Source organism: Saccharothrix ecbatanensis (genome assembly GCF_014205015.1).
GTDB lineage: Bacteria > Actinomycetota > Actinomycetes > Mycobacteriales > Pseudonocardiaceae > Actinosynnema > Actinosynnema ecbatanense.
Genome location: NZ_JACHMO010000001.1, coordinates 5,174,430 through 5,232,100 on the forward strand (window position 1 = coordinate 5,174,430; position 57,671 = coordinate 5,232,100).

Below are 57,671 nucleotides of genomic sequence, written 5' to 3' on the forward strand. Positions count from 1 at the left end.
CCGACAGCACCGGCTCCGGGTCGTCACCCATGATGCCGCGCAACGTGTACAGCTGGATGCTGATCGACTCCCTCGGCACCCGGCGGCACAGCCGGTCCGAAGCGGTGGCGACCCCGGGCGTGGCGGCCGAAGGCAGGGCGACGGCCGCACCGGCGGCCAGGGCAGTGCTCAGGAACGTGCGGCGGGACGGCATACGTGACTCCTCGATCATCGGAACGGTCAGGGCACGGCGGGTCACAGGTCCTTGATCCGGACGTTCCGGAACCACACGTCGTCACCGACGCCGTGGTTCTGGAGACCGATGTGCCCGCTGGTCAGGTCACGGGCCGGGTCGACGCTGGTGAAGTCGTTCACCAGCGCCCCGTTGAGGAACACCCGGATGCGTTGCCCGGACACGACGACCTCGTACGAGTTCCACTCCCCCGGCGGCTTGAGCACCGCGTCGCGGGCGGCGATGTTCGCCGACTGGAACGAGTAGATCGCGCCCGTCGTGCGGTCCGGCGCGTCCGTCGCGTCGATCTGCACCTCGTAGCCCTGGTTCACGGCCACCCACGGATCGGCGCCTGGGTCGGAGAAGCCGACGAACAAGCCAGAGTTGTCGTCGCCCGCGACCTTCCAGTCGAACTTGAGGCTGTAGGCGGAGAACTCCTCCTCGAACCACAACAGCCCCAGCCCGCCTTCGCTGCGCAACGTGCAGTCCTCTTCGACGAACCGACCTGGTCCGGCCTGCCGCCACCCCGCAACGCCCGTGCCGTCGTACAGGCTGCGATACCCGGCTTCGGGTGTCGAAGGCACACAAGTGCCGCTGACCGGCTTGTACCGCAAGTACTTCAGAGTGTCCACATCGAACAGCGCACCGCTGCCGCCCTTGAACACCAGGTACAGGTCACGCACACCGGTCAGCGCCACGGCCCGGGGCGCGAGGTCGAGGTAGTGGTCCCAACTGCCGGTGACGGGCACGGTCAGCGGCTCGTGCACCAGCGGTCCGGTCGGCGAGTCGGCGTGCGCCTCCAGGGTGCCGCCGACCCCGCCGGACGAGATCCGGTAGCCGATGCCGGCGATCTTCGCCAGGTCGACGTCCGCGTACGACGTCCAGTCGCCGTCGTGGATGTCGCCGACCCGCTTGCCGCCCTGGGCCGTCGCACGGTCGTGCACGACGACGCCCTGCTGCCCGGTCAGGTGCTCCGCCGGCACGTCGACGCCGAGGACCGTGCCCGATCCGCGGAACGTGATGGTGTCCAGGTCCAGCAACGCGCCGCCGCCACCGCGGAACACGAAGTACAGCCGGTGCGTGCCACCGGGATCGGTGATCGGGGACGGCGCGAGGTCCGCGTACTTGCGCCAGTCACCCGTGCCGCTGACCTGCGTGCTCAGCACGAGCGGACCGGTCGGCGAGTCGACGCGCGCCTCGATCGTGCCGCCCGCCGTGGCCGACGCGACCCGGTAGCCGATGCCCGTGACGCCGGCCAGCGTGACGGCGTCGAACGCGATCCAGTCGCCGTCGTGGACGTTGCCGATCTGGCTGCCGCCCTGCGCGCTCGCCGCCCGGATCACCGTGGTGCCCTGCTGCGCGGAGTACGACTCGGCAGGCGTGGGCCGCACCGGTTCCCAACCGGGCTCGGACGGACCCGTGACGAACCGGATCGCGTCGACGTCGAACAGGCTGCCGGAGCCCTTGAACACCAGGAACAGCCGGTGCGTGCCGCCGGGGTCGGTGACCGGGGTCGGCGCGAGTTCGACGTAGTTGTCCCAACCGCCGGTCGACGGCACGGGTGCCTGCTGCACCAGCGGACCGGTCGGCGAGTCGACGCGCACCTCGATAGTGCCGCCGCTGCCCCCGGAGGACACCCGGTAGCCGATCGCCGTGACGCCGGCCAGGTTCACCGGGTCGAACGCGATCCAGTCGCCGTTGTCGACGTAGCCGACGCGTTTGTCGCCCTCGGCGGTGCCCGTCTCGACCACCTGCACGCCCTGCATGGTGGTGAAGAACTCGGCCTGCTTGTCCTTGGGCTGGAGGATCGCCTCGTCCTCACCGGTCAACGCGGGCGCACCCGCCGCGCCGCCGTCCGTGTAGTAGGCGTTGAGGACGCCGAAGATGTTGGCCTCCGTGCCGTGCCCGCCGTCGGATGGCGTGGCGATGACGCCTTCGCAGCCGGTGGCACGGGTCAGCGGATGGCCGTGGCTGTCGTGGCCGAGGATGTACTCGACGGTCACCTTGGAGCAGTCGACCTGCCCGTCCTCCGGATCGGTGACGGTGACCGAGAACGGCAGCTGGTCGCCGAAGCTGAACACCCGGCCGTCGGCGGGCGCGTTCAGCACCACGACGGGCGCGGTGTTGCCGACGTTCACCACGGCGCTGGCCGAGCCGACGAGGCCGGTCGGGTCGGTGACGGACAGCTTCGCGGTGAACTGGCCGTTCGCGGTGTAGGTGTGGGTGACCGGTCCGGCGGTGGTGGAGTCGGTGGCGCCGTCGCCGTCGAAGTCCCACGCGTAGGTCAACGGGTGGCCGTCCTCGTCGGCGGTGCCGGCCGGGTCGAACCGCACGGTCAGCGGCGCGGGGCCGGACGCCCGGTCGGTGGCCACTCTGGCAACGGGCGTGTGGCGGCCACGGGCGTAGTCGATGCGGTAGACCGCCGAGTCCTCCGCCCCGCCGAAGTAGCCGCTGCCGTAGTCCAGCACGTACAGCGAGCCGTCCGGGCCGAACTCCAGGTTCATCGGGCGGGTCAACGTCATCGAGTCGAAGAACGGCGTGATCGCGCCGCGTTCGCCGTTCGGGCCGACGTCGATCGTCTTGATCCAGCCGCGGTCCCACTCGTAGGCGAACGTCTTGCCGTCGAAGTGCTCCGGGAACTTGGCCGGGCTGGTCAGGTCCGGGTCGAAGTCGTAGGTCGGACCGCCCATCGGCGACTCGCCGCCGGCGCCGAACTCGGGCAGCGACCCGCCGTCGTACGGGATCCACGCGGGCCGCACGGGCGGCAGGTCGACCAGGCCGGTGTTGCGGGGGCTGGTGTTCTTGGGCGCGGCGCAGTCGAACGCGGCGCCCGACGTCCTGGTGGCGAAGTCGAAGTCCACGTACGGGACGTTGGCGCCGACGCAGTAGGGCCAGCCGTAGTTGCCGGGTTCCTTGATCAGGTTGAACTCGACGCTGCCGCCGGGGCCGCGAGCCGGGTTGGCGGAACCGGCGTCCGGGCCGTAGTCGCCGAGGTGGATCCAGCCGGTGGCCTTGTCCACGGCGAACCGGAACGGGTTGCGGAAGCCCATCGCGTAGATCTCGGGCCGGGTCTTGTCGGCGCCCGGCGCGAACAGGTTGCCGGCCGGGACGGTGTACGTGCCGTCGTCCTGGACCTTGATCCGCAGCACCTTGCCGCGCAGGTCGTTGGTGTTGGCCGACGAGCGCTGCGCGTCGAAGCCGGGGTTGCGGTCGGCGCGTTCGTCGATCGGGGTGTAGCCGTCGGAGGCGAACGGGTTGGTGTCGTCGCCCGTGGAAAGGTAGAGGTTGCCGGCGGCGTCGAAGTCGATCTCGCCGCCCGCGTGGCAGCACAGGCCGCGGTCGGCCGGGACTTGCAGGATGCGCTGCTCGCTGCCGAGGTCCAGCACGCCGTCGGTGGTGAGCTTGAAGCGGGACAGCTGGTTGTGGCCCTTGAACGCCTCGAAGCCCGTGCCGGTCTCCGGCGCGTCACCCGGCGGGGTGGTCAGCGGCGGCGCGTAGTAGAGGTACAGCCAGCGGTTGTCCGTGAAACCGGGGTCGACCGCGACGCCTTGCAAGCCGTCCTCGTCATGGCTGTAGACGGGCACGCGGCCGGCAAGCGTCGTCGTCGCTTCCGGGGTGGTGAGCCAGACCCGGCCGTCGCGCGAGGTGTGCACGACCTTGCGGTCCGGCAGCACGGCCATCGCGATCGGCTCGCCCGTCTTCTCCTCGCCGAGCGCGAGGGTGACCTGGTCGAAGTCGGCGTCGGTCGGCGCGGTGTCGGGCTCGCAGTCCGCCGCGGCCGTGCCGAGCGCGTACTGGAGGCCGCCGAGGAGGTGCTGCCGGAACGTCGGGTCGGCGTAGGACTCCTTGGTGTGGCCCATGCCCGTGTACCAGGAGCGACCCTGGCCGGGGGTGTGGCACCACGCGATGGGGTGATCTCCGGACGGGTCGGTCGGCGTGTAGCTGGTCTCGTCCAGCGCGGCCAGGACCTTCACCTTCGACCGCGGGTTCGACTGGTAGCTGTACCACTCGTCGGTGCGGGTCCAGGTGTCCGGGAGGTGCGCGGTCGACGGGTGGTCGTGGTCCTCCACCTCGACGTCGGCCTCCTGGATGGCCGGGTGCGACTTGAAGTAGGAGCCGACCAGCTCGCCGTACCAGGGCCAGGAGTACTCGGTGTCGGCGGCGGCGTGCACCCCGGCGTAGCCACCGCCGTTCCCGATGTACCGCTCGAAGGCCTGCTGCTGGGTGTCGTCGAGGACGTCGCCGGTGGTGGAGAGCCAGACCACGGCGTCGAACCGGGCCAGGTTCGCGTCGGTGAAGGCGGCGGCGTCCTCGGTCGCCTCCACGGTGAAGCCGTTCGCCGCGCCGAGGTCGGTGATCGCGGCGATGCCGTCGGGGATGGAGTCGTGCCGGTAGCCCGCCGTCTTGGAGAAGACGAGGAGGTGTCCGCCGTCGGGCTGGGCCGCGGCCGGCGTCGCGATCAGGGTCATCGCGCCGAGTGCCGCGGCCAGGGCCAGCGCTACGGGTCGCCTGTCGGTGGGCGTGCTTCGGTTACCTCGCACCGCTGTCTCCTCGTTCGCACGACGCTGGGCTGCTCGGAGCATCTGTGGCCCGGCTCACATGCCGGACGTTCCGCAATTCTGTTCAGAGCCGACCAAAGTTGGCAATACTTTCGCTGTTCTTGAACGAAAGTCATGCACGAATGGCCGAAAGTCGGCGGCGCGGCGGCCACGGAACGTCAACGAGGCCGGAACAGCCCACAATGGGGCGCGTGGACCTGCTGCCGTGCGGGCATGCCGCGAACGCCGCCGACTACCGCAGCTGCGCGCACCTCGTCGCCGAGAGGCCTCCTGACCACTACGGGTGGTTCACCGGGGTCGGTCTGGAGTACGACCGGCTCTGCGGCGACTGCGCGAAGCGGGACGAGCCGCGGCCGTGCCTGATGGTGGTGTGCCTGGGGTGCGCGGACCGGGTGGACGAGTACAGCGAGCTGCTGGGCTGGATCGGCCGGCCCGAGATCCGGCACCGCGACACCGCGCCGCGCGGCATGTGGACGACGGCGGACTGCGCGGTCGAGCCGGTGGACGACCGGTGCGTGGCCGCGTTGCCGGGCGGTTGGCTGGTGCTCACCGAGGCCGGTCTGGTGGAGGTCGACCGGGACGGCCCGCGGTTCGTCGCACCCGTGTCGGTCCCGTCCTCGCCTTCGGAGCACCATCCCGCGCGCCTGACGTTGCACGCCTCGCCGGACGGGCGGCACGCGGCGGCGGTGACCGACTACGGCCGGTACGGCGTCGTGCTGGACCTCGTCACCGGCGACCCCGTCCGATCCCTGGACCGGGGCGACTACCACTACCACCAGACGTGCTTCCCGTTGGCGTTCTTGGGTTCCGGGGTGGTCGTCAGCGCGACGGACTGGAACCGGCTCGACGCGTTCGACCTGTCCTCGGGTCGGCTGCTCACCGGTCGGGACACGTCGTGGTCGGGTGACGGGCCGGCGCCTGAGCACTACCTGGACTACTTCCACGGCGCGCTGCTCCCCGACCCGTCAGGGCGCAGGGTGCTGGACGACGGGTGGGTCTGGAGCCCGTTCGGCATGCCGGTGGTGCTCGACGTGGCGGCGTGGCTGGGCGGTGACGTCTACGCGACCGAGCACGGCATGGACCTGTCGGCGCGGGACTGCTGGGACCTGCCGATGGCGTGGGTGGACGACCACACCGTGGCGCTTCAGCCGATCGGGCGGTACGACCGGCCCGCGGTGGCGGGGGTCGAGGTGTACGACGTGGTGCGCGGGCGGCGGGTCGGTGCGTTCGCCGGTCCCGTCGGGCGGATGTGGGGGCACGACGGGCTGCTCTACGTCGGCACGGTCGCGGGGCTGGAGGTGTGGGACCCGGAGGAAGGCGCGCGGACGGGCGTCGTCGAGGGTTTCCGGCCGAACGCCCAGAACCCGCGCACCGGGAGGTTCGCCGAACTGGCGGACGGTCGGCTCAGGACGTGGACGCCGACTCCGTAGATTTCAGGGCGGTGGCCACGGCGTCGAGGTGGTCGGCGGTGATGCCGGTGGCCGGGTCGACCGCGATCAGGGCGGTGACGTCGCGGCGGCGGTGCAGGAACGCCCGGCGCGCGGTCGGGAACAGGTCGAAGTCGTCGTCCAGCCAGGCGAGCGGCCGACCCCGGGCGAACCGGCCCACCGCGCCGAACTTCCAGTCCGCCTTGCCCTCGTAGGCGCGCACCCCGACCACCGGCAACGGCGGCAGGCCGAGCGCCGGGCCGACCGTCGTGTTGGCCCGGTGCTCCCACGTCGTGGCCCACGCCAACTCGGCGCCCGTGCGGTCCGCGAGGGCGAGCAGCGCCGGGCCGTGGTCGGGGTTCAGCCACGCCCGCTGCACCGCCCTGCCCCAGCGGGACAGCGGCCACCGGTGCTCGACGTAGCCGTCCGGCGGGGTGCGGGCGGCGAACGGGTGCAGCGGCCCGTCGATGTCCACCAGGATCAGGGGCGTCACCGGATCGACGGTACCGCGCGCCACCGACAGCGGGTGATCAACGACCTTCCCGACCGCGGTTGGGCAGAGGAAACCCTCGGCGCTCTACCGATCCCCGCCACCCGGCGTGCACGAAGCGCATCGCACCGTCGATCACGTCCGGAGTGTATGCGCGCAGGTCAGCGCTCCCCGAGGATGCCGAAGTCGGCCGTGACGTCGGGCCACACCAGCGTGCCCGCGCCCCAGGTCAGCCCACCGCCGAACGCCACCGTCAGCACCCGGTCGCCGAGCTTGATCCGACCGTCCGCGGCGGCCTCCGCCAGCAGCACGGGGATCGAGGCGGCGGCCGTGTTGCCGACCGTGGCGACGTTCCCCAGCACCTTCGACTCGGGGAGGCCCATGCGGCGCGCGACCCCGTCGGAGATCCGCTGGTTCGCCTGGTGCGGCACGAGGTGGTCGACGTCGTCGGGGCCGAGGCCGGTGCGGGCGAGCGCGTCCAGCGCGACGTCCGACATCCGCTTGACCGCCTGCCGGAACACCTCCGTGCCGTGCATCCGGAAGTAGTCCTCGCCCGCCGGGATCTGGATGAGGTCGGCTCCGGTGCCGTCGCTGCCCAGCACGCACGGACCGATGCCGCCCGGCTCGCCCGCGCCGACGACCACCGCGCCCGCGCCGTCGCCGAAGATCACCGCCGTGCCGCGGTCGGCCGGGTCGAGGATGGTGGAGAACGTCTCGGCGGCGATGAGCAGCACCGTCCGGGCCGCGCCGCTCGCGATGAGCCCGACGGCGTTCGCCAGCCCGTAAAGGAATCCGGTGCACACGGCCGACACGTCGTGCGCGGGCACGCCGATCATGCCGAGCCTGGACGCGACTTCCGGCCCCACCGCGGGGCAGCGCCGGCCCGGGGTCGTGGTCGCCACGATCACCGCGTCCACAGTGGACAGTTCCGCCGAACGCAGGGCGCGCGCCCCGGCGTCCACCGCCAGGTCCGATGTCGACGTGCCGGGCTCGACCCACCGCCGGGTCCGGATGCCGGTGCGCGTCCGGATCCACTCGTCCGAGGTGTCCAGCCGGGCGGAGAGGTCGTCGTTGGTCACGACACGTGCCGGCAGGCTTCCGCCGACCCCCAGGATCACCGCTCCGGTCATCGTCCCCCTCACGCCCTGGCGATGGCGAGCACCGCGTTCTGCCCACCGAACCCGAACGAGTTGCTCAACGCAAGCTCGACACCAAGCGGCACTGCGGTGGTCGCCACGTCGATGTCCAGCTCCGGATCGAGGGTGTCGAGGTTGGCCGTCGGCGGCACGATCCCCTGCTCGACCGCGAGCACCGTGAACACCGCCTCCGCCGCGCCGGCCGCGCCCAGCATGTGCCCGGTGACGCCCTTGGTCGACGTCACCAGCGGCCCGGACGGCAGCAGCCCCGCCAGCACCCGCCCCTCCACCAGGTCGTTGAGCTGCGTGGACGTGCCGTGCGCGTTGACGTGCCCGACGTCACCCGGCGCCGCGCCCGCGTCCGCCAACGCCGCCCGGACCGCCGCGATCACGCCCCTGCCCTCGGGATCGGGTTTGGTGATGTGGTGCGCGTCGGCGGTCGCGCCGTACCCGACGATCCGCGCCCGGACCGGCCGCCCGTCGGCCCGCGCGTCCTCGGCCCGGCGCAGCACCAGCACCGCCGCGCCCTCCGCCGCGACGAACCCGTCCCGGTCCGCGTCGAACGGCCGGGACGCGGTGGCGGGGTCAGTCCGTCGGGACAACGCTCCCATCCGGGCGAAACCCGCCATGGTCAACGGGTTGAGCAGCGCGTCGACCCCGCCGGCCAGCACCACGTCGCACCGGCGCGCGGCGAGCAGGTCGCAGGCGACGCCGATCGCGGTGGCCCCGGACGCGCACGCGGTCGCCACCACGAGGTTCGGGCCGTGGAAGCCGAACTCCATCGCGATCTGCCCGGCGACCATGTTCGGCAGGTGCATCGGCAGCAGCAGCGGCGACACCCCGGTCGGGCCGTCCGCGAGCAGCAGGCCGTGCTGCCGTTCGAACGTCTCACCGCCGCCGGACGAGGTGCCGATCACCACACCCACCCGTGCCGCGTCCCACGTCGTGCGCTCCTCGTCGGCGACGGCCTCGCGTGCCGCGACCAGCGCCAGCTGCGCGAACCGGTCGAGCCGGACCGCCCGGCGCGCGCCCAACAGCGCGTCCGCGTCGAAGTCGGGGACGCGGCAGGAGATCGACACCTCGTGTCCGGCGAGCGTCGGGTCGTGCGCGGCGGTCGACCGTCCCGCGCACACCGCCGCCCAGCCCGCCTCCACCCCCACGCCGCCCGGCGTGACCAGGCCGAGCCCTGTGACGGCGATGTCGAGGCCGGTCACCGGTCCGTCCCGGCCCGCTCCTCCATCAGCGCGACGATGTCGGCGACGGTCTCCATGTCGAACAGCTCGTCGTCGCTGATGTGCAGGTCGTGCTCCTTGCCGAGCTCCATCGACAGTTCGACGAACGCGATCGAGTCCAGCTCCAGGTCGTCCTTGGTGGCGTCCGGGGTGATCTGCTCCGGCGCGACTTTCAGCGTGCTGACGAGGATGTTCTTCAGCGTCTCGTACACGGTCTCTCCTCGGTCGCCAGGGTCCTCCCGGCCATCGAACCCCATGCCCTCCGATGCCCCCGACAGCGGGAGGAGGTTCTCGGGTAGCGGGTCCGGGTACTCCGCCGGCATGAGGTGGCGCAGCGCGGTGGCGGTGGCGGCGGTCGTGGCGGTCGCTGTGGTGGTGGCGGCGGTGTTGGTCGTGCCCCGTTTCAGCGGACCGGGCACCGACACCGTCGACCGCAGTGGGCCTGCTTTGCTGAAGTCGTTACGGGACTTGAGCCAGTACCACGCTTCGGCCGGCGACTTCCAGGTGGTGCTCGACATCGAGCGTGACGTCCGGTACGTGCCGGCGGTGTTGGCGGGACAGCGGACGTTGTTCGTGGCGTCGGGAACGGTGAACGCCTTCGTGGACTTCAGCGGGTTGTCGGAGGACGCGCTGAAGGTGTCGCCGACGGGTGAGCCGCGGTCGGTGGAGCTGGCGCTGCCGAAAGCGGTGCTGGACAAGCCGAACCTGGACCAGGAACGGTGTTACGTGTTCGCCCAGGAACGCGGCTTGGCCGACCGGTTGGCGTCGTTGGTGGAGACGCCGGACCAGCAGCCGTTCTACGTGGCGGCGGAGCGGAAGATCGCGGACGCGGCGCGTGGGTCCGGGTTGGCGGACCGGGCGGACGAGAACACGCGCAAGATGCTGACCGGCATGTTCGGCGCCCTCGGCTACGAGGTCGCGTTCAAAGACCTGACCTGACGGGACCTGGCCTGACGGCCGACGCAGCGTTGGTCACACCGCCGCTCACCTGGCCGCCTGCCCGATTCCCGCAGGGTATGGTGCCGGTGATGAGGCGCAAGCTCCGGCCGCCGCTCGACCAGCGCCACGGCCTCGACCCGGCACGTCTGCGGCTGCCCGAAGAGGGCCCGTGGGCGACCGTCCGCGACCACCTGGTCGAGCGGTTGCCGAGGGTCGCGCCCGAGCGGATCGACCTGATGCTCGCCGAGGGCCGCGTCTACGACCTGTCCGGCCCGATCGCCCCCGACGCGGCGTTCGCCCCCGGCACGTCCGTCTGGTTCCACCGGGACCTGCCCGACGAGGTCACCGTGCCGTTCGAGATCGGGATCGTGCACCGCGACGACGCAATCGTGGTGGTCGACAAACCCCACTTCCTGGCCACCATCCCGCGCGGCCGGCACATCGTGGAGACGGCTCTGGTCCGGCTGCGCCGCGAGCTCGGGCTGCCGCACCTGATCCCGGCGCACCGGCTGGACCGCGTCACCGCCGGGCTGGTCATGTTCGTGGCCGAGCCGACCCTGCGCGGCAAGTACCAGACGCTGTTCAAGGACCGCGTGGTGCACAAGGAGTACGAGGCGATCGCGCCGTACGACCCGACGTTGTCCCTGCCCGCCAACGTGAGCAGCCGCATCGTCAAGGTCAAGGGCGTGATCACCGCGCAGGAGGTGCCCGGCCCTCCCAACGCCGAGACGCTGGTCGAGCTGGTCGAGCACCGCGACGGGTGGGGCCGCTACCGGCTCGTGCCCGCCACCGGCCGCACGCACCAGCTCCGCCTGCACATGGCGTCGCTGGGCGTCCCGATCCGGCACGACGACTTCTACCCCGTCCTGCGCGAGAAGCCCTTGGACGACTTCACGAACCCGCTCCAGCTGCTGGCGAAGGTGCTCGCGTTCACCGACCCGGTGACAGGCGAGCACCGCCGCTTCACCAGCACGCTCAAGCTCGCGTTCTAGTCCAGGTACCCGAGCATCTGCGCGATCTGCGCGGTGCGTGACTCGAAGATCCGCGCCGCCAGGTCCTTCGCCTGCGGGTTGACGCCGCCTTCCTTCTCCAGCTTCGCGATCGCCACCGCGTTGTGCTGGTGCCCGATGAGCAGGTTCAGGAACGCCTTCTCGAACTCGGCCGGGTCGGTCGCGGCCAGTTCCGCGATCTCTTCGGGACTGGTCGAGTGGTCACCCCCGTGACCGGCGTGCAGCTCGGGGTTGTCGCCCGCCGACTCGGGCTGCTTCCACTCCGCCAGCCACCTCGTCATCGAGTCCACTTCGGACAGCTGGGTGACCTCGATGGCCGCCGCCAACGTCTTCACGTCCGCGCGCACCGCCCTGTCCTCGGCCAGTCGCACGATCTCCAGCCCGGTCCGGTGGTGGGACACGGACATCTGGAGGAACATCACGTCGGTCGCGTTGAACTCGTCGCTCTCCACGACCGTCGACACCGGCGGTGGCGGCGCCGCGGGAGCGGAACCCGAACCGCAGCCGGCCACGGTCGCCACGAGCAGTCCGGCCACCAGGGTCATGAGGCGTCGCAAGGTCGTCCTCCTTCGCCGAACGGCCCGTCCGTGCCGCGGCAAGGGCGGCACGGGCGGGCTTCGTCATCGGTCGTCGGTCAGACCCTCTGCCACAGGGCCGGCGTGTTCGGTGGTTCCCAGCCCGCGAGGGACGTGTGGGCTTGGACGCAGCGGTAGTTGGCGCCGCCGTAGGTCACCTGCGACCCGACCGAGTACGCGGTGTTGGCCGACCACGTGCCGCCCACCGGGGGCTGCGTCGTGGTGGTCGGCGGGTTGGTGGTCGTCGGCGGGTTCGTCGTGGTGGTCGGCGTGCCGCCACCGGAGCCGACCTGGAGGTCGACGCACGAGTAGAACGCCATGGGCGTGTCGGCGATGTTCCAGATGGCCAGCAGCTTGATCCGGCCGGTCCGCCCGCCGAGGCTCACGTTGTGCGTCACGGTGGCCGCGGGCTGCCGGCCGCCGTCGTTGAACTCGGCGATCTTGCTGCCGCCGACGTAGTACTCCCACGTGCTCGTGGCGTGCCGGGCGGTGAGCGTCCAGTTGAACGTCACGTTGTTGCCCACCGAGGTGGTGGGCCACGCCCGGCTGTCGTCGTTGAGCACGGCGAACTGGGTCAGCCCGGCGTGGCAGTTGCGCTGGCCCTTGGGGCCTTCCACGCTCTGCGGCTCGTAGACGATGGCGCCGCAGTTCGAGACGCGGCCCTGCGCGCACATCGCCTGCCGGCTCGGCGGCGACGAGATGTAGCCGTGCGCGCTCGCCGTTCCCGCCGAGACGACGACGATGAACGGTGCGAGGCCCACGCCGGCGATGACCGCCGCGAGCTTGCGTTTCAGGCTCATGTGTCCAGCTCCTTCGGAGGGGACCCGAGGCGGGTCCCCAAGGCAGGGTCCATTTCCGCGGCGGCCGGATCATGCGGTGCGTGACGGTCCGTGAACGGCCCGCCACCCAAGCGATGTGGTCTAGACCATAATCGTGAACGTCGGGCCGGTCAAGGATGTGAACGGGCGCCGCCGGTGGGGATCGCCGACATCGACTCATTCGGCCCGATGGGTGTGATCCGCCGCGTCGTTGGCCGACACTGGCCGCATGGAGGAGCACAAGGTCATCACGGACGACGGCCGCGTGTTGTGGGCAGCCGAACTGGGGCGCTCAGAACCGGGGCGCGGCGAACCACTGGTGCTGTGCCACGGCGGCCCCGGGCTGTGGGACATGTTCGACGGGGTCGCCGAGCTGCTGGCCGCGCGGGTGCGGGTGATCCGCTGGGACCAGCGCGGCGGCGGCCGGTCCGAGCGCGGAGGGCCGTACACCGTGGCCCGGACGCTGGCCGACCTGGACGCCATCAGGGTCCACTTCGGACTGTCACAGATGGCTCTGCTGGGCCATTCCTGGGGTGCCGACGTGGCGTTGCACTACGCGCTGGAACACCCGGACCGGGTCTCGTCGCTGATCTACGTGGCCGGCACGGGCCTGGGGCAGGACTGGCGCGACGAGTACCGGCGCAACCGGGCCGAACGGCTCGGCGCTGAACGACCCGGCGCTGAACTCGGCGCTGAACCGCCTGACGGCGAGCCGGGCGGCAAGGTCGGGCGTGCCGCGGCGATCCGGCAGTGGACCGCGGACTTCGCCGACCCGTCGACCGCCCGGCGTCATGCCGAAGACCTGGCCACGCCGTGGTTCGGCGTGAACGAGGAGGCCAACGCCGCGTTGAACGCCGAGTCGCACGCGTGGGACGAGCAGGACCTGGTGGCGCGATGCCGGGAACTGGCCGTGCCGACGCTGATCGTGGACGGCGCGGCGGACGTGCGGCCCCGGTGGGCGGTGGACTCACTGGCCGAGGCGCTGCCGGACGTGGCACGGGTCGTGTTGCCCAGCGCGGGTCACGTGCCGTGGGTCGAGTCGCCCGGGTCGTTCGGGTGGGCCGTGCTCGCGCACCTCGCGCGGTAGGAAACCGGGCCGTGTCATGTCGACGCGCTGGGATCGCGTGACTACGTACGTTTGCGCTGGTCAAGGCTCTTCGACTGAGCTGGTCGGTGTTTCGGGGCGGCTGTGCCGATCGGCGCGTCAGAACGCTCGCGGCACGTCCGAAGACTGATCATGGGCGCGCTGCTGCATCAGCCGAGCGATCGGCCTACCACGCCACGAGTTGGCCGAGATCTGGTTGGCGTTCGGCTGGTCGCTGCAACGACCACACCGTGACGTCCCGCCGTCGGGGATGCGGAACCGCCCGGACCACCCTCCAGCCCTGACTCCGGTAGTAGCGCACCAGGCCGAGGTTGTCCTCGCCGACCGTGAGCACGCCCCGACGTACCCAGTCGTGCCCCTCCCTTGCTGCGTAGTCCAGTGCCCAGAACGCGATGAGCACGCCGAGACCCTGCCGCGTGAAGCGCGGGTCGGTGAGGGTGGACTGGAGGAAAATGGCGCGCTGTCCTCTCTCGTCCTCGCTCCAACCCATCAGCGGGGTCTCGCCCGAAGCGGTGGTGACGCCAACGATGCTGTTCATCGAGTTGCACAGCACCCAGGTTGGCCACTCGTCGTCGCCCACTTGGGCGGCCAGCTCGTCCGCGTTTCGATCCCAACCGGCCCACCGGCCATACCCGTTGTCACGCATCCAGGCCGCCCGTGCGCGAATCATCTTCGCGACTTCCGGACGGTCCGGTGCGCAGCCGGGACGTATCAAGTAGGCAGTTGTCGCTGTGGCGGTAGTCATCCCAGCAATCCTCGCAGACCCAATTCGAGCCGCAGGTAGCCGAACAGCCGCGTGTCGATCTTGCCGTCAGCCGCCGCGTTCCGAACCGCGCGGAGCCGGTCCGGGTTCACGAAACCGAGATCGACCAGCGGCGACTCGGCAAGGTACTCGTCCACGAGAGGCACACCGTAGTCCACCAATCCGCGCTCCATCACGTGAACGAAGTTCTCCCGGAGTCGCGGGTGCACCACGTCGTCGGAGAACCCCAGGCGCCTGAGGCGTTCGCGGGTAATGGCTTTGTCCAGCCGCCATTCAACCGGCAGTTGCTCGCCGAACCTGATCAAGCGCGGGGAGCACAACGGCGACAGTGGCCAGATTCCGGCGGCCATGAACTGAGGCGTGCGGCAGGCAAACCCCAGGTGTGTCGCTTCGTTGATCACGCTCGTGGGTGCGAGGTGCTGGTCAATCTGATCAAGAAGCCCGGCCGCGCGCGCTCCCAGCCAATCCGGCGGGGTGCTGTGGGGGTTGAGCCGACCCGGCACACGTCCGGTCAGATCCCACTCCTGGCCACGCAGTGCCACGAGTTCGTCCCCGCCGTCGCCCGTGTAGACGGTCGTGATGCCACGATCTGCAGCCATGGCCAACATCTGCCCGACAGCCTCGTAGTAGGGCTCGTCCTGTGGGTTGAGCGGGTCGCCGTGGACGCGGCCTCCGCTCGGGTGCAGCGGCGGCCAGTCGAGCGCTGCGGCCTGGAAGTCGCCAAATCCAACGAAGTCGATCATGGCTTGCCGACGTCGGGCCTGCTGCTCGCCGACCTCGCCTCCCAGCATCAGAGCGTAGGACTGGATCGAGCCGGGGTGAAGGGCTGCCAGCGTCATGGCGACGTTGGCGGAATCCATGCCGCCCGAGAGTTCCACGGCTGTCTGCTCGGGCTCCACCGCCCACAACTGGACGGCGTTGGACAGTTCCCTCTCGTAGACCTGCACGACGTCCACGTCGTCGCGAACCTCCCTGGGAATCGCGTGTAGCGCTCCTTCCGGGTAGTGCAGGGTCAAGCCCTTGATCTGGTCGAAATCCGCGGTCATTCGCTCGGTGATGTGCTTCACCGGCTCGAACAGGGTGTCCACCGCGTAGCGGTGGCGGCCGGCCAGAATGCGGGTCACGGTCAGGTGGTGCAACTGATCGAAACGCATGTAAGGGCGAAGATCGCCGTATGCCCAGGACCCGCGCACGTGGTCCCGCCCCTGAACGACGTACACAGGCGCTGTGCCCCACTGGCCTGCGTAAACGCGGTAGTTGCCGCGCTTGTCCCTCTCCACCAGGAAGAACTCGGTGGGTGAGCCGAGCAGCCTCGCCTTCAACGCAGCGTAGTCGGCAGTGGTGAGCACCATCAGGTCCGTGGTACCGAGTTGCGGTGACTTGGCGGCGCGTTCCCTGACCGCGACGAAGGTCGCCGTGCCGTCAGTCGCGGCGAAGTCTTCGAGGGCCGGGTGTCGGAACGGCTCGACCCAACTGGAACCGGAGGTCCAGCGAGCACCCGCCGGACGCCACGGCGGAAGACCTTCTTCGTGGAAGAGGGCGAACTTCAGCAAGGTGATGCCTCCAAGCGGAACGCCGGGGGTGGGCAGTGGTGCCCACCCCGAGCGCGGCGGATCAGATCTCGTCGTACTGGTTGCGGGTGTCGCTGCTGCCGCTCACCTTCGTGTACTCGCTGCCGAGCGACACGAGGGTCTGCTCACCGACGAAGACGTCCTCGAACTGGTCCATGTTTGCCTCCCCTCTGCATGTCGTGCCTGCGCTCACCTCAGCGAGGCGAGTTGCCCTTGTCCTCCGGTCGGTTGACCCGTACACCGCCCAACGGTCGCCCTGCTTGAACAACCTCGACCGATGGTTCCGCCACCGGGCTCCATTCTGGGTGGCCACTCCGTGACGCTGCGTTAAGCATGACCGACAGGTAGGCGCCGGGGGGACAAAGCGAGTTCAAAGGTGATCAGGAGTGGGGAAGCCACGGGATTGGGTGGCATCGTGGATGCAGCAAGCTGACGTGAGGAGCCAAGGCCGTGGACCTTGAACACTTCGGAGGCAATGCCGGCATCGGACAGCGGGTAGCACGCCTACGCAAGTTGCAGGACATGCGGCAACGTGATCTTGCCGAGAGAGCCCACGTCAGCCTCAGCCTGCTGAAGAAGGTTGAATCCGGACATGCGCCGGCGTCACCAGCGTTCACGACAGCGTGCGCCGCCGGGTTGGGTGTCGGGGTGACAGTGCTGACCGGTCAGCCTTACGAAGACTTGGCGACCGATCCCGGCGCGGACCGGGCAGCGATACCCGATCTGCGCCGTGCTCTCGACTCCCACGATGATCCTCGGCTCGATGAGCCGGTTTGGCACGTGGACAAGTTGCGAGCGGCAGTGAACGACGGTGAGGCGTTGCGCCGTAAGAGTCGTTACTCCCAGCTCGCGATGCGGTTGCCGCTACTGCTCCAACACCTTTACGCCAACCTCGCACAAGCGTCAGGTGTCGAGGCGACTGAGACAGCACACGCTCTGCTTGATGACGCGTACAGCTTGGTCAAGGCAATCACGTACCGGTTCGGCTACCTCGACCTCTCGGCGCTGGCCAGTGACCGTCTCGTCGCTTCGGCGGGCAAGTCCGGAGATCCCTTGCGCGTGCCAGTCGCAGAGTTCCGGCGCTCGTCCTTGCAGTTGCACCGAGGTGACTACGACCTCGGGATGCGGAGCGTGAACCGCGCCCTTGTGCAGGCTGAGGAGGTCGGCACACCTGAGGCGCTGGCTGTTGTCGCCCAGCTTCACCTCCGACAAGCGGTGTTCCAAGCGCGTGCGGGGAACGGAGGCGACGCGGACGCCCACATCGAAGAGGCGCGCAACATCGTGGCCAGGGGCGTGCCGGTGTCCCCTTACTTCGATGTTCGGGCCAACCTTGCCAACGTGGAGTTCCACTCGGTCGCGGTGCCGGTCGAAATGTCGGACGGCACGGCCGCGGTTGCCCGCGCCGAAGCGATGCTCGTTGACGACCGCGAAGAATCGACACGAGTAGGCCACCACCACATCGACGTGGCCAGGGCATGGATCTTGCACGGCAACCGCGAGAAGGCACTGCAGTCACTACAAGAGGCCCGCACCGTCTCACCGCAACAGACCAGGTATCACCCGTCAGTCCGAGAAACGCTGCACGCAATCGCTGCGACCGACGCACGCGCGACCGACTCGCTGGCAGGCTTCGCCAAGTGGGCCGGGGTGACCTTCTAACCGTTCAGGTTCACGACATGCCGTTGAGGGCCGAACGGGCGCGCGGCGGACGTGCGGCCCCGGTGGGCGGTGGACTCACTGGCCGAGGCGCTGCCGGACGTGGCACGGGTCGTGTTGCCCAGCGCGGGTCACGTGCCGTGGGTCGAGTCGCCCGGGTCGTTCGGGTGGGCCGTGCTCGCGCACCTCGCGCGGTGAATTGCGGTGAAAGGGGGCCGTGCCAGGCACGACCCCCTTCACCACCACAGGGTTGTCAGCAGTACAGGTTGTTGCCCGCCGGCACACCGAGGATGCCCACGAACCGCTGGTAGGCGTCGACGCGGCTCTGGACCTGCGCCGGGTTGCGCCCGCCGCACTCCAGCGACCCGTTGATGCTGCGGATCGTCTCACCGAAGCCGTGTCCGTTGACCATCGCGTTGTGCGGGGTCATCGTGCCGGGGCCGGACTGGGTGTTCCAGTACCAGAGGGCGGTCTTCCAGGCCACCGAGGCGTCGTTCTGGACCAGCCACGGGTTGGTCAGCAGCGGCAGGCCGAGTGCGTCGCCCGCCGCCTTGTAGTTGAAGTTCCAGCTGAGCTGGATGGGACCGCGGCCGTAGTAGGCCGCCTGGCCGGCGGGGCAGCCGTACGGTCGGCCCGCGTCGCAGTAGTGCGGGTAGTTCGCCTGGTTCTGCTCGACGATGTGCACCAGCCCGCCGGTCTCGTGGTTCGCGTTCGCCAGGAACGCCGCCGCCTCCTGCTTGCGGACGGTGTCCGTGCCGGTCTTGGCGAAGCCCGGGTACGCGCTGAGCGCGGCCGTGAGCCCGGAGTAGGTGTAGAACGCGTTCCTGTTCGGGAACATCTGCTGGAACTGCGCCTGGCTCACCACGAACCCGCCCGGTGCGGGGGTGCTGGTCGTGGTGGTCGGTGTCGAGCCGCAGGTGTGCGGGTTCCAGTACCAGGTGCTGATCGTCGGGTCGTAGCCCGGGTTGTCGTGCTCGGCGATGTAGTGCTTGCCGTCGGTGAACCGCACGATGCTGCCGGCGGTGTACCACCGGCCCTGCACCCACGCGGGGTAGTCGCAGGATGGCGGCGGGGGCGTGGTGCCGCCGCCGCAGACGCCCTGATCGGCCCAGACCGCGGCCGAGCCGGGGGTCTCGTTCTGGGTCCACCACTTGGCCAGCCAGTTGCGCCCGGCGTGCGACGCCGTCATGCCGTTCGTGTAGACGGCGGACGACGTCCAGGCGGACGCGCAGGCGGCCGCGGCAGCCGTGTTGGCCACCACGACGGTCAGTGCCGCCCCGAGAACGAAGGCGACGACCGCCGCCACTACGCGCATTCTCGACACAAGATCACTCATTTCCGTTCGAGCGCCCTCGGACGTGACGGGGGCCACTCAACCGGAAATGGTCTACACCAGTCAAGGGCGAAGGTCGAACTCCTCGCCCGTCCGGATCAAGCCTCGGACGGCTTCTCGGTGTGCTCCAGGAGCGCCGGGATCACCACGTCCCACACCCCAGGCGGCAACTCGTGTCCGGTGTCCTCCAGCACGAGCAACCGCGCCCCGGGCACCTCACGTGCCATCGCTTCCGCATGACCCAACGGCAACAACGGGTCCACGTCCCCATGGACGACCAACGTGGGCACCGTGATCGACCCCAACCGACCTCGCGTCGGCTCACCACCACCCACCTGGAAGTGGTTGGCACCGGCCGAGATGTCGCGGGCACGGTCGAACACCCGACCCGCGACCTCACGCGCCGCGGCGACATCCACCGGCCGCGGACCGGCGAACGGCCGCTCGGCCTCCACCAGGTACCGGACCACGGCCTCACGATCGGTCCAGTCCGGCGCAGGCGTTCCACCGGCCGCGAAGTGCTCCAGCAGCGCGGGAGTGATGGCCGGCAACCCGGGTCCACCCGGCCCGGCCGGACTGGTCGACATCAACGTCAACGACGCCACCCGCTCCGGGTAGTCGAGCGCCACGAGCTGCGAAATGCCCCCGCCCATGGAGATCCCCACGACATGCGCCCGGGACACCGCCACCGCGTCCAACACCCCGACCGCGTCCGCCGCGAGATCTGGAAACCCGTACCCGGGCTCACCCGCCGGATAGGTCACCGAACGCCCGGTGTCCCGGTGGTCGTACCGGATCACGTACCGCGCCCCAGCCGCCAACCGCGCGCAGAACCTGTCCGCCCACGACAGCAGCGACCCGGACGCCCCGGCGATCAGCAGCGCCGCCGGATCGTCCGGCGACCCGAACGTCTCCACACACAGGTCGACCCCGTTGGCCCGCACGATCCGCTCGGTCATCCGGCCACCGTAACGCCCACCACCGACACCACCTCCGCGCGTCGACACCGACCCATGACGGGTCGACGCCGGGCCCGATCGACGCAACGACCCGCCCACCCCGTTGCCCGGAACGGCGGATGGCCGGATCGCGAACGGACCCATGCCGCTGCGCCGGAACCGCGCCTCGACGAATCGAGACGCCCGCGTAGCCGACATCGACCACGATCTGCCACGCCCTCGCCACCGACTCCGGCACATCGCCGCTGACCAGCACCTCCGGCCCGCCGAACGCGGTCATCGACACAGCTCGCATCGCAGGGGCGCACCACCGGCCCTCACAGGCTGTGATGTCGGCTTGACTTCAGGTCAAAAGTCAGTCTTGTGAATGTGCCCCGAGTCACCCTAGAGTCCCTGGGAGCGCTCCCAGGGAGCGCTCCCAGAAGCGTCGTCAACCGTCAAAGCAGACGGAGGAGACCCAAGTCCATGAGATCGCTTCCTTCTCCCCGGTGGCGCCGTCAGGCCACCGCAGCACTAGCCCTAGTGGCGGTGAGCGGCGCGCTAGCGTCCGGAACGGCCCACGCGGCGGACTACGAACGCCTGATCAACGGCACCTTCGCCAGCGGCGCCGACCCGTGGTGGGCCAGCGCGGGTGTGTCGAACAGGGTCGTCAACGGTGAGCTCTGCGCCACCGTCACCGGCGGCACCGTCAACCCGTGGGACTCGCTGATCGGCCAGAACGGCGTGCCGTTCGAAGCCGGCCAGTCCTACACGATGTCGTTCGACGCGTACGCCTCGGTCGCCCGCCCGGCGGCGGCGGTCGCCGGTGAGGGTGTCAGCCCGTACCGGCAGATCGCCAAGCACGACGTCGCGCTGACCACGACCAAGCAGCGCTTCTCCTTCACCTTCATCTCGGAGCTGGACTTCCCGGATGCGGGTCCGGGGCAGGTCACGTTCCACCTGGGCGCGCAGGCGGCCGACACCACGGTCTGCGTGGACAACGTGTCGCTGATCGGTGGCGTGAAGCCGCCGGGCGGCGACCCGGCCGTGCCGGCGAAGAAGGTGAACGTCGACCAGGTCGGTTACGTGCCGGGCCTGCCCAAGCGCGCGACCCTGACCTCCGACGCGACCGCGCCGCAGACGTGGGTGCTGAAGAACTCGGCGGGCACCTCGGTGGCCACCGGTCAGACCGTGCCGAGGGGCAGCGTCGACCCCGAGTCGGGCGACTCCACGCACCTGATCGACTTCTCGTCGTACGACACGGCGGGCGCCGGTTACACGCTGACCGTGGGCACGGAGACGAGCTACCCGTTCGACATCGCCACCGCTGCGATCAAGAAGCTGCGGTACGACTCGATGGCGTTCTTCTACCACAACCGCAGTGGCATCGAGATCGAAGCGCAGTACGTGGGCGCGGAGTACGCGCGGCCCGCCGGTCACCTGGACGTCGCCCCGAACAAGGGTGACAACAACGTCCCCTGCCTCTCGACCGTCCCCTGCGGCTACACGCTGGACGTGCGCGGCGGCTGGTACGACGCGGGCGACCACGGCAAGTACGTCGTCAACGGCGGCATCTCGGCGTGGCAGGTGCTCAACACCTACGAGCGCGCGAAGCTGATCGGTGACGCCGCCGCCCTGGGCGACGGCACGCTGGCCATCCCGGAGAAGGCCAACGGGGTGCCGGACATCCTGGACGAGGCGCGCTGGGAGGTCGAGTTCCTGCTGAAGATGCAGGCGCCCGACGGCATGGTGCACCACAAGATCCACGATGCGAACTGGACCGGCCTGCCGATGCTGCCGCACCAGGACCCGCAGGCGCGGCGCCTGTCGGCGACGAGCACCGCGGCGACGCTGAACATGGCGGCCGTGGCGGCGCAGTCGGCGCGCATCTGGAAGACGATCGACCCGGCGTTCTCGGCCAAGGCGCAGGCGGCGGCCGTGAAGGCGTACGCGGCGGCGAAGGCGAACCCGAACAAGATCGCCGACCCGAACGACGGCACCGGCGGCGGCTCGTACAGCGACGACAAGTTGACCGACGAGTTCTACTGGGCGGCGGCGGAGATGTTCGCCACGACCGGTGAGGCGTCCTACCGCACCGACGTGACGTCGTCGGCGCACTTCAAGGGCGCCAGCCTGAACGCGCGCGGCTTCGACTGGGGTTCGACCGGTCCGCTGGGCGACATCACGCTGGCGCTCGTGCCGAACGGTCTGCCGGCGGCGGACGTCACGGCGATCAAGTCGGCGTTCACCACGGTCGCCGACGCGCACCTGTCGCAGATGGCGACGCAGGGCTACCCCGCGCCGTACAAGCCGACCACCGGTTACGACTGGGGCTCGAACGGCCTGATCGCGAACAACATCGCGGTGCTGGCGCTGGCGCACGACTTCACCGGAGCCGAGAAGTACCGGACGGGCGTGTTCGAGGGTCTGCACTACCTGATGGGCCGCAACCCGATGTCGTACTCGTACGTCACGGGCTACGGCGACCAGCCGGTGAAGAACGTGCACCACCGGCACTGGGCGAACCAGCTGGAGCCGACCCTCCCGATCGCGCCTCCGGGCGTCCTCTCGGGTGGTCCGAACAGCGCGTTGCAGGACCCGATCGCCGCGCGTCTGCTCGAGGGCTGCAAGCCGCAGAAGTGCTTCGTGGACCACATCGAGGCCTACTCGCTGAACGAGGTCACGGTGAACTGGAACTCCGCGTTCGCGTGGATCTCCAACTGGGCCGCGGAGAAGGTCACGACGGCTCCGCCGGTGGACACCACTCCCCCGTCGGTGCCGGGCACCCCGGTGGCGTCGGACATCACCACGACGAGCGTCAGCCTGACGTGGCCGGCGTCCACGGACGCGGAGAGCGGCGTCAAGTCCTACGACGTCATCGTCCAGGAGGCGGACATGCTGCGCGTGGCCGCCACGGTGACCTCGCCGTCGGCGACGGTGACCGGTCTGCGCGCGGACACCAGCTACCAGTTCTCGGTCATCGCGAAGAACGGCGCGAACCTGACGTCGGCGATGTCACCGCGGGTGACGGTGCGGACCAAGCCGGTCGTGGTGGCGAACTACTGCAAGGTGCGGTGGCAGGCCTCGTCCTGGTCCACCGGCATGTCGGCCAGCATCACCGTGACCAACACGAGTGGTCAGGCGTGGACCGGGTGGAAGCTCGAATTCACCATGCCGGGCTCGCAGAAGATCACCCAGGGTTGGTCGGCGAACTGGAGCCAGACGGGCCAGTCGACGTCCGCGACGAACGTGTCGTGGAACGGCAGCGTGGCCAACGGCGGTTCGGCCAACATCGGTTTCAACTCCTCGGGGTCGGGTGCGGGGGAGCCCACCGACTTCCGGGTGAACGGCCAGTCCTGCTCTAAGGGCTGACCGGATGACCGGTGGCGGGCTCCCCACGGTGTCCGCCACCGGTTCCATCACCTCTGCGCCACCGGCGGCCGGGTCACGCATCCGGCAACCGGTGGCGCAGTGCTGTGCGCGGTGTTGTGCCCGGTGCTTCGCTGTGTGGGGTGTTGTGCCGGGTGCTTCCCGATCACCGCTGGGAAATCCGCCTGCGCCGAGCGGACCGGTTCTGCTTACCTCGCACCATGACATCGGTCTGGGTGGGGTCCCGGGTGAGGTTGCGCGGCGTCGAGCCGGACGACTGGCAGGCGTTCATGCGGTTCACCGAGCATTCCGAGGACATGCGCGCGGTGGACCGGATCGACCCGCCGCGGTCCGCCGCCGCCCACCGCGAGTGGACCGCCAAGCAGGCGGTCACCGAACCCGACGGCGACCGGCTGTTCCTCGCGATCGAGGCGGACGGCGTGCTGGTCGGCACCCTGTCCACGCACGCGGCGGACCAGCGGGCCGGCCGGTTCGGCTACGGGATCGGCATCGGCCACGAGCACCAGCGGCGCGGCTACGCGGTGGAGGCGGTGGGTCTGCTGCTGGACTTCATGTTCTGTGAACGCCGCTACCGCAAGTGCGAGGCGGGCGTGTTCGCGTTCAACGAGCCGTCGCTCGCCCTGCACCGCAAGCTCGGGTTCCAGGTCGAGGGACGGTTGCGCGACCACGAGTTCTCCGCCGGCCGGCACCACGACATGGTGCTGCTGGGGATGCTCGCCGACGAGTGGTTCGCCGATCCCCGCTCACGGCTGGCCGACGGCCGGTCGTGAGGTGCGCTCACCGGTAGGCGTCCTGGCCCACCGGGCGGATCAGGATCTCGTTGACGTCCACCGTCGGCGGCTGGCTCACCGCGTACATCACGGCGCGCGCGACGTCGTCCGGCGCGAGCTTCGGGTCGGCCGCGCGGGACGGTGGGATGCCGCCGGTGTCGGTCAGCCCCGGCTGGACCAGCGTGACGCGGACGCCCGTGCCGACGCACTCGGCGCGGATGGCCTGCGCCAGCCCCGTCACCGCCCACTTGGTGGCCGCGTAGAGGTTCCCGGGCCGCACGCCGCGCCCGGCCGCCGAGCCGGTCAGCACGAGGTGGCCGCCGTGGCGCATCAACGCCGGCATCGCGGCGCGGGCGGTGAACGCGGGCCCGCAGACGTTCGTCAGGACCATGTCGCTCCACTCGGCGGGCGGCGCGCCGTCGGTCGTGGTGAACGAGGTGACCACACTGGCGCCGGCGTTGGCGAACACCACGTCGAGGCTCCCCCACTCCTCCTCGACCCGGCCGACCAGAGCGGCGACCTGGTCGAACGCCCGCACGTCGCACGAGGCCACCCAGACCCGGTCCGGACCGCCGAGCCGGGCGGCGAGTGCGGCCAGCGACGACGCGTCCCGTGACGCCAGGACCAGCCGGTATCCGGCCTCGGACGCCAGTCGCGCGGTCGCCGCGCCGATGCCCCGGCCAGCCCCCGTGATGAGGAATACCCCTGCTCCCATGCCCGCAGGCTACTGCTGATTGGATCAAGTCACCGGGTCGTGACAACGTCGGAGCCGGTTGCGGCGTCATCACACCGTAGACACCTGATTGGGGGAACATGGGCATCAATCGCAGGTTCGCGTTGGGGCTGGGCTCGGTCGCGGCGGCGAGCGCCGTGCTGGGTTCGACCGCCGGAACGGCGCAGGCGCAGACGACCGAGGCGGAGTGGGACGCGCTGATCCCGACGACGGCCGACCTGGCCCGGCGGAAGATCGCGTGGAAGTACGCGTCGCAGACGGCGCGGTCGGGCGGCACGTGGTCGTCGTACATCGGCGTGGCCGATCCGAACGGCGTGGTGAAGCCCGCCGTCGAGGTCGACGCGGACCGCGTGGTCGAGGCGTACAGCGTGAACAAGATCGCGGTCGCGGTGGCCGTGCTGGACAAGGTCGACCGGGGCCTGATCACGCTGGACCAGCGGGTGGACGTCACGCAGGCGATCGTCATCCAGGACACCGACGGGATCTTCGCGCTGGACGGCGCGTACCCGAGTTCGATCACCGTGGGGCACGCGCTGGCGGCGCTGCTGACGGTGTCGGACAACACGGCGGTGCGGCTGTGCGGGCTGGTCGTGCCCGCGTTGGAGCTGAACGAGATCCTGCGGTCCAAGGGCTTCGTGCACACGCAGGTCGTGCCGGTCGCCAACCCGAACCGGTTCTTCCTCGGCACCACCACGCCTCGGGAGACGTTCACGCTGCTGCACCGGCTCGCGGCCGGTGAGCTGCTGTCGCCGGAGTCCACGGAGCACCTGCTGATGGTGCTGCGGTCGCTGACGTCGTTCACCGACGGCATCCGGCTCAACCTGTCGTCCGCGGAACGGTTGAACGTGGCGACGAAGGCCGGTTGGTTCGAAGACGGTCGCAACGAGGCCGGCATCGTGTTCGACGCGGCGGGCAAGCCGATCATCACGTTCGCCCTGTTCGCGTCCGGCCGGTTCGTCGGCGACCAGGCGGCGAACGCGGACAACTACAGCGCGACCCACCCGGCGCTGCGAGCCCGAGCGTCCCTGGGGCGGGCGCTGTACGACTCGGTCCTCCGCATCACCGCCACCACCCCGCGCACGTACCGCGCCCAGCCGTACCGCCCGACCAACGGCGGCTGACCGCACCGACTTCGATGCCCGCCCCTCCGACATGTCGGAGGGGCGGGCTTCTTAGCACAAAGACGCGGCGCGGTGTATCCCAGCGCGCACCGTGGCGCTCTTTTCCGGTGTAGGGGGTGAATCCCATGACCGACCTGCTGCACCTGCACCCCGAACGGCAGGGGGCACGGCCACCGCTGCGCGGGTCCCACGAGATCCAGGGCAACGTGCTGGCCGCGTTCAACAAGGACCACCAGCTGTTCCGGTTCGTCCGCTTCACCGACTACGAGCTGGGCCGCACCTGGTTGGCCGCCATGCTCGGCCACCTCGACACCACCGCCGACGTCGAGGACTTCAACGAGGTCTTCTCGCTGGGCCGCACGCTGTTCGGCGGCGACCCGGCCGGGTTGAGGGCGACCTGGGCGAACGTCTCCCTCACGCCGGAAGGCCTGGTCGGGCTCAGCATCAACCCGGACGCCACTCGGCAGGACCTGGCGGCCCATTTCCCGCACACCGCCGAACAAGCGGCGCGGGCCAACGGCGACACGGGCGTCTCCGCACCCGGCCACTGGCTGTTCGGGCGCACGGACCAGCACGTGCACGCCGTGGTCACGGTCGCGTCCGACGACCCGGACCGCCTGGCCCGCACCGCACGGGACCTGGACGTGCTCGACACCCTCCTGGGCGTCACCACCGTCCACGAGCAGCACGCCGCGACGCTGCCGGGCGAACGGCGCGGGCGCGAGCACTTCGGCTACAAGGACGGCATCTCGCAGCCCGGCGTGCGCGGCTTCCACCACGAGGACCGCGGCCGGCCCGGCCACCGCTCCGGTCGGCCGGGGTCGCTGCTGGTGAACGCGGGCGAGTTCGTCTTCGGCCACCCGACCGAGTCGGACCGGCCGCACGCCGCCGCGTGGCTGACGAACGGCTCGATCCAGGTGATCCGCCGGCTCGCCCAGGACGTCCACGGCTGGCGGGTGGCGACCGCCGACCGCGGCCCGGAACTCATCGGCAGGCACCCGGACGGCAGCCCGCTGGCGACCGCCCAGGACCGCAACGACTTCGACTACTCCGACGACCCCGCGGGCACGACCACACCGTGCCCGTCGCACGTCCGCAAGACCAACCCGAGGTCGTTCACGCACCGCACACCCCGGCAGCACCGCATCCTGCGCCGGGGCATCCCCTTCGGCTCCACCGACGACGACGAGCGCGGCCTGGTCTTCGTGGCCCACTGCACGTCGCTGCAAGAGCAGTTCGAGCAGATCCAGCGGACGTGGGCGCGCAACCCGGACTTCACGCCGGGCGAGCGGGGCGCGCCCACGGGTGTCGACCCGGTCATCGGCGGCCGGTTCGTCCGGACCACCGGCGCGCTGTACGCGCTGGTGCCGTCCGTGAGCACGCTCCGCCTGCTGGCCGCCGGCCGGGAACTACCCCGCTAGGGGGTAACCGGGAGCCGGTCGTGGCCGCCGTCCACGACCGGCTTCCACCCCGATTCGTGCCGCCGCACCAGATCCGCCGCGACGGAGTCGTACGGCCGCGCCCACACGTCCTCGTTGAACACCTCGACCTCGACGTACCCGGTGTACCCGGCGTCCGTGACGAGCGACGTCAGCCCGACGAGGTCGATGTGACCGTCACCCGGCAACCCACGGCCCAGCAACACGTCGGCGGGCAGCGGCGTCACCCAGTCGCACACCTGGTACGAGTGGATCCGCGGTCCGGCCCTCTTGACCTCGACCGCCAACGCCGGGTCCCACCACACGTGCAGGGCGTCGACCACCACCCCGACCACCGACGACGGGTACGGCTCGGCCAGGTCCAACGCCTGCGCCAGCGTCGACACCACGCCCCGGTCCGCGCAGAACATCGGGTGCATCGGCTCCAACGCCAGCCGAACCCCAGCCGCCTCCGCGTACGGCGCCAGCACCTCCAGCGCCGAAGCGACCCGCGCCCGTGCCGCCACGAGGTCCCGGTCCGGCACGCCGCCGGGCACCAGCACCAGGACCGACGACCCGCCCAACGCGGCGGTCTCGTCGATCGCCCGCCGGTTGTCGTCCAGCCGCTGGTCCAGCCCGGTGAAGAAGCCGCCGCGGCACAGCGACGACACCTCCAGCCCGGCCGACGCCACCAGCGCGGCCGTCCGCTCCAGCCCGTACTCCGCCACCGGGTCGCGCCACAGCCCGACGGCCGGGATCCCGTTCCGCACGCACACGTCGACCACCTCGGGCACGGACGCCCGCTTCACCGTGGCCTGGTTCAAAGACAGCTTCATGTCAGCACATCCAGGAGCCGTCCCCACCGAGCCGCGGCCAGGTCCGGATCGGGCAGCAACCCGGCCAGGTCCGCCAGCCGCAGCGCCTCACCGAGGTGCACCACGTCACGGGCCGACTGCAACCCGCCGACCATCGCGAACGCGTCCTGGAACCCGCCCAGCCAGGCCAGGAACACCACGCCGGTCTTGTAGTAGTACGTAGGAGCCCCGAAGAGGTGCCGCGACAACGCGACGGTCGGCGCCAGCACCTCGTCGTACCGATCGAGGTCACCCGCGTCCAACGCCCGCAACGCGGTGGACGCGGCCGGAGCGATGGCGTCGAAGATGCCCAGCAACGCGTCGCTGTGGCCGACGGAGTCCCCGGCGATCAGCTCGGGGTAGTTGAAGTCGTCACCGGTGTAGCACCGCACGCCGTCAGGCAGCGCCCGCCGCAGCCCCACCTCGTGCGAGGCGTCCAGCAGCGACACCTTCACCCCGTCGACCTTGTCCGGGTGCGCCTTGATCAGGTCCAGGAAGTGCCCGGTGGCCGTGGCGACGTCCGACGAGCCCCAGTAGCCCTCCAGCGCCGGGTCGAACGCCGTGCCCAGCCAGTGCAGGATCACCGGCTGGTCGGTCTCCTCCAGCAGCGCCGCGTACACCTTCTGGTAGTCCTCGGGCCCGCGCGCCGCGGCGGCCAGCTTCCGGCTGCACATCAGGATCGGCTGCGCGCCCGCCTCCACGACGGCCGCCAACTGCTCGCGGTACGCCGTCAACGGGTCCGCGGTGTCGTGGTCCGTGCCGACGCCCGCCGACAGCCGGCCGCCGCCGATCGCGGCACTGCGCCGGATCAGCTCCAGCGCCGTGTCCCAGTCCAGGCCCATGCCGCGCTGCGCGGTGTCCATGGCCTCGGCGACGCCGAAACCGTGCTCCCACAGCCGCACCCGGTACGCGAGGGTCGCGTCCCAGTCGAGCACGGCGGGCGCGCCGGTGCCGTTGCCGGCGAACGGGTCCGCCACCACGTGCGCCGCCGCGAACGCCACCCGTGACGTGAACGGTCCGGTCTCCCACGTGCGCGGCGCCGACAGGTGGTGCTTCCGGAACGCGCCGTCCCGGCCTGGCAACAAGACGGAGGTCATGCCGGCACCTCGATCCGGCGACCGGTGCGGGAGGACTCCAGGCCCAGCGCGGCCAGCCGCACCGTGCGCACCCCGGAGTGGAAGTTGTGCGCGAACGGCGCGTCGACCGCGACGTGCTTCAGGAACTCCTCCCACTGCACCATGAACCCGTTGTCGAAGACCTCGTTGTCCGGCACTTCCTGCCACTGCGAGCGGAAGTCGATGGACGACGGCACGTCCGGGTCCCACACGGGCTTGGGCGTGATCGCCCGCGACTGCACCTTGCAGTTGCGCAACCCGGCCACCGCGCTGCCCAGCGTGCCGTCCACGTGGAACTCGACCAGCTCGTCGCGGTTCACCCGCGTCGTCCACGACGAGTTCACCTGCGCCACCACGCCGCCGGCCATCTCGAAGATCGCGTACGCCGCGTCGTCCGCCGTCGCCTCGTAGGGGGCGCCGTTCTCGTCCCACCGCTGCGGGATGTGCGTGACGGCCCGCGCGGTCACCGCCTCCACCGGCCCGAGGAGCCCTTCCAGCAGGTAGCTCCAGTGGCAGAACATGTCGACGACGATCCCGCCGCCGTCCTCCGCCCGGTAGTTCCACGACGGCCGCTGCGCGGTCTGCCAGTCGCCCTCGAACACCCAGTAGCCGAACTCGCCGCGCACCGACAGCACCCGGCCGAAGAACCCGGCGTCCAGCAGCCGCCGCAGCTTCCGCATGCCCGGCAGGTACAGCTTGTCGGCCACCACGCCGTGCTTCACGCCCGCCGCGTCCGCGTGCCGGGCCAGGCCCTGCACCTCCTCGGGGGTGGCCGCCACCGGCTTCTCGCTGTAGACGTGCTTGCCCGCGTCGATCGCCGCCGTCAACGCCGACACGTGCGCCGACGTGACCTGCGCGTCGAAGTAGACCGACACGTCCGGGTCGCCCAGCGCGGCGTCCAGGTCGGTGGTCCAGCGCGGCAGGTCGTGCCGCTCGGCGATCTCCTTCAGCTTGGCGGCGTTGCGGCCCACCAGCAGCGGCTCGGGGACCAGCACGTCGTCGCCGACCCTGACCCCGCCGCGCTCGCGGATGGCGAGGATCGAGCGGACGAGGTGCTGCCGATACCCCATCCGCCCGGTGACCCCGTTCAACGCGACGCCGATCGTGCGCACCGCCATGCGTACACCCCACTCGAAAGTCTGTGGCCCAATGCCCTGGAAAGCGCTTTCCAACACGCTACGGTCGGCTCCTCTCGAACGTCAACCTCCCGGGCGGCTAGTCTCGCCCGACCAGGAACACGAAGGAGGCGGCGTTGGCGTCGCGGCAGGTCACGCTGGCGGAAGTGGCGAAGCAAGCGGGCGTGTCGCTCGCGACCGCTTCGCGCGTGCTCAACGGCAGCACCCGGCAGGTCAGCGAAGAGCTGCGCGAACGGGTGCTCGGCACCGCGCGCAAGCTCGGCTACCTGCCCAACGCGTCGGCGCAGGCGCTGGCCCGCAACTCCAGCGTGCTGGTGGGTCTCGTCGTGCACGACATCGCCGACCCCTACTTCTCCAGCATCGCCGCCGGTGTGACGAGGATCGCGGAGGACGCGGGCCTCGTCGTGGTGCTCGGCACCACCGGCCGCGACCCGGACCGCGAGGTGGAGCTGGTGAACACCCTGCGCGCGCACCGGGCCAGGGCCGTGGTGATCGCGGGCAGCCGCACCACCGACCGGAACGCGTCGCGCCGGCTCGCGGAGGAGATCACCGCGTTCACCGCGCAGGGCGGCCGGGTCGCGTGCGTCTCCCAGGCCAAGCTCGGCACGGACACCGTCGTGCCCGCGAACCGCTCCGGCGCACGGGCGTTGGCCCGGCAGCTCGCCGCGCTGGGCCACCGCAAGTTCGCCGTGCTGGCCGGTCCGCCCCAGCTGCTGGTGGCACGCGACCGGCTGGCCGGGTTCAAGGCTGGACTGGCCGACGAAGGCCTGGACCTGCCGGACGCGAACGTCTTCGCCAGTGACTTCACCCGCGACGGCGGTCACGCGGCGATGGCCGGCCTGATCGCCGCGCGCACCGGCGCGACCTGCGTGTTCGCCGTGAACGACGTGATGGCGATGGGCGCGATGGCGGGTCTGCGGGAGCACGGGCTGCGGGTGCCGGAGGACGTCTCGGTGGCCGGGTTCGACGACATCCCCACCCTGCGCGACCTGGTGCCGGCGCTGAGCACGGTGCGGCTGCCGCTGGAGGAGATGGGCGAGCGGGCGGCCCGACTGGTGCTGGACGACGTGGTCGCCGGCCCCCGCACGGTCCGGGTGGCGGGCGAGGTCGTGCTGCGCGCCAGCACGTCGACATCCAGCGGTATCGGACTGCGCTGACCGGTGGCTACGCTCTAAACTGCACCGACTTCGACCACCCCTCACGAGGAGTGATCCCGCACCGTGCGCGACGCGCAGTCTCCGGGCTGTAGTACCGAGCCGGGTCCGATACCCGGCTGCCAGCCCCGCCCGGCCCCCCACCGGTGGGCCCGATGACGATCCTTTCCAGCGTGCTCGGCATCCTCGCCGTGGTGCTCCTCACCATCGGCACGTTCATCGCGGTCGCCGCCGAGTTCTCCCTGACCGCGCTGGAGCGCAGCACCGTCGAGTCGCACGTCGCCCAGGTCGGCGACGCCAAGGCGCGGACGGTCGAGAAGGCGCACCGCTCCCTGTCGTTCCAGCTCTCCGGCTCGCAGCTGGCGATCACCATCACCACGCTGATCACCGGCTACATCGCCGAACCCACCATCGCCCGGCTGGTCTCCCCCGCGCTGACCGGTCTCGGCGTGCCCGTGTCGGCGGCCGGGCCGATCGCGCTGACCTTCGCGCTGGCGCTGGCCACGGCGCTGTCGATGGTGTTCGGCGAGCTGGTGCCGAAGAACCTGGCCATCGCGAAGCCGTTGGAGACGGCGCGTGCGGTCGTGGGCGTGCAGGCCGGGTTCTCCGCCGTGTTCCGGTGGCTGATCACCGCGTTGAACGGCACCGCGAACTGGTTGGTGCGGCGGCTCGGCGTCGAGCCGGCGGAGGAGTTGGCGTCGGCCCGGTCGCCGCAGGAGTTGGGCGCGTTGATCCGCTCCAGCGCCGAGCACGGCACCATCGACCCCGGCACCGCGACGCTGCTGGACCGGTCGCTGCGGTTCGGCGACCGCACCGCGGACGAGCTGATGACGCCGCGCGTGCGGGTCGAGTCGCTGCGCGCCGACGCGACCGTGCTGGACCTGGTGGCGAAGGCGCGGGAGACGGGTTTCTCCCGGTTCCCCGTCTACGACGGCGACCTGGACCAGGTGCGCGGCATCGTGCACGTCAAGCAGGTGTTCGGGGTGCCGCGGTCGCAGCGGGCGACCACGCCGGTGTCGGCGCTGACCAGGCCGGTGCAGACGGTGCCGGCGACGCTGGAGGGCGACGCGCTGCTGGACCGGCTGCGCGCCTCCGGCCTCCAGACCGCGCTGGTGGTGGACGAGTACGGCGGCACGGCGGGCCTGGTGACGCTGGAGGACCTGGTCGAGGAGATCGTCGGCGACGTGCGCGACGAGCACGACCGGCGGGAGACGGCGCCGGTGCGACAGCTGGGCGGCGACGCGTGGCTGGTCTCCGGGCTGCTGCGGGACGACGAGGTCGCCGAGGCGACCGGGTTCCGGATGCCCGAGGGCGACTACGAGACCGTGGCCGGGCTGGTGCTGGCACGGCTGGGCCGCATCCCGGACGCGGGTGACGAGATCCGGGTGGACGACTGGCGGATCACCGTGGTGCAGATGGACCGGCACCGGGTGGCCGAGTTGCGGGTGGCGCGGACCGCGGACCCGTCGGTGGCCGACCGATCGGGGTTGTCGCGATGAGCGTCCTGGTGATCCTGCTGTTGTTGGCGGGCAACGCGTTCTTCGTCGGCGCCGAGTTCGCGATCATCACCGCCCGGCGCGACCGGCTGGAGGCGTTGGCCGAGCAGGGCAGCATCCGGGCCCGCGCGGTGATCAAGGCGGGCCGCGAGCTGCCGCTGCTGATCGCGGGCGCGCAGCTCGGCATCACGCTGTGCTCGCTGGGGTTGGGCGCGCTGGGCGAACCGGCGGTGGCGGCGATGCTGGAGGCCCCGTTCCACGGCGTCGGCATCCCGGACGCGGTGCGGCACGGTGTGGCGTTCGCGCTGGCGCTGATCATCGTCGTGGCGCTGCACACGGTGCTGGGCGAGATGGTGCCGAAGAACCTGGCGATCGCCGGGCCGGAACGCACCGCGCTGCTGCTGGTGCCCGCGCACCTGTGGTTCTGCCGCCTGGTCGCGCCGCTGCTGCGCGGTTTCACCGTGGTGGCGACGGCGGTGCTGCGGCTCGTCGACGTGACGCCTCGGGAAGAGCTGGAGTCCGCGTACACGCGTGACGAGCTGGCCCTACTGATCGCTCAGTCCCGGCAGGAAGGGCTGTTGGAGGACTCGGAGCACCGGCGGCTGGCGAAGACCCTGTCGTCCGCGGAACGGACCGTGGCGGACGTCCTGGTGCCGTTGGACCGCATCACGTCGGTGTCCGGGCAGCCGACCATGGGCGAGGTCGAGGCCGCCGTGTCGGCCACCGGCTTCTCCCGCTTCCCGGTCCGCGAGGACGACCGGCTGATCGGCTACCTGCACGTCAAGGACGTGCTGGACCTCTCGGACGCCGACCCGTCGACGCGGGTGCCGCCGACCAGGGTGCGCGGGCTGCCGCAGGTGCCGGTGGACGCGAGCCTGGACGACGCGGTGGCGTCCCTGCGGCGTTCGCAGAGCCACCTCGCGCAGGCCGTGTCGGCGGACGGCGTCGTGCACGGCGTGGTGGCGTTGGAGGACCTGGTCGAGGAGTACGTGGGCACCGTCCGCGACGGGACGCACGTCCGGCGGGAGCTGTAGCGGTGGAGTGAGGCGGGCGGCGCTGACCGCCTCACTCCTGGTTCATCGGCTAGTTCACGACGCCGGCCGCACCGCGGGCAGGCCGATCCGGTCCCGGCCCAGTTCGCGGTCGCGATCCCGGTCGTCGTCGGCCGACGGCTCCAGCGGCGGCACGCTCACCAACTCCAGGTCGTGGTCGGCGGCACGGTCGAGCGCCGCCACGATCCACGCCTCGAAGTCCGCGTTGGCGGCCATCGCGGCACGACGCCACCGGTCCACCGCCTCGGTGCCCGCGCTCACCCGCGGCATCACCACGCGGTACGCCTTCGAGCCCGGGTCGCGGTTCTCCCGCAACGCCCGCCGCAGAGCGGTCCGCGACCAGCTCTCCCGCTCGGCCCGGTCCAGCCACTCGTCCTGCTCGGCCGGCGGCAGCGCCGCGACCTCCGCGTGGTGCTGGAACGGCAGCCCCGGCCGACGCCGGGACGGCTCGAACTTGCGCGCGATCCACGCGTAGTTGCGCAACGTCTGGTAGTCGAGCCCCACAGCTTCGACCGCGCGACGGTACCGGTCGGTGTACTTGTCCTGGCCGAAGACGAGCCAGTCGCCCAGGTACCACGCGGACGAGCTCGCGATGCGGGAGATGCGCTGCCCCGCCTGCTCCCACGTCTCGAACGTGACGTTCCGAGGGAACGCCAGCCCCACCGGAGTGGTGAGGATCCGGCCATCGACCCCGCCGACAGGCCGCCGGGGCTGCACTCCGTTCACCTTGTCCACTAGCTCCCCCTGATTTGCTTTGGACGTCATTGCTACTCCAGGGGTCCTCACACACCGGTCAACTTCCGCTCACACCGTGAACCCGATCGGGCCCGTCGGCGGATAGCAGGTGACCGCCCTTCACCGGGGAACAGCCGGAAAGGCCACCATGACACCCACCGACGCCGAGATCATCGACCGGTCGCGGCACGAGCCGGACGCGTTCGCCGCGATCTTCGACCGGCACGCGCCGCACATCCGGCGGTACCTGGCGCGCAGGCTCGGCACGCAGGTCGCGGACGACCTCGTGGCCGAGACGTTCCTCGCCGCGTTCGACAAGCGGGAGCGCTACGACCAGGCCCGACCGGACGCCCAGCCCTGGCTGTACGGCATCGCGACGAACCTCGTCGGACGGCACCGCAGGCAGGAGGCTCGCCGCTACCAGGCCCGTTCGTCGGACCAGTCCGACGCCGCCGAGGCGGATCACGCCGACCGCGTCGCCGCCGAGGTCACCGCGCAGGCCATGCGGTCGATGCTGGCCGGCGCGCTGGGCGGGCTGTCCGACGAGGACCGGGACGTGCTGCTGCTGGTCGCGTGGGAACAGCTCGCCTACGAGGAGGTCGCGGCGGCGCTGGCGATCCCCGTCGGCACGGTGCGGTCCCGGTTGAACCGGGCGCGCCGCAAGGTCAGGCAGGCGCTGGGCGGCTCGAACCCCACCGAGATCGAGGAGTTGCTGAACAATGGATGAGCTCCAGCTGGTGCGCGAACTGGGCGACGAGACGCCGTTGCCGGACCAGGAGTCGTTGGCTCCCGCGCGGGCCGCGTTCATGGCGGGGATCGCCGAGCGGGGGTCGGTGCGGCTGCGGAAGCGGCGGTCCCGGTACGCGCTGGTCGGCACGTCGGCGATCGGGTTGGCGGCGGCCGTGGCGGCGACCATCGTGCTGATGCCGGCGGGCCAACCGGTCACCGGGGGGAACGCGGTGGCCACCTCGCCGTCGTCGGCCCAGTCATCGGCTACGTCGTCGGCTCCGTCGTCGGGCGAGGTGACGGACCCCGTGCGGCTGCTCGGCCACGCCGCCCGAGCGGCCCGTGACGACACGTCGACTCCGCCCCGACCGGACCAGTTCGTGTACGCGCGCAGCGCAGTGGACGACGGGCCCGAACGTGAGATCTGGCAGTCGGTCGACGGCACCCGTGACGGGCTGATCCACCAGCCCGACGGCACGAAGATCCCGCTGCCGGGCTGCCGGGACGGACAGATGGCCGTGGACAAGGGGCCGGAACTGGTGCCCGGCATCACCCAGCCGTGCGAGCCGCGCCCGGCGTACCGGTCGGACCTGCCGACGGACGCCGACGGCATGCTGGCGTACCTCGACGCGAACGCCAGCGGTAAGCCGGGCAGCGTCAACGCGCGGGGCAAGGACGTGCTCGGCCTGATCAACGAGTCCCTTCTGCCGCCGCTGTCCAGGGCGGCGCTGTACGAAGCGGCGGCGCGGGTTCCGGGGCTGTCCGTGGTGCCGGACGCGCGTGACGCGGCGGGCCGGCCGGGGGTCGGCATCACCTGGCCCGTGCCGCCGGGCTCGTCGGCCGAGGCGCAGGCGGTGGTGATCGTGTTCGACAAGGACACGTACGAACTGCTCGGCACGAACTTCCACGCCATCAAGGCGCTGGCCGTGGTCGACCAGGTCGGGCAGCGGCCCTGACGGCCGGGGTGGGACCGGTCCGACGGGGCACGGCCGGTCCCACCCGACTACGGTTGGTCACGTGGATCCGCGTGAGGAAGACGACGAGGACGACTTCGAGCCGGAAGAGGACGACGACGAGTTCGACGAGGACGGATTCGACGAAGACGACGTCGAAGACGAGGACGACCTGTTCGGCGTGACCTCCGAACCGCGCACCATCTGCCACCTGTGCGGCGGGGCGGGGTTCATCGCGAACCCGACGTCGGCCGTGATCGGCGGCGCGCCCCGGACGGTGGACAACGGCCGGGAATGCCCGCACTGCAAGGGCGCCCGCAAGTTCCCCGGCCTGGTCCCCCCGCTCTGACCCCGGCTCGGCCCCGGCTCAGCTCTGACCCCGGCTGTCGACGGGCGGCAGGCTCTCGACGGCGGCGCTGTCAACGGGCGGCGGCGGTCTGCTCGGCCTCGCGGAACGCCTGCGTCGACAACCCGTGCCAGGTGACGGCCAAGGCCCCGATCTGGATCAGCGCCGCCATCACCCACACCGCCCGCAGCCCGAACCCGGCGGCCACGAAACCACCGGCCAGCGCACCGAGCGGCGTCAGGCCCCAGGCCAGCGCGCGGTGGCTGGTCAGGACCCGGCCCAGCAGCGCGGGCGGGGTGAAGCGCTGCCGGCTGGACTGCGAGCAGACGTTCCACACCATCACGATTCCCGACAGCAAGAACCACACCACGCCGATCGCCCACGCCCACGGCGGCAGCACGGCGATCAGCGCCTGCAGCACCACCATGCCGACCTGTGCGAGCCGCATCGACCACGCGTAGCCGATCCGGTCCACGACCCGGCCCACCACGAACGACGACACGACCCACCCGGCGGCCGAGCACGCCAGCATCACGCCGTAGCCGACAGCGCCGAGACCAAGCACCTCTTTGGCGTACAGCACGAACATCGTCATCACCGCGCTCGCCGCGAACGACCCGACCGCCACCGCGACCGTGATCGACAGCAGCAGCCGCGTGGCGATCAGGAACTTCAGCCCGTCGGCGATGTCGCGCAACGGGTGCTTCTCGGACGGTGTGGCCGGGGCCGAACGCAACCCTGGCACCAGGGCGAACGCGACCATCGCCGCCACGCACGCGACCCACGCGGGCGTGCCGAGGCCGTACGCGACCAGGAAACCGGCCGCCGGCGGCACCACGAACTGCACCACGCCCCGGTCGATCAGGATCAGCCTGGTGTTGGCCCTGGCCAGCCGCTCCGGCGCCACCACCTCGGGCACGAGCGCGCCGCTCGCGCCGTCACCGAGCACCTGCGCCGACGTGACCACGAACGCCACGACCACCAACAGCGGCAGGCTCAGCGCGTCCGTCACCCCCGCGACGGCGAGCGACAGCGCCGCGCACCCCTGCACCGCGTACGCCGACGCGAGCACCGTGCTGCGCCGAACCCGGTCGATCAACACACCCGCGAACAGCGAGAACAGCAGCCACGGCGACTGACCCACCACGTTCACCAGCGACAGCTGACGCGGGTCCGAGGTGATCGTCGCCGCGATCCACGGCAACACCGACAACATCAGGCCTTCGGCCACCGAACCGGACACCGCGACGGCCTGAAGCCGCACCCACCCCCTGGACATGGTCAACACCTTGTCAACAAGGGCCGGCGGTGAACGACGTTTTAGCGTGGAGTGAACCAATGGCCCTCCGCTTCGCCGTCTCACCGCTGTGGGAGACGATCGCCGGTCTCCGCGTGCTCGCCTCCCCCACCCTGTCCCCGGTCCACCAGCGGTGGATCGCCTGGGCGGAGAAACGGCTGGTGGAGCTGGGTCCGGACCCGTCCCTGCTGCACCTGTTGGCGACCCGGCCGGTGGTGCCGGAGTTCCTGATCCCGACACCGGGCGTGCGATCGGTGGGCATCGACGTGGAGGTCGACGCGCTCGCCAGGGCCACGCCGGAGCGGATCGCGGCGGCCGTGGACGACCCCGGGCTGCGAGCCGACCCGACGAGCGCGATCGCCGCCATGCAGGAACGCCTGCACGCCGTCCACGACGCGATCATCGCGCCGGTCTGGCCCCGGCTGGAGGGTGTGCTGCAAGGCGACGTGGAGCGGCGCGGGCGGCGGCTGGTCGAGGCAGGTGGGCCGACCGTGCTGGCCGAACTCCACCCGGAAGTGTCGTTCCGCAACCCCGAGCTGACGGTCGCCGACCGGACCGTCGCCATCGGCGAGCGCGACCTGGTGCTGGTGCCGTCGGCGTTCACCTGGCCGCACGCCTACCTGCGGGACAGCCCCGTCCGGCTGGGCCTGTGCTACCCGGCGCACGGCTTCGGCTCGTTGTGGGAGCGGTCGGACGCGCCGACGCACGACGCCCTCGCCCGCCTGGTCGGCGGCACCCGTGCCCGGCTGCTGTGCGAGCTGGAACGCCCCAGCACGGTGACGGAACTGGCGACCCGGCTCGGCGTGACGGTCGGCGCGGTGTCGCAGCACCTGGCTGTGCTGCGTGCGGCGGGTCTGGCGGTCAGCCGGCGTGAAGGGCGCGAGGTGGTGTCGCTGCGCACCGGTCTCGGGCTGGCACTGGTCCGAGGGGAAGTACCCTGAGGAGTTGTGGGGGTCGTTCTGTCCGAAGCCGAGTGGACCGCGCGCCGTGACGCGCACGCGGACCGGGTGCGGCAGTGGACCGGCCCGCACCACGAGCGCAAGGCCACCGGCAGCAAGCACCCGGTGCTGGACTTCCTCTTCTCGTACTACTCGCACCGCCCGTCCCGGCTGGAACGCTGGCACCCCGGCCCCGGCGTGGTGCTCGAAGGCGACGCGGCGCGCGCCTACCTCAAGTGGCCCGTCTACCGGCGCACCGACGACGGCGTGACGCTGGACGTCGAGGCGTTCGCGCGGGAACGGGCCAACACGATCGGGTTCGCCGGTCGCCTGCTGACCGCCACCGCCGGCCGCGCGCCCCGGCTGGGCTGCTTCGGCTTGCACGAGTGGGCGATGGTGTACCGGCAGCAGCCGGAGCAGGTGCGGCACAACGCGTGGCCGCTGCGCCTGGGCAGTGAGGGCACCGACGAGGTGGTCGAGTCGCAGCGGGTGCAGTGCGGGCACTTCGACGCGTTCCGCTTCTTCACGCCCCCGGCGAGGCCGCTCAACGCGCTCCAGCCGACCCGCGAGACCCAGGCGGAGCTGGAGCAGCCGGGCTGCCTGCACGCCAACATGGACATCTTACCTAACGTGTCACGTAGCGCTGACCAGGGCATACCTAGCTAGAGAAGATCATCTAGCCGACGCTGGCAGGCTGCTACAGCGTTCGCCCGATCGGGACCGAACATCATCACTGCTAGCTCAAGTCGTTGACGTGCAAGCGGAATCGCCTTCACAACACCATTGACGGCTAGAGCGTGGAACGCCCTTCCTGCCTCACGGTGTGCGTGTGCCTCATGACCAGAGGCGTAAGGACGGTTGACCTCTGGGAGGTTGACTAGATCCACACGTGACCAGGCATCGTCAGCTAGGCCAACGTGCCTCACGGTTCCTTCCCAATCTCCTAGGGCAGCGTGCGCGTGAGCCATCACCCCGTGAGCGGTGAACTGGTGAACATCCCTCTTGGGGTTCAACGACCGCAGTAGCTCTAGGGCGTTCTGTGCGCCGTTGCTCTCAACCATGAACTTTGCAAGATCAATCGTCACAACCGCGTGCAACTCATGATCATGTGCCGAGAGATCAAGAGCAGTGCGGAACGCTCCCGTTGCTTGCTTCCCACGTCCCGACTCTGACAGGGACCATGCCAACCGATCGGCAAGCCTGCCTGCCTGCCATGACATAGCTAGACGGGTGCTGTCCGGCATCGTCTGCTTGAGCAGCGAGCTAGCCCACGTCCATTGAGCTTGAGCCATCGGCACCGACGCTTGACCACCATGCCGCAGACCAACGGCTGTAATGACGTCTGTGGCTTGAGACAGCAGCTCTACGTCTGGTGACCCCACCGACGTACGTTCGAACGCCAGAGACACGCCTAGGGCATCTTCGTACGCCTTCACGTGTTCGGGCCTTACTGCCCTGACCCCTGTCTCAAGTTGACCTAGGTGTGCCTTGCTGTAGTTGGTCCTGGTGCTCATCGCGGACAGCGAGAGACCAGCAGCCACGCGGGCTGTCCTCAACCTCTCGGGTAGCTCCACTGATCACCTCTGATTGCAGACGCTTGCAGACGCGCTGATCAGCCTAAACCCCTGGTGCGGAGGTTGGAATAGAGGTAGGTCGCACCTGCTCGGTACTTCCCCCTTGATACCGGGTGGGTGTGGCTACCCAACTTCCCCCATCAATGGAGTACAGAGGTGACGCCACAACCGCGCTTGCAGTGGTCATGTCGTGACCGTGAAACCTATTGGGTTGAGTGGAACAACCGACGTTGGACCTTGCGAGCTACCCCGAAAGCTAAGTGTCCTTGGTTGCTGTCCAACGGCAATGAAACCACTCAACCTATCGGTATGCCTGAGATTCATGATGCACAAGGCATGGCCGAATATTGGCTAGAGCTGAAAGATTTGATGGAAGGTCGCAACCTTCCCGCCCAAAGGAAGTCCAAGTAACTATGCCTACCCAAGTGTTCATAGCCACTTGCCTTGCCATACTGTCTGCAATCTTTGTTCTCGGCGTCTTATTTTGGGAACGAATTAAGAACCGTCGCCCCCTTAGATTCATGCGACACAAGAGCGCCAACTATCACCGAAGGGAAGTTAATAGCTAGATGGCTTGCGATGGCAGCGGCAAGGTTATCCATGTAAGTAGTGGCTCTGAAGCTTATGCGGTAGAAGGATGGATGAGCATTCGGCAATGTCCGGGTTGCATCAAATGTAACCCACCCAAAGAAGTGAAACCCGAACCAAAGAAGTGAGACACAAACAAGTAAACAAAAAAGACCCCCGATAGTCTTAGGTGTAAACCTTTGATCTATCGGGGGTCTTATGTTTCATCGGAGGAACCAATGAAAGTATTATCCGTTGTTCCATGTGGCAAGCAATGAACAGCATCCGTCCACATCCGATATTAGAGATGTCAAAGATGTTGTTGCGTTATGCAACATATGTAGCGTCAGCAAATCACCGACGTTACAATAAGGTAGAGCGGCAAAGGTTAATCCTTGAGCAGTCGAGTTACCTATCGGACCTCGAATATCATTGGTAACCAACGCGCCATTCTTAAGAATCTTTCCTTGTCGGTAATATCCTAATCCGGCGGCAGGCTCTGCCCAAATCAATGTACCAACCACTAGATAATATCCCGCTGTACGGATTGTTATCTGAGTTGTACTTACTCCTAGATCAACCATGTCGTCATTATCAACGTTCACTTGGTCAAATACGATAGTTGTATTGGTGGTTAATGTCTGAGCAGTCAGCTTTCTACTAACCTTGGCAGTGGGTTTATTCTTATGGAAGTTGCCCACATCCCTGATGTTGGCGTTCATCTTTTCTGCGGTTGGTTTCTCCCCGGATTCCCAATCGTCCATAAATGGTACTGTTGCTATGTTAATCAATCCTTTCTAATAGGCTAATCTATTCCCTGAATCAAGGGCACCGTGAGTCGGATCTTCCAACTTCCATACCGTTTGATTCTGTGCTGGTGAAACCTCAATGGCTGTAGTCCATTCGAGCTTTGCACCGTTGATACTTATACTCTCTTCGATATACTCCACAAACCCGCTTAGTTCCCCGGCAACTAGGCCGTTCTCAAGAGCTAGCGAACCATGAAGATGATCCGAGATTCTTACTGCCTTGCAAAACTCTGCCGTAGCATCGTTGGCCGTATAGTTGAATATCAATTGATCAAACCTCGGGTAAGGTTTGCCATTGGTTGCAACCAACCATTGAGCTGTGTAACGGCTGACGTCCGGATCAGCTGAAATAAATGTCGCGCTGTAAGTATACCTACCGTACTGATTGAGTGAGTCTGCATTAACAGCCCTACGGGTAGGCATTCCATCGTCAAGCTCATCAACATGAACAGACTGAATGATTGCCTCATTGATTATCTTGGTGGCATCGGGACCACCCTTTAATCCTTCATCCGTCTCAGGCTGTATGTCCTGACCAACACCTATCGACCATGATTGGTTACTATCGCCGCCGTTATTGAATCTCTGTTCCTTGTTCTCATAGATCATCTGACCATCATTACCGGCGAATATCTGACCGCTAATAGTTGTGGCAACATCACCCAACAATTCAATGGGTGTAACACCCCCTGACCATGAAGGAGTTTGTAACCTATGCAAAGATTCAGGGGTATTGCCGTCTCTTGTTCTGACAATAGGAGGTATACCCGGCTGGTGAGCAAGGTCAAGGATATGTTCAATTCTTAGCTTCTCACTTTCCCGGCTACGTAATCCACTACCTGAGCGCCAATGTTCCAATATCTGACTGTCTGATAGTTGATAGTCGAACATCTCAAAGTGCCCTATGTGACCATTGAACGGATACTGGACACCCCCGTTTATATTCATGTTGAACTGTCCGGCTTTGTATAAACCACCTATATGAGTCTCGTCAAAAGACCAGTCAAACAAGCTGAAGCTTTCGACCAATGAGCCATCAAGGTAAATCCGGGTATTCTCACCATCAGTGGTTATTACTATGTAGTGCGGCTGATCATCCGTATCCAAGTCAGAGGGATTTGTGTAAATTCCATAGCTCCAAATACCTGCTTCAAATCCTCCCGAGGTCAGTCGAGCAAAGGCACCCCTTAATGAGTTTAGTTTGCTGTCCAGTTGTCCGAAGATTATTTCGGCAGAACCTGACGATATGACTTCCGAATGCTTGAACCAAGCACCGATTGAAAAGCCACGTCCAGGACTCGGATTGATTGCGCTGTCTTTCAATCTGATTATCTGACCAGAATAAATACTTCCCGATGGTGTGAACTTATAAGAACCACCTTCATTGTCTGATAGTCCGGCTAATGTCACACCCGAGTCATACTCTGCACCCCAACCATCAGGAGTGCCACGAGTGTAAATCTCAGGTTCCGTAGCGATTCGACCTGCATAGTCCGAAATAACATCGTCGTTAAGCGGAAGATAAACAAGCGGGTCATCTTTCAATACAGCAGCACGCATCGGCGTTTCCAATGTCGCCCTAGCTAATACTCCTAGATTGTCGTAGCAATCAAGATTGATTGAGTAGAAACGCATATCATCTATCGCCATACTTCTATAATCATCATTGCGCTTATCCACTCGACCGGTGAACCTGACATTCTCATATTCACCCGGCTCAAGTTCGTAACCATCCGGACCTATGTATTCATCAGAGAAGGTATATCCAATCTGATATGAACCATGATCCGGAAAGGTGAAGACCAGTGCGAATGTCCACGCACGCCAAGGAACATCCGGAGCAAGCATGTCAATCGAGATGGTCTCACCTGGCGCATTAGGCATGTCGAGTGTGATAGCGGTATCCCAAGCTATCAAGCCTTTGTATCCACGTGCGGAAAAGATATTCAATACCGAGTCACTGTCTACTGACGTGTCACGGCCATTGCTTCCAATCCATACACCCTGTACCTCAGTGCCAATCGGTAAGTCATATCCGGCATAGGTGATGTCAGCCAAGTATCTAGTTCTAGTTCTTCCCGAGTGCTGCCACCTGAAGACCCTACGAACATCATTCGTCTGATCATTGCCATATGACAGGTAAATACTTGAGTTATCCTCAGGCACTTCAACGTCATAAACCGTTGTTCGTGTGAGCGTCGATTCATCTACCGTAGATACGGCATTCAATCCAACCGGAACACGTCCAAAAGTGATGTCATCTATGTAGACAACACAGATGTCAGAGCTAGACCCCTGCACTCTGAGAGATAGCGCAATGGCGGTTGCATCGTCAGGAACATCAAGGTCCCAAGTGTATTCCGCCCAATCTTCTGATATAACCACCGGAGTAAATGCGGTATAACCCGCCGTTATCAACTCATGGTTGTACTTGTATGCGAGCTGAATATTTGTAGCTGAAGCATTGGCACGCTTAGCCATTATCGAGAATCTGAACACCCTTCCCGATTCAACCCATAAGGGATATAGCGATGTACTCCTACTAAGAATCCAACTGCTTGACGTGAAGGTGGTTGCTTTCGTGACACTTGCGAATCTCATACCCGACGGCGCACCGGCTGTATTATCCGTCTTGTGAACAACAGTCGCACCACTACCCACTGAAGTAATGTTCTTCAATGCCAGGTGGTCGATATCTTCCAATGTTCCCAAGCGCTCGAACTGATTATATTCTCTTACATCCTCCGTTCCTGATGTTTGGTGAACAGCAAAGGCGTCCATAGACAAATCATATCCAGCAGCACCGAATGTCATAATGACCATTGCTCCATAAACATTCGTCGGCGCTGTCCACGTTCCTGAATACTTTGTCCACCCGGCGCTTGCGGCAATTACCGTTGTCCATATAGTCGTGGTTACTGAAAACTCGTCCCTGACTAGCATGTTGACAGTGGATGCTGTAGCAATCCTATTCCTTATGTAGACAGAAAAGTTATAGGTAAAGCCGGGCTCAACGGGAATATTGAAGTGCGTTCCCGATGCACCGAAGTACAGCGCATGTGTTCCCGATCCTGCCACTTCTGTTTGCACTCTTATACATTGAGCACCATTGATCGACTCGGTAGTAATAACCGAGGGATTGATTCGCACATCAAACATGTGATTAGGAATCGTCGCAGTGGTAAATGTATCCATGTTGTATATTCCCGGCGCTCTAATCAAGCTAGCCTGATCACGTAGGACAGTGTCAGAGCCGATGGTGTTCTGTGGATAATCCTTGATTTTGAACTGGTTACCCGGCAATGCCACACGTACCGGTGTAGCGGCATCTGGCGCACGTGAATACAAGTCGTCAACCGCAAACGGCTTCAATGCTGTTCCATTGGCAAGTTCATATGCCTCATCATAAGCGTGAAGCATGAACTTGGAAAACCTTATTGTCTTCACAAAACCTGAGAGTGGAACAAATATGTCAGAGCCGATAGAGGCATAAGCAGCATTTGCCGGTGCCTGAACAATCCCATGAACCCTTTGTTCCGTAGTCGGGTTGATGACAAAGTCGTTATGGAATTCGTCAGAGCTGATGAATCCACCCGACTTTGTAAGCCAATAGATTTTACCGATCATAGGATAGTTCGAGTCATGTGCGGTAATCTCTTGGACAGCCATGCTCGCAACATATTGTTTATGTGGCGTGACCTTTGCGCAGTATTCGAGGTCCGGCCCTAATCGCCAATCCATGATATGAGTGTCATATGACTGATCAAATTCGACTCGACCTATCCCAGTAGGGCCGACAAAAGTCATGTCAACTTCAGGGAAGATTGTCAATGACTTTTCATCTTCATGCAAGTAATCCAGGCAAGCCCTAGAGAATCCGTTGACATAATCCGAATCGTCATAGTTTAAAACATATGAAATGTCATCGCGGTCAATATCAATATCAATCGCCGCACTGCCCGGAGTAAACTCCGCGCGTTCTGAATCCCTACCGCGAGATATTCTTATGTTCCTGACATTGTCTACAGACCCGTATGCAGGGAAGGCCCATACCGCCGAATTCTGCTTATCTATTTCCACCCTTAAATCATCGCTCATTGCTCCTCCTTCAATAGGGTAGGGCACCCCTTATGAGATGCCCCGTCCGCCCGTTCTAATATTCGTTCTTCTAACTAACTTCTGTTCAATCTTTCTGATGACGCTATCCGATATGTCTTCAGGGCTACTCGAACTGCTATTGATGGTGATGTTGATTGACCCAACACTTGTTGAGCTAGAGCCAGCATTCATCGGAACATCCGACAATGTGGGCACGCTCGACATAGCAAGTGGCCCAACACTGCGCATCATCCCGAGGAAGTCTTTTACTTCGTCGGCTGTTTGCACATAACCACTCTTGCTAGGCCAGATCATTTCCATACCTTCTTCACCAACGACAGTCGGCATATTGGGTTTCATGTGTCCACCCTTGGCTTTAAACTGCATACCCGTTGGCCTACCTCCATAGTAAGAGGTATAGACATCGTTGTTTACCCGTACCGTAACCGTCTTGCTGTGGATGTTCTGCAATTTATTGATTGCCTCTTGTAGAGGCCAGTTAGCATAATCATTCATACCAAGAACAACAGTCTTGCCACCCGGTAAATTAATAACCGCTTGACCTGTCTCATTGATGCGTGCTGTCACACCTGCTGCTTGCAGTTGCGTTGCATTCATGTTCCTTACCGCATTGAGCAGTGAAGGTGAAAGGTTGCCGTTGTTGGCCGCTGCAAGATTCAACGTCTCTCGTGTTGCTGCTTGCATTGCCAATTCACCGCGCTTGGTTTCATTGGTGCCTGTGTATGTCGCTGCTGCCAGTTGAGCCGCAGAATTGATCTGATTTAGTTGTGCTCTTTCCAATGCCCTAGTTGCGTCTGCCGCTTCCTCTGACGTAGCGCCATTGGTAGCGATAGTTTCCGCCAACTTCTTTTGAGCATCGGCTGTTGCATTGACTGAATCTCGATAAGCAAGATCAGAACCAAGCATTGCCATCTGTTGATTGAACTGCTCAATCAACCTTTGCGTTGTTGTCTTGATTGCTTCCGCTGCCAGTCTTTGAGACTCGGCTGACTTATCAGTCTCGGCACGTAAAGCCGCACCTGCAATCTGAGCCTCTACTGAGGTAGCGCCATGTTTTTCTATGGCTTCATTGAGATTGACATGAGCCAACTGCACACCAGTCAAAGAGCCTTTGATCTCGTCATAGCTCTTACGTGATGCGTCAATGGTTGCATTGTTGGTGTCGATCTTCTCATGCAAATCCCTGATCTCTTTTGCAAAAGTACCGGCTGCTTTACCGGCTCCCTTTTGTTGACGCTCAAGCTCATTCAATTGAGTCTGGTATTTAGTGTTCTCTGCAACGAGGTCATTAATTTTCTTCCTCGCGTTGTCAGCTTCGTTACCACCTTTAATCAAAGACTCGGCTAGGGTTCCACCTCTCTTAGAGGCTTCTTCCATGCTCTTTGATGACTGTTCCCAAGCAAGGGCAAAGACGGTAACGGCAATACCGACAATCGGTAGTGACTTGCCTAGACCCGTAAGGATCGTTCCGACTTTACTACCCGCCGTAGCCACCTTCTCACCAGCATTAGCCGAACCTGTCAAAGACTCGGTTAGTACACCAGCGGATAGAGCTACGTTTGACACTCGGGTTGAGACACCCTGCAAGCTTGCCGCTATCGCGCCACCTGCTGACATGAATGCCCAAGCTGCGCCTAGCGCTTTACCAGCGGTAGCCGCTACCAGCATGGATGCCGCAACGGTGCCTAGGACGCCCGCGAACGGCTCAAAAGCCTTAAGCAGTGAACTCACTACGCTCAGAGCTGCTGTGACGGCTGTGCCTAGTACGGGCAACGCTCCATCAGCGAGTGATGAGAGCGAACTAGTGACTTGAGAAATGATCTCTCGAATCTGACCAAAGTTGCCCTCAAAGGCATTCGCCAATTTGGCAAGGATTGATCCGGCAAAACCAAGCACCGTTTGTATGATTCGACCTAGTTCGGTAATGAGGGTGGCGCTGCTCTTTGAGCCTGCACTGATGTTGGTAAAGAAGTCATTAAACCCTTCACCCGTATCGCCCATGAGACTGCGCATTGCCTTAAGCGGATCATAAGAACTTTCGACCGCTTTACGGAAACCAGGCATAGCGTTCTTGATGAAGTCAGAGACACCTGAACCAAGTTCTCTCAATCCGGGTTCAGCCGCTAAGAACATAGCTTCTAGATCCGGCTTGATTTCTCGTGCCGTACTTCCTAGTTCTTTTGCTATGCTTACAAAGGTATCCGCTAAAGGCGCAACTGCATCTTGCGCGATTACCTTTACATCATCCCAGAGGTCAGAGTAGGCAGACCTGACTTCTTCGTTGTTACTTAATACCGCTGCTGCTACTACACCTAAAGCAACAGGGATAGCCATTAATCCTGCTGCCACCCCTGCCCCGGCTGCCATACCTAATGCAGGCATTGCACCAAGTATCTTGGCACTTGTCTTTCCGTAAGAGCTTAATGTAGCACTAAGCTTGTCATGCGCATCTTCTGTTTCTTTGACCGATTGGGCATACTCACGCATTGCCCGTTGTCCATCTTTGGAGTCTCCAAGTATGCCAATCCTGATCCTTGCATCTTTAGCCAAGTTACATTAGGCCCCCTTTCCTCGGGATTTCTTCATTTGCTTTTGCTGCTCTTCGACTTGCTCTTTCATCTCGTCTATGTAGACGTTGAACTCAAAAGACGTCAAGTCGTAGATATCCCTTAAGTTGAACCCAAAGAATTGGGCTGCTCTAACCAAACCCTTAAGCCTTTCCGTCTGTATCGCTTTCAGGCTTTTTACGTGGGTTTCTCTTTTTCTTCTCGCCGTCTTTGGACGGCTCACTTTTTTTGTCTTCCTCCATAGCCTCTAGTTGTCTCTTGGCTAGTTCGGCAAACAACTTGTAAAGCACTAAACCGGGTAGAGCTAAAGTCTGGTCATAGGTCCAAGACTTGTCCTGTGTTCGTGCAAGAATCCAGATGAATTCCGCAGATAGTTCTTTGGTGTGTTCTCGCACGATGTTTCCGAACTCATCGGTTACATAACTCCAAGAACCATCGTCCTTGACTTCCTTCTTAGGGATTCCGGTAAATAGATCGTCATACGGATGGTTACGCACTTTCTCAAAGTGGATAATGTCACCGATGGTTACTAGGTCACCCCAACCAAAACTGAAGTTGAACCCGTTGTCAAACTCATATACTTCATGTCCTTCTGTCATTGTTCCTCCAATAAAGTAGCCCCCTATTGTGAGCCGGGGGCTAGGGCTTTAATACTGTGACTGTATGGTTTCGAGAAGCTTGTTTACTGCCTCTAACCATTTCTGTTCTATCTCCGATTTGTTAGCCCGGATAGTAGGAAATAGGAAGTAACCGGGTCCGCCTTCAAAGGCATCACTGCTGTTGTTCCCTCTCCACGGTTTGAACTGCTTGTATTTCTTAGACCCAAACTCAGCACCAAACGCATATGGTCTTGTTGTCTTCTTTAAGAAGACTGCTACTGATGATCCCGAACCACTTGCAGATAAGGCGGGAGCAGCTTTATTAGCCACTCCCCCCAAACTTGACGCCTTGGCTTTGGCAAGCTCGACAACATGTTGAGCAATGCTCTTGTTGACTTTTGCCAATTGCTTCGGTGCCTTGTCGTCCATCTGCTTTAGGTCTTTACGCAATCTGCGAAAACCATTCGCACCTATAACATAGGCAGGCATTACGCGGTTGTATCCGGAGTCAAGAGCACTACGGTAATCGGGTTGTCACCCTGACCTGAGTTTGCAGGCCAAAGAACATTACCGCTTACTGTCTGTTCCAACATCTGAATACCATCAATAGTTGTTGATGCGCTGGTGAAAGAAACTACCGGCAGAGTGATTGTCAAGGTAGACAATCCGCCACCCGCTTCAGCTTCGGTAGCAGTCCAAGTTAGGACTACTTCCGCTTGTGCGTCCGATTCCCCTGCTGCTGCAACACGTAGTTGGTCATCAAGGTCTTCAAACTGTGCAGTAAACTCAATGGTCAATTCATCGTGACCGTTCTGCTTTGGTTCTTTCTTCAAGCCGGTACCGTTGATGTAATAACGGTCTGTCTTGAGGTTCTTGTTTCCCTTTAGGCTTACGTCAATAATTTCTCTTGTCGAACCACCTACGGTTACTGAGCCTTCAAAGAACTTGAATGTTTTGACGCCCGTTGGGTAAGTCGGTGTCTGCGCTGCCAGAGGTCCGGCACCCGCACCAACATTCTCTTTCTGGAAATCAAGACCTAAGTTAAGCATTAGGAAGTTATCAACTGAGTTAGATAGTTCCCACTCGGTTACCTTTCCACCTTGATAGGTCATGATATGTGCGTTACCTTCGGAGTCATGCAACTTCTTCTGAAGTGTGAATGACTTACCGGCAGTGTCGCCCAGTTTGAATGTATGTTCTGTTACACCTAGTGCCGTCGCGCCTGTTGTTACCGAACCGAGCATGTGCTTTAGCCAGAATGCGAAACCTTGGTTATCGAATTCCAGTTCTAAGTTTCCACTTGCGCCTTTAGGATTTCTTGCAACTCTTTCAGAATTGACTGTGTATTCTCCAGCTTTGAGACCGGCTGACATGATGACATTGCTATAGTCTCCTTCAACTGTTTCACTGTTGAATACATAGAACTTGTTTACAGCTACGGGGGTTCCATAAGTTACTTCGTCTTTAGTACCCACATAGCCATCAATGATGTTTGCTATTTCAAACATCCCCTTTCTTGGTGACTTATCACCATGTCTTATTTTTCGAACATCTCTAACACGTTTCCGTCAAACCTCGCCCGACGTTGTTTGATGAGCAAGGTTGCGAAAGCTCTTGGCAGACTTACTGTCTGACCTCTCTTAAGCCATACATATTCAGGTGGTCCCCAATCGGTCAACATGGTTATTGTCAACATGGGATCACCTTAGATTCTTTCGGCACTCGACATTAAATAGCAGTGCACATACGGCACCACCATTAACACCCGGCGCTGATTGAACCGATTGAAGCTTGCAGGTTACGAAGTCAACGGTATTACCGAGTGTGGGATTATCCCTGACTTCCGCCTCTATTACCGCATAGAGGTCAAAGGCTGTCTGTTCTACGTCATAGTTATTGCCGTCTTGCTGTGCAATAACTACTGCGCATTCAATGTTGTAGACCTCATTGATGTTGATGCGCCTACCGATTGAGGCAGTATCGACAGACTCATAATTAATGTCGCCAATCATAATGGTATTGGCTAGATTGTCTTCCGCCGGTGGACCATAGATTGCCGCTATGTTTGCGTCATAGTCGGTAAGCAAAGCATCTAATCTTTCATGAAGATATGCTTTGGCCTGTCTTGAAGATGTTGGTATTGGGGCAGTCATTTAAGCTACCCCCGGCATTTGAAATGCTTTGTTCTTCAAGAAAACATCTACTTCAGGCACCGGTGATAGAACACCCCTGATACCCGCCACTGTTACGCGGTAGGTGTTGCCGTTCCCATCGGTCAAGCTCTCTGTGTTGGCTGGTGTCTTGTTGGTCTTGGCACCGACCACGTACACAGCAAGCGCTAGGGCTGCTGCTCTGCTGTCCGCAGTCACGTCTAGGCCGTAGTCATAGACAACGGTCGCTGTAGGGCCTGTGAGGCCGGTAAGCACCCCGTCAGGTGTCCAGTCATCCGAGTAGCTAGAGCCATCCACAGTGACCACCTGGCGCACGTCCACCCGGCTTAGGGCTGCTGTGCCTCCCCTGACAGACACCAGCTCGCTACGGCGTCTAGGGACAAAGCCCCGGTTGGTCGCTGTCTCGAACGTTTCCGTTATCTCGTCACGTACCGCCCTCAAAATCTCGGGCGTGTAGGTCTTGGTTAGACCTCTCAAAGTCATTAGCGCTTGAAGCTCTGATACTTCAAATAGATGGGCACCAACTATCTCGTCATAAGTAGTCTCGTCATGGATAGTTCCATTCCATTCAATACTTATAACTCCTAATGTCGATTGGGAAGGTAATGTGAATGAATAGACATTGCCCAACTTAATAGTTGAGCCTGAATGGATAGCGTCGCCATCGGCATTTAATACCGTCACTGTTACTGTTCCGGCATCGGCCACAACATCGTTAACATAGAAGGTATGACTTACGGTTTCACTCTTACCCTTCTTAATCATTCATTCACCTTCTTTCTTCGTGTTCTCTTTTCGGGTGTCTTGACGGTAGCGGTTTCTTTGTTGCTTCCATCAAAAAGCTGGTCAGCCTGATAACCCGGCGCTAGTTCAGCTCTGTTGTTGGCAATCAAAGAGACTGCTTCCGCATGACTTATGCCCATTTCATCGGTGTCTATGACCTCACCTTTTGGCAACCACGGTTTAGCTTCCACTGTCACGCCATAGTTTCTTTTCATTAATAACTTCATCTGACCTCCTTCACAAAGGAACCCCGGCCATATTGACCGGGGTATTCCTCATTGTTTTTCTCTTAGCCTTTAGCTAGCTTCTCTTATGATGCAGCGTGCTTGATTACCTGTACTAGCTGAGGGTCAGTTACGACACCATCAACACGAGTAACAACCTTGATACCTGTCTGGTTGTATTCGGCGTAACGCTCAACTAGAACTTGAGTATCAATACCACCGGCAACTCTTAGGTAATAACCGTTGGCAAAGTCACCTAGAACAACTGACTTGTTGTTGGCACCAATGTTAGGCATGTTCTCATCGAAGATAACCGGAACACCCAATAGAGTTGTAACGCTCTTGGTTGGGTCAACCGCCCATAGACCATTAGTGTCAAGGCTCATGATTGCAGCAAAAGTTGTGCTGTTCATAACCCAAGCAGTCGGGTTAACTACCTTTCCACGTAGAACATAAAGGTTGGCTGCTGTTAGAGCTGAAGCACCAGCGGTAACACCTACTGCCGCACCGCCTGTTGTTGCAAGAACACCAGTCGGCTCATTAGTACCCGTACCGGTTAGAAGCTTTTCCTGAACTTCGTTGGCGATAGTTACACCAGCTTTGTTGGCGATTAGGCCAACTAGGTCAGAAGCAGAATCTTGGATTTGCTGGTTGTCAACTCGAACAATTCCACCTACTAGGTAGGCTGAAAGTTCCTTGACTGTGCCAGTTGTGGTGTCAGGTAGAGCGTCACCTCTAGCAGTCCAAGCGGTATCAATTGTGTCTACCGCAACCGCAGATAGTTTGTTACCTGACTGGTCGTTTCTTATTACAGCACCAGCATTAGTTAGGGTTGCACGGTTGGCAAAGTTGCTCATTACCGCGTCACCGAAAGTCTTGCTTGTGTAGTTACCATCAGCAGAACCTAGAACCGCACGGAATTCTCTTGCAGTAGTGCTGAAGTTTCTTGAACCTCTTGAAGCGAACAATGAACGTAGTTCGTCATTGTCGTTCTTTGCACGGTCGTTGGTTACTACGCGAGGAACGAACAAAGGTGACTTTGCTCTTGCTTCCTCAATTGCTCTTTCTTCTTCTGCCTTAGCAGAAAGGTTGCTAACCTCGGCGGCTAGCTCAGTCATACGGGTTTCTACTTCAGAAACCTTTGTGCGTACTTCCTCGGTAACTTCTGCACCAACTAGCGCAGAACGTTCTTCCTTAGCTGCATCGTATGCCTGTAGAGCTACCTCCAATTCGTCTTTAAAAGACATGGATAAATCATCTCCTGTGTTTTATTTAGTTGTCCTTTCTATACGATTGGACGGTTAGGCTTTAAGCCCTTTCATTCTCCCCCGGATTACTAGAATCTCTGAGGGGTCAAAGTAAGACCCAACGGCATACGTGGTTTTGACCGGCGCAGTGTTGTTGCCTCTAACAGCGGATACTAGATCATTCTGTGCGTCCGCTAAATCTATGTTTCTCATTTCCGCTAGTCGCTCGATGGCTCTTACACCAATGCTTGCGTCTAGGTACGCGGGATAGGTAACCGGGGATACGTCATAGAGAACTACCTCTTTGAGCGTTCTCACCGGGAAGTCATCTTCTGTCAAACCCCAACCATCTTCGATAGTCGAGAATCCGAAGGATGATTGAGTCACGTCACCACGTTGGATTGATTCGTAAATGTCTCTACCTGTTTGCGTGTCAGGTAAGTCAACTTCGTAAAACAGCCCTGTTGAATCCTCGGACATTCTCAACGTACCGGCTTTATTTCTACCTAGCACATGATCAGCGTTGTGATTCCATAAGGCTCTAACGTCTGATTCATTGATAGTCTTGGAGAAAGCTCCACCTTGGACTATCTCGACAAACCCACCGAGGTTCTGACTTCTCTTGTCGAATACCGATGCGTACCCACCTATTCGGAAACCTTTGCCTTCTGCTCTGGTTTCGAACTGTGAATCTATGGTATATCGGATTTCTTTATTATGCATTTTCACCTCCCGGCGAGTCGTCGCCTATTTCATCTATCTCTTTTTGTAACTTTTCTTGTGTCAGATCCGCTTGCGCAGCCTGATCACTCGCATTGAACATCCACTGAGGAACGATCGGTTCGTCAAGACCATTAATAGGCTTGAGACCTTCCAATGCTCTTACTTCGTTACGAGTGCGCCAACCGGCATTGATTGCCTTTGTGTGAGCGTCATAGCGTTCATTGGTTGAACTACGTAATATCGCGTCAAGGTTGAACTTCATTCTCAACCCGGCTGAAAGTAAGAACGTGCTGAATGCGTCTTCAATACGTCTGACCCAAGGTTGCAATGATCTCTGCTGATACCAGAGATTCATTACCTGCAAACCTCTACCGGCCCAAGAACCTGCACTAGCGTCAACCATGAATGCGGGAACATTCAGTAAGGTTGCGAACTTCTGTGCGCTCCACTGGTCGGACTCGATTAGCTGTGCTTGTTGTGGAGTCAAGCTAATAGGCTTGAATGTTGCTCCACCACCAAGAACACCGATCGGCGTTCCACCCTCGGCACTAGGCTTATGGGAATCAGCAAATACCTTACCGATTCGCGCTGCTTCGTCCGGCGATAAATCTTTGCCTGCCTTCTGCGGAATCTCGATCACACCAGCAAGGTTCAAGTTGTGGTCATAAAGACCAGCCGAGTAATCCTGTGCTGATGATGCGGAGCTGACAAACGTAGCTGCTGCCTGTACCGGGGAAATGCCGTAAAGGCTGTCTGGTCCCCCGTAGGCTTTAATATGCAAGATATCGTCTTTAGTCAGCTCACCATCAAACCCTTGCACCGTATACGTTCTAGGGCCGAACCTGACTTCTTGCTTGACCTCTATGTCATCCGGGTGCAATACGTGAAGCTCTAGTATCTTGTTGCCTGACCTCAGTTTGTAGATGTAGGCATTTCCGTAATAGAGCATTGACTGAACTACTTGTTCCCAGAATTCATATGGCGTTTGATCGGCGTTCGGTCTGTCAATCCACTTGGGTCTACTGGTTACTTCAACGTCAACACCGTTGGTTTTTCTATATATGTCAACGGGACTTTGAGCGATGCTGTCAGAGATCGAGTTGAACACACCAATAACTAACGGGATACTCTTTGCTGTTTCTCCCCCGGCTTTCTGTGTTCGACCGTTGCCCCAAAAGTTAAGCCATGACGCTACCGGCCTAGCCCTTGATTCTTTCTTCTTAAATAAGCTCACTCTTCATTGACACCCCCGTCTAATAGATGCCCTAGGACAACCATTGAGAGGCCAGTCAACATAAGTCCAAGCCATAGCGTAATCAGGAAAGCACCAGTGCAGAACGCAGCGACGCCAACCAATTGCAATGCTGTAGTCATGTTTCCTCTTTTCTGCCTCTTGGGAGGCTATTTCATAAACTGAGAAGCAGGGATAAAGAACGCTGATTGTTCTTCTTCCTCGGGTTCATACGCGACATAGACCGCATTAATTAATGCTGCTAGTCCATCGATCTTGCCTTGCGACTTTCCTTTATGGATCATCACCCGGTCAAAGTTGTCACGGGTTAATACGGCATTCTCTACGTTCCACTTCAATACAGGATTCATGCCGTGATATAGGCGCTTGTCCAATACCCATGTCTCAAGCTGAGACGTAGGTTCAGACAGGTTTTTGTAACCCTGCTTGATGTCGATTAGGTCTTGCCCTGTTGCCTTCTCGATACGTTGTGAAAGGTCTCTTGCCCCCCACTTGTCGATACCGATTAGCTCGACATTGAAGTCCTGGCAATCCATGACTACTTGATCAATAACCGCGTCATACTGGATTTCTTCACCATCGAATATGGTCAAGAATCCTTCTGCCTGCCACTCAAGCAATTGATCTGCTGTGACGTTCTTTGGGTTCTCAAGACTCCATTGAGTCATGAAAGCTCTCAGAACTACGGTATAACCGGGGTCATCTGCATTCTCTGGACTACCAGGGAATAGCAAAGCCCAACCTGTCAGGTCTTTCTTTGAAGACAAGTCAAGGCCACCATAAGCCATACGACCATGTAACAACTCTTCTATTACCGGTCCCCCGGACATTCCCGAGTCATACCAACGCGTCTCGTCAAGCCATGATCCACCTTCATTACCCCAAATATTCAGGTAATAGGCTTTGAACCACGGTATCAAGTGAGGCTTTTTCTTAGCCTTGACGTACTCGCCTCTAAGGAACTCGATCGAGTTTGCCTCACCGATAGACGGGTTTGCTTGCTTCCAAACTTCTTCGTTTTCCCAATCGGCATCTTCGTCAAGAGGTCGCATGAAAACCAAGTGCTGTTTGTTCTTTGACTGGTCTTCAAATACCTCTTTGTCTGCCTGCCATTCTTGATATCCGAACTTGTGTCGGTTCTTGTAACCGGCAGTAGAGATACCAATGAACAAAGGTTCGGCTGTAGAGCCCTGACCACCAACCAGTGAGTTGATAAAGTCGGAACTCTTTTGAACGGCCAACTCATCAATAATGATGGTGGTCGGTTCGCTACCAAGTTTTACGTCATCACCTTGGGCCACAACCTTCAAGATGCTTCCCGTTGGCACGTGCTCAATCTGTCGCCAACCATTACGGATCTTGAATATCTTCGGGTTGTTCAGCCACTTGTTAGCCTTAATAAACCCCTTGGCTTGGGTGAATATCTGTTCCGCTTGACCACCGGTCAAAGCACCACAAAGGATGGTGGCCTTACCCGGCATGTCCATAGACAGCAAGTAGATTGCCAACGCTGCTATAAGCGTGGTCTTACCGTTCTTACGCGGAATCCATATGTGCGTACTGCGGTACTGTCTTACGTGTCTTCGAAGTTCCTCGGAATAACGAACGGTCCCGAACAACTTCGTAATGTGCTCTTGTTGCCATTCAAGCAACGTCATTTGTTTACCCTGGTTGAATCCAGAGCTTAAGATCATTGCGTTCTGTAGGAAGTCGGTTACCTGTTGCGCCCTTGACTCATCGAAAAGGTATTCGGTGTCATGTGCGTTGTCCGGTCTCCAAGGTGCGTAGGTTAACAATCATGGTCACTTCCTCAACAGCGCACGCATGTAATCAGGGACTTCTTCAGTCTCTTCTGACTTGTCCTCTTGCGCTAAAGCTTTCTTGTCAGCGGGAGTGAATCCGAATCTCTTGGAGATTTCCAATATGGTTTGATTGCAGCCCTGTTGAATCAAGGTCGCTGGATTTCTCGCGTATGTATCCTGGCGAGAATCAACGAGTAAGCCTTGCTCATCTATCGCGGTTTCACACTCGTCACGTCT

The 57,671-nt window shown here is 63.8% G+C and carries 50 protein-coding genes and 1 pseudogene (2 of these 51 cut by a window edge); 18 read left to right on the forward strand and 33 right to left on the reverse strand.

Annotated elements, in window-relative coordinates:
* Positions 1-238, reverse strand: the beginning of a protein-coding gene (locus tag F4560_RS21525) for a sugar phosphate isomerase/epimerase family protein (RefSeq protein ID WP_312869405.1). Its footprint begins 641 nt before the window's first position; only the first 238 of its 879 coding nucleotides appear in the window; it begins with the start codon at positions 236-238; its stop codon lies beyond the left edge, outside the window.
* Complete coding sequence (locus F4560_RS21535) at positions 235-4,680, reverse strand: carbohydrate-binding protein (protein WP_246478651.1); 4,446 nt, start codon at positions 4,678-4,680, stop codon at positions 235-237. The genes F4560_RS21525 and F4560_RS21535 overlap by 4 nt, the downstream gene beginning before the upstream one ends.
* Positions 4,681-4,961: 281 nt before the next feature.
* Between F4560_RS21535 and F4560_RS21540 the strand changes: the two genes are divergently transcribed.
* Complete coding sequence (locus F4560_RS21540; RefSeq protein ID WP_184922576.1) at positions 4,962-6,200, forward strand: hypothetical protein; 1,239 nt, start codon at positions 4,962-4,964, stop codon at positions 6,198-6,200.
* On the opposite strand, the gene F4560_RS21545 is transcribed toward F4560_RS21540, so the two are convergent.
* The 4 genes from F4560_RS21545 to F4560_RS21560 all read right to left on the reverse strand — a co-directional run bounded on the left by F4560_RS21545 (position 6,175) and on the right by F4560_RS21560 (position 9,267).
* A complete protein-coding gene (locus F4560_RS21545; RefSeq protein ID WP_184922578.1) occupies positions 6,175-6,690 on the reverse strand; it encodes an HAD domain-containing protein in 516 nt (171 codons plus the stop codon). The genes F4560_RS21540 and F4560_RS21545 overlap by 26 nt on opposite strands.
* Positions 6,691-6,848: 158 nt before the next feature.
* On the reverse strand, positions 6,849-7,817 hold the full coding sequence (locus F4560_RS21550; protein WP_184922580.1) for a beta-ketoacyl-ACP synthase III: 969 nt from the start codon (positions 7,815-7,817) through the stop codon (positions 6,849-6,851).
* 8 nt (positions 7,818-7,825) lie between these two features.
* Positions 7,826-9,037, reverse strand: coding sequence for a beta-ketoacyl-[acyl-carrier-protein] synthase family protein (locus tag F4560_RS21555; protein WP_184922582.1), 1,212 nt, complete (start codon positions 9,035-9,037; stop codon positions 7,826-7,828).
* The gene (locus F4560_RS21560; RefSeq protein WP_184922584.1) at positions 9,034-9,267 is read right to left on the reverse strand and encodes an acyl carrier protein; all 234 of its coding nucleotides are present in this window, start codon (positions 9,265-9,267) and stop codon (positions 9,034-9,036) included. Before F4560_RS21560 ends, F4560_RS21555 begins: the two co-directional genes overlap by 4 nt.
* A gap of 109 nt (positions 9,268-9,376) precedes the next feature.
* Here F4560_RS21560 and F4560_RS21565 point away from each other — a divergent pair, with 109 nt between their 5' ends.
* On the forward strand, positions 9,377-9,994 hold the full coding sequence (locus tag F4560_RS21565) for a DUF4230 domain-containing protein (protein ID WP_184922586.1): 618 nt from the start codon (positions 9,377-9,379) through the stop codon (positions 9,992-9,994).
* 89 nt (positions 9,995-10,083) lie between these two features.
* A complete protein-coding gene (locus F4560_RS21570) occupies positions 10,084-10,986 on the forward strand; it encodes an RluA family pseudouridine synthase (RefSeq protein WP_184922588.1) in 903 nt (300 codons plus the stop codon).
* Here F4560_RS21570 and F4560_RS21575 read toward each other — a convergent pair.
* On the reverse strand, positions 10,983-11,561 hold the full coding sequence (locus tag F4560_RS21575; protein WP_246477864.1) for a DUF305 domain-containing protein: 579 nt from the start codon (positions 11,559-11,561) through the stop codon (positions 10,983-10,985). The two genes, F4560_RS21570 and F4560_RS21575, sit on opposite strands and share 4 nt — an antisense overlap.
* Positions 11,562-11,638: 77 nt before the next feature.
* Positions 11,639-12,379 (reverse strand): lytic polysaccharide monooxygenase, encoded by a 741-nt coding sequence (locus F4560_RS21580; protein WP_184922590.1) that lies wholly within the window; start codon positions 12,377-12,379, stop codon positions 11,639-11,641.
* Positions 12,380-12,626: 247 nt separating this feature from the next.
* Between F4560_RS21580 and F4560_RS21585 the strand changes: the two genes are divergently transcribed.
* Positions 12,627-13,484 carry an alpha/beta fold hydrolase gene (locus tag F4560_RS21585; protein ID WP_184922592.1) on the forward strand — a complete coding sequence of 286 codons (858 nt, stop codon included), beginning with the start codon at positions 12,627-12,629 and terminating at the stop codon, positions 13,482-13,484.
* Between the two features lie 184 nt (positions 13,485-13,668).
* On the opposite strand, the gene F4560_RS46675 is transcribed toward F4560_RS21585, so the two are convergent.
* Together F4560_RS46675 and F4560_RS21595 are read right to left on the reverse strand one after the other, a co-directional pair.
* Positions 13,669-14,247, reverse strand: coding sequence for a GNAT family N-acetyltransferase (locus F4560_RS46675; RefSeq protein ID WP_376775325.1), 579 nt, complete (start codon positions 14,245-14,247; stop codon positions 13,669-13,671).
* Entirely contained in the window at positions 14,244-15,818 is a 1,575-nt protein-coding gene (locus F4560_RS21595; RefSeq protein ID WP_184922596.1) for an asparagine synthetase B family protein, read from the reverse strand. Before F4560_RS21595 ends, F4560_RS46675 begins: the two co-directional genes overlap by 4 nt.
* Before the next feature lie 468 nt (positions 15,819-16,286).
* Here F4560_RS21595 and F4560_RS21600 point away from each other — a divergent pair, with 468 nt between their 5' ends.
* Together F4560_RS21600 and F4560_RS45705 are read left to right on the forward strand one after the other, a co-directional pair.
* Positions 16,287-17,495, forward strand: a complete 1,209-nt coding sequence (locus F4560_RS21600; protein ID WP_184922598.1) for a helix-turn-helix domain-containing protein — start codon at positions 16,287-16,289, stop codon at positions 17,493-17,495.
* 69 nt (positions 17,496-17,564) lie between these two features.
* Positions 17,565-17,690, forward strand: coding sequence for a hypothetical protein (locus F4560_RS45705; protein ID WP_281391946.1), 126 nt, complete (start codon positions 17,565-17,567; stop codon positions 17,688-17,690).
* Positions 17,691-17,745: 55 nt separating this feature from the next.
* Here the strand turns inward: F4560_RS45705 and F4560_RS21605 are convergent, their stop codons facing one another.
* Together F4560_RS21605 and F4560_RS21610 are read right to left on the reverse strand one after the other, a co-directional pair.
* Positions 17,746-18,807, reverse strand: coding sequence for a glycoside hydrolase family 19 protein (locus F4560_RS21605; protein WP_246477865.1), 1,062 nt, complete (start codon positions 18,805-18,807; stop codon positions 17,746-17,748).
* A 116-nt stretch (positions 18,808-18,923) separates the two neighbouring features.
* Complete coding sequence (locus tag F4560_RS21610) at positions 18,924-19,784, reverse strand: alpha/beta fold hydrolase (protein WP_184922602.1); 861 nt, start codon at positions 19,782-19,784, stop codon at positions 18,924-18,926.
* A 528-nt stretch (positions 19,785-20,312) separates the two neighbouring features.
* On the opposite strand from F4560_RS21610, the gene F4560_RS21615 reads away from it, so the two are divergent.
* Positions 20,313-23,135 (forward strand): glycoside hydrolase family 9 protein, encoded by a 2,823-nt coding sequence (locus F4560_RS21615; protein ID WP_312869406.1) that lies wholly within the window; start codon positions 20,313-20,315, stop codon positions 23,133-23,135.
* Positions 23,136-23,353: 218 nt separating this feature from the next.
* Positions 23,354-23,923, forward strand: a complete 570-nt coding sequence (locus tag F4560_RS21620; RefSeq protein WP_184922606.1) for a GNAT family N-acetyltransferase — start codon at positions 23,354-23,356, stop codon at positions 23,921-23,923.
* 7 nt (positions 23,924-23,930) lie between these two features.
* On the opposite strand, the gene F4560_RS21625 is transcribed toward F4560_RS21620, so the two are convergent.
* Positions 23,931-24,638 (reverse strand): SDR family oxidoreductase, encoded by a 708-nt coding sequence (locus F4560_RS21625; protein ID WP_184922608.1) that lies wholly within the window; start codon positions 24,636-24,638, stop codon positions 23,931-23,933.
* A gap of 98 nt (positions 24,639-24,736) precedes the next feature.
* Between F4560_RS21625 and F4560_RS21630 the strand changes: the two genes are divergently transcribed.
* Together F4560_RS21630 and F4560_RS21635 are read left to right on the forward strand one after the other, a co-directional pair.
* A complete protein-coding gene (locus F4560_RS21630) occupies positions 24,737-25,777 on the forward strand; it encodes a serine hydrolase (RefSeq protein ID WP_184922610.1) in 1,041 nt (346 codons plus the stop codon).
* 125 nt (positions 25,778-25,902) lie between these two features.
* Positions 25,903-27,198: a Dyp-type peroxidase gene (locus tag F4560_RS21635; RefSeq protein ID WP_184922612.1), complete on the forward strand. Its 1,296-nt coding sequence runs from the start codon at positions 25,903-25,905 to the stop codon at positions 27,196-27,198.
* Here the strand turns inward: F4560_RS21635 and F4560_RS21640 are convergent.
* Genes F4560_RS21640 through F4560_RS21650 form a run of 3 tightly spaced genes read right to left on the reverse strand, consistent with a single transcriptional unit; the run spans position 27,195 to position 30,282 of the window.
* Entirely contained in the window at positions 27,195-28,031 is an 837-nt protein-coding gene (locus tag F4560_RS21640; RefSeq protein ID WP_184922614.1) for a sugar phosphate isomerase/epimerase family protein, read from the reverse strand. The genes F4560_RS21635 and F4560_RS21640 overlap by 4 nt on opposite strands.
* On the reverse strand, positions 28,028-29,146 hold the full coding sequence (locus tag F4560_RS21645) for a dihydrodipicolinate synthase family protein (protein WP_184922616.1): 1,119 nt from the start codon (positions 29,144-29,146) through the stop codon (positions 28,028-28,030). Before F4560_RS21645 ends, F4560_RS21640 begins: the two co-directional genes overlap by 4 nt.
* On the reverse strand, positions 29,143-30,282 hold the full coding sequence (locus tag F4560_RS21650) for a Gfo/Idh/MocA family protein (RefSeq protein WP_184922618.1): 1,140 nt from the start codon (positions 30,280-30,282) through the stop codon (positions 29,143-29,145). The genes F4560_RS21645 and F4560_RS21650 overlap by 4 nt, the downstream gene beginning before the upstream one ends.
* Positions 30,283-30,416: 134 nt before the next feature.
* Between F4560_RS21650 and F4560_RS21655 the strand changes: the two genes are divergently transcribed.
* From F4560_RS21655 to F4560_RS21665, 3 genes are all read left to right on the forward strand, one after another.
* Positions 30,417-31,457, forward strand: coding sequence for a LacI family DNA-binding transcriptional regulator (locus F4560_RS21655; protein ID WP_184922620.1), 1,041 nt, complete (start codon positions 30,417-30,419; stop codon positions 31,455-31,457).
* 152 nt (positions 31,458-31,609) lie between these two features.
* On the forward strand, positions 31,610-32,953 hold the full coding sequence (locus F4560_RS21660; protein WP_184922622.1) for a hemolysin family protein: 1,344 nt from the start codon (positions 31,610-31,612) through the stop codon (positions 32,951-32,953).
* Positions 32,950-33,984 (forward strand): hemolysin family protein, encoded by a 1,035-nt coding sequence (locus F4560_RS21665; RefSeq protein WP_184922625.1) that lies wholly within the window; start codon positions 32,950-32,952, stop codon positions 33,982-33,984. The genes F4560_RS21660 and F4560_RS21665 overlap by 4 nt, the downstream gene beginning before the upstream one ends.
* A gap of 54 nt (positions 33,985-34,038) precedes the next feature.
* On the opposite strand, the gene F4560_RS43720 is transcribed toward F4560_RS21665, so the two are convergent.
* Complete coding sequence (locus F4560_RS43720; protein ID WP_312869407.1) at positions 34,039-34,719, reverse strand: LmbU family transcriptional regulator; 681 nt, start codon at positions 34,717-34,719, stop codon at positions 34,039-34,041.
* 166 nt (positions 34,720-34,885) lie between these two features.
* Between F4560_RS43720 and F4560_RS21675 the strand changes: the two genes are divergently transcribed.
* From F4560_RS21675 to F4560_RS21685, 3 genes are all read left to right on the forward strand, one after another.
* Positions 34,886-35,464: an RNA polymerase sigma factor gene (locus F4560_RS21675; protein WP_184922627.1), complete on the forward strand. Its 579-nt coding sequence runs from the start codon at positions 34,886-34,888 to the stop codon at positions 35,462-35,464.
* Positions 35,457-36,419 (forward strand): CU044_5270 family protein, encoded by a 963-nt coding sequence (locus tag F4560_RS21680; protein ID WP_184922629.1) that lies wholly within the window; start codon positions 35,457-35,459, stop codon positions 36,417-36,419. Before F4560_RS21675 ends, F4560_RS21680 begins: the two co-directional genes overlap by 8 nt.
* A gap of 61 nt (positions 36,420-36,480) precedes the next feature.
* Positions 36,481-36,765 carry a hypothetical protein gene (locus F4560_RS21685; protein WP_184929750.1) on the forward strand — a complete coding sequence of 95 codons (285 nt, stop codon included), beginning with the start codon at positions 36,481-36,483 and terminating at the stop codon, positions 36,763-36,765.
* A 70-nt stretch (positions 36,766-36,835) separates the two neighbouring features.
* Here the strand turns inward: F4560_RS21685 and F4560_RS21690 are convergent, their stop codons facing one another.
* Positions 36,836-38,041 (reverse strand): MFS transporter, encoded by a 1,206-nt coding sequence (locus F4560_RS21690; RefSeq protein WP_184922631.1) that lies wholly within the window; start codon positions 38,039-38,041, stop codon positions 36,836-36,838.
* A 59-nt stretch (positions 38,042-38,100) separates the two neighbouring features.
* Between F4560_RS21690 and F4560_RS21695 the strand changes: the two genes are divergently transcribed.
* Together F4560_RS21695 and F4560_RS21700 are read left to right on the forward strand one after the other, a co-directional pair.
* Positions 38,101-39,000 carry an ArsR/SmtB family transcription factor gene (locus F4560_RS21695; protein ID WP_184922633.1) on the forward strand — a complete coding sequence of 300 codons (900 nt, stop codon included), beginning with the start codon at positions 38,101-38,103 and terminating at the stop codon, positions 38,998-39,000.
* A 6-nt stretch (positions 39,001-39,006) separates the two neighbouring features.
* A pseudogene (locus tag F4560_RS21700) lies at positions 39,007-39,618 on the forward strand (3-methyladenine DNA glycosylase); the annotation flags it as partial.
* Between the two features lie 41 nt (positions 39,619-39,659).
* Here the strand turns inward: F4560_RS21700 and F4560_RS21705 are convergent.
* From F4560_RS21705 to F4560_RS21775, 15 genes are all read right to left on the reverse strand, one after another.
* Entirely contained in the window at positions 39,660-40,571 is a 912-nt protein-coding gene (locus tag F4560_RS21705) for a helix-turn-helix domain-containing protein (RefSeq protein WP_184922635.1), read from the reverse strand.
* A gap of 815 nt (positions 40,572-41,386) precedes the next feature.
* Positions 41,387-41,902: a hypothetical protein gene (locus tag F4560_RS21710; protein WP_184922637.1), complete on the reverse strand. Its 516-nt coding sequence runs from the start codon at positions 41,900-41,902 to the stop codon at positions 41,387-41,389.
* A gap of 33 nt (positions 41,903-41,935) precedes the next feature.
* Positions 41,936-46,045, reverse strand: coding sequence for a carbohydrate binding domain-containing protein (locus F4560_RS21715; protein ID WP_184922639.1), 4,110 nt, complete (start codon positions 46,043-46,045; stop codon positions 41,936-41,938).
* A 30-nt stretch (positions 46,046-46,075) separates the two neighbouring features.
* On the reverse strand, positions 46,076-48,553 hold the full coding sequence (locus F4560_RS44870) for a coiled-coil domain-containing protein (RefSeq protein ID WP_246477866.1): 2,478 nt from the start codon (positions 48,551-48,553) through the stop codon (positions 46,076-46,078).
* Between the two features lie 223 nt (positions 48,554-48,776).
* Positions 48,777-49,232, reverse strand: coding sequence for a hypothetical protein (locus tag F4560_RS21725; protein WP_184922641.1), 456 nt, complete (start codon positions 49,230-49,232; stop codon positions 48,777-48,779).
* Between the two features lie 48 nt (positions 49,233-49,280).
* Positions 49,281-49,721 (reverse strand): hypothetical protein, encoded by a 441-nt coding sequence (locus F4560_RS21730; protein WP_184922643.1) that lies wholly within the window; start codon positions 49,719-49,721, stop codon positions 49,281-49,283.
* Positions 49,721-50,740 carry a phage tail tube protein gene (locus tag F4560_RS21735; protein ID WP_184922645.1) on the reverse strand — a complete coding sequence of 340 codons (1,020 nt, stop codon included), beginning with the start codon at positions 50,738-50,740 and terminating at the stop codon, positions 49,721-49,723. The genes F4560_RS21730 and F4560_RS21735 overlap by 1 nt, the downstream gene beginning before the upstream one ends.
* Before the next feature lie 192 nt (positions 50,741-50,932).
* Positions 50,933-51,385 carry a hypothetical protein gene (locus F4560_RS21740; RefSeq protein WP_184922647.1) on the reverse strand — a complete coding sequence of 151 codons (453 nt, stop codon included), beginning with the start codon at positions 51,383-51,385 and terminating at the stop codon, positions 50,933-50,935.
* On the reverse strand, positions 51,386-52,168 hold the full coding sequence (locus F4560_RS21745; RefSeq protein ID WP_184922649.1) for a hypothetical protein: 783 nt from the start codon (positions 52,166-52,168) through the stop codon (positions 51,386-51,388). It lies immediately after the preceding gene.
* Positions 52,165-52,413, reverse strand: coding sequence for a hypothetical protein (locus F4560_RS21750; protein WP_184922652.1), 249 nt, complete (start codon positions 52,411-52,413; stop codon positions 52,165-52,167). Before F4560_RS21750 ends, F4560_RS21745 begins: the two co-directional genes overlap by 4 nt.
* An 83-nt stretch (positions 52,414-52,496) precedes the next feature.
* On the reverse strand, positions 52,497-53,657 hold the full coding sequence (locus F4560_RS21755) for a phage major capsid protein (RefSeq protein ID WP_184922654.1): 1,161 nt from the start codon (positions 53,655-53,657) through the stop codon (positions 52,497-52,499).
* 54 nt (positions 53,658-53,711) lie between these two features.
* Entirely contained in the window at positions 53,712-54,380 is a 669-nt protein-coding gene (locus tag F4560_RS21760) for an HK97 family phage prohead protease (RefSeq protein WP_184922656.1), read from the reverse strand.
* Positions 54,373-55,614: a phage portal protein gene (locus F4560_RS21765; RefSeq protein WP_184922658.1), complete on the reverse strand. Its 1,242-nt coding sequence runs from the start codon at positions 55,612-55,614 to the stop codon at positions 54,373-54,375. The genes F4560_RS21760 and F4560_RS21765 overlap by 8 nt, the downstream gene beginning before the upstream one ends.
* Before the next feature lie 167 nt (positions 55,615-55,781).
* On the reverse strand, positions 55,782-57,290 hold the full coding sequence (locus F4560_RS21770) for a terminase large subunit (protein ID WP_184922660.1): 1,509 nt from the start codon (positions 57,288-57,290) through the stop codon (positions 55,782-55,784).
* Between the two features lie 144 nt (positions 57,291-57,434).
* Positions 57,435-57,671: the 3' portion of a phage terminase small subunit P27 family gene (locus tag F4560_RS21775; RefSeq protein ID WP_184922662.1), read on the reverse strand. The gene runs 138 nt beyond the window's last position; the window shows 237 of its 375 coding nt (coding positions 139-375); the start codon falls outside the window, past its right edge — the gene reads right to left on this strand; the stop codon is at positions 57,435-57,437.

Excerpts from the sequence above, each read along its gene's own strand:
- F4560_RS21535 (WP_246478651.1), bottom strand. The coding sequence starts at position 4,680 with ATGACCCTGATCGCGACGCCGGCCGCGGCCCAGCCCGACGGCGGACAC.
- F4560_RS21550 (WP_184922580.1), bottom strand. The coding sequence starts at position 7,817 with ATGACCGGAGCGGTGATCCTGGGGGTCGGCGGAAGCCTGCCGGCACGT.
- F4560_RS21565 (WP_184922586.1), top strand. The coding sequence starts at position 9,377 with ATGAGGTGGCGCAGCGCGGTGGCGGTGGCGGCGGTCGTGGCGGTCGCT.
- F4560_RS21570 (WP_184922588.1), top strand. The coding sequence starts at position 10,084 with ATGAGGCGCAAGCTCCGGCCGCCGCTCGACCAGCGCCACGGCCTCGAC.
- F4560_RS21580 (WP_184922590.1), bottom strand. The coding sequence starts at position 12,379 with ATGAGCCTGAAACGCAAGCTCGCGGCGGTCATCGCCGGCGTGGGCCTC.
- F4560_RS21585 (WP_184922592.1), top strand. The coding sequence starts at position 12,627 with ATGGAGGAGCACAAGGTCATCACGGACGACGGCCGCGTGTTGTGGGCA.
- F4560_RS46675 (WP_376775325.1), bottom strand. The coding sequence starts at position 14,247 with ATGACTACCGCCACAGCGACAACTGCCTACTTGATACGTCCCGGCTGC.
- F4560_RS21605 (WP_246477865.1), bottom strand. The coding sequence starts at position 18,807 with ATGCGCGTAGTGGCGGCGGTCGTCGCCTTCGTTCTCGGGGCGGCACTG.
- F4560_RS21610 (WP_184922602.1), bottom strand. The coding sequence starts at position 19,784 with ATGACCGAGCGGATCGTGCGGGCCAACGGGGTCGACCTGTGTGTGGAG.
- F4560_RS21620 (WP_184922606.1), top strand. The coding sequence starts at position 23,354 with ATGACATCGGTCTGGGTGGGGTCCCGGGTGAGGTTGCGCGGCGTCGAG.
- F4560_RS21625 (WP_184922608.1), bottom strand. The coding sequence starts at position 24,638 with ATGGGAGCAGGGGTATTCCTCATCACGGGGGCTGGCCGGGGCATCGGC.
- F4560_RS21630 (WP_184922610.1), top strand. The coding sequence starts at position 24,737 with ATGGGCATCAATCGCAGGTTCGCGTTGGGGCTGGGCTCGGTCGCGGCG.
- F4560_RS21635 (WP_184922612.1), top strand. The coding sequence starts at position 25,903 with ATGACCGACCTGCTGCACCTGCACCCCGAACGGCAGGGGGCACGGCCA.
- F4560_RS21640 (WP_184922614.1), bottom strand. The coding sequence starts at position 28,031 with ATGAAGCTGTCTTTGAACCAGGCCACGGTGAAGCGGGCGTCCGTGCCC.
- F4560_RS21645 (WP_184922616.1), bottom strand. The coding sequence starts at position 29,146 with ATGACCTCCGTCTTGTTGCCAGGCCGGGACGGCGCGTTCCGGAAGCAC.
- F4560_RS21650 (WP_184922618.1), bottom strand. The coding sequence starts at position 30,282 with ATGGCGGTGCGCACGATCGGCGTCGCGTTGAACGGGGTCACCGGGCGG.
- F4560_RS21660 (WP_184922622.1), top strand. The coding sequence starts at position 31,610 with ATGACGATCCTTTCCAGCGTGCTCGGCATCCTCGCCGTGGTGCTCCTC.
- F4560_RS21665 (WP_184922625.1), top strand. The coding sequence starts at position 32,950 with ATGAGCGTCCTGGTGATCCTGCTGTTGTTGGCGGGCAACGCGTTCTTC.
- F4560_RS21675 (WP_184922627.1), top strand. The coding sequence starts at position 34,886 with ATGACACCCACCGACGCCGAGATCATCGACCGGTCGCGGCACGAGCCG.
- F4560_RS21680 (WP_184922629.1), top strand. The coding sequence starts at position 35,457 with ATGGATGAGCTCCAGCTGGTGCGCGAACTGGGCGACGAGACGCCGTTG.
- F4560_RS21690 (WP_184922631.1), bottom strand. The coding sequence starts at position 38,041 with ATGTCCAGGGGGTGGGTGCGGCTTCAGGCCGTCGCGGTGTCCGGTTCG.
- F4560_RS21695 (WP_184922633.1), top strand. The coding sequence starts at position 38,101 with ATGGCCCTCCGCTTCGCCGTCTCACCGCTGTGGGAGACGATCGCCGGT.
- F4560_RS21710 (WP_184922637.1), bottom strand. The coding sequence starts at position 41,902 with ATGGACGATTGGGAATCCGGGGAGAAACCAACCGCAGAAAAGATGAAC.
- F4560_RS21715 (WP_184922639.1), bottom strand. The coding sequence starts at position 46,045 with ATGAGCGATGATTTAAGGGTGGAAATAGATAAGCAGAATTCGGCGGTA.
- F4560_RS44870 (WP_246477866.1), bottom strand. The coding sequence starts at position 48,553 with ATGCGTGAGTATGCCCAATCGGTCAAAGAAACAGAAGATGCGCATGAC.
- F4560_RS21725 (WP_184922641.1), bottom strand. The coding sequence starts at position 49,232 with ATGACAGAAGGACATGAAGTATATGAGTTTGACAACGGGTTCAACTTC.
- F4560_RS21730 (WP_184922643.1), bottom strand. The coding sequence starts at position 49,721 with ATGCCTGCCTATGTTATAGGTGCGAATGGTTTTCGCAGATTGCGTAAA.
- F4560_RS21735 (WP_184922645.1), bottom strand. The coding sequence starts at position 50,740 with ATGTTTGAAATAGCAAACATCATTGATGGCTATGTGGGTACTAAAGAC.
- F4560_RS21740 (WP_184922647.1), bottom strand. The coding sequence starts at position 51,385 with ATGACTGCCCCAATACCAACATCTTCAAGACAGGCCAAAGCATATCTT.
- F4560_RS21745 (WP_184922649.1), bottom strand. The coding sequence starts at position 52,168 with ATGATTAAGAAGGGTAAGAGTGAAACCGTAAGTCATACCTTCTATGTT.
- F4560_RS21750 (WP_184922652.1), bottom strand. The coding sequence starts at position 52,413 with ATGAAGTTATTAATGAAAAGAAACTATGGCGTGACAGTGGAAGCTAAA.
- F4560_RS21755 (WP_184922654.1), bottom strand. The coding sequence starts at position 53,657 with ATGTCTTTTAAAGACGAATTGGAGGTAGCTCTACAGGCATACGATGCA.
- F4560_RS21760 (WP_184922656.1), bottom strand. The coding sequence starts at position 54,380 with ATGCATAATAAAGAAATCCGATATACCATAGATTCACAGTTCGAAACC.
- F4560_RS21770 (WP_184922660.1), bottom strand. The coding sequence starts at position 57,290 with ATGACGTTGCTTGAATGGCAACAAGAGCACATTACGAAGTTGTTCGGG.